At 68.4% G+C, this 53,693-nt stretch carries 61 protein-coding genes and 1 tRNA gene (1 of these 62 running past the window's edge); 26 read left to right on the top strand and 36 right to left on the bottom strand.

Annotated elements, in window-relative coordinates; translation table 11 throughout:
• Positions 1–136 precede the first annotated feature (136 nt).
• The 6 genes from PQI23_RS12290 to PQI23_RS12315 all read right to left on the bottom strand — a co-directional run bounded on the left by PQI23_RS12290 (position 137) and on the right by PQI23_RS12315 (position 2,577).
• Entirely contained in the window at positions 137–982 is an 846-nt protein-coding gene (locus PQI23_RS12290) for a PD-(D/E)XK nuclease-like domain-containing protein (RefSeq protein ID WP_339975058.1), read from the bottom strand.
• A 1-nt stretch (position 983) separates the two neighbouring features.
• Entirely contained in the window at positions 984–1,124 is a 141-nt protein-coding gene (locus PQI23_RS12295) for a hypothetical protein (protein WP_339974946.1), read from the bottom strand.
• Positions 1,125–1,294: 170 nt separating this feature from the next.
• Complete coding sequence (locus PQI23_RS12300) at positions 1,295–1,432, bottom strand: hypothetical protein (RefSeq protein WP_339974948.1); 138 nt, start codon at positions 1,430–1,432, stop codon at positions 1,295–1,297.
• Positions 1,422–1,679: a hypothetical protein gene (locus PQI23_RS12305; RefSeq protein ID WP_339974950.1), complete on the bottom strand. Its 258-nt coding sequence runs from the start codon at positions 1,677–1,679 to the stop codon at positions 1,422–1,424. Before PQI23_RS12305 ends, PQI23_RS12300 begins: the two co-directional genes overlap by 11 nt.
• Complete coding sequence (locus tag PQI23_RS12310; RefSeq protein ID WP_339974951.1) at positions 1,672–2,172, bottom strand: hypothetical protein; 501 nt, start codon at positions 2,170–2,172, stop codon at positions 1,672–1,674. Before PQI23_RS12310 ends, PQI23_RS12305 begins: the two co-directional genes overlap by 8 nt.
• 78 nt (positions 2,173–2,250) lie before the next feature.
• A complete protein-coding gene (locus PQI23_RS12315; protein WP_339974953.1) occupies positions 2,251–2,577 on the bottom strand; it encodes a hypothetical protein in 327 nt (108 codons plus the stop codon).
• A gap of 51 nt (positions 2,578–2,628) precedes the next feature.
• Here PQI23_RS12315 and PQI23_RS12320 point away from each other — a divergent pair, with 51 nt between their 5' ends.
• Complete coding sequence (locus PQI23_RS12320; protein WP_339974955.1) at positions 2,629–2,826, top strand: hypothetical protein; 198 nt, start codon at positions 2,629–2,631, stop codon at positions 2,824–2,826.
• Between the two features lie 510 nt (positions 2,827–3,336).
• On the top strand, positions 3,337–3,630 hold the full coding sequence (locus tag PQI23_RS12325) for a hypothetical protein (RefSeq protein WP_339974957.1): 294 nt from the start codon (positions 3,337–3,339) through the stop codon (positions 3,628–3,630).
• Positions 3,631–3,677: 47 nt separating this feature from the next.
• Here the strand turns inward: PQI23_RS12325 and PQI23_RS12330 are convergent, their stop codons facing one another.
• Entirely contained in the window at positions 3,678–4,562 is an 885-nt protein-coding gene (locus PQI23_RS12330; protein WP_339974959.1) for a phage antirepressor KilAC domain-containing protein, read from the bottom strand.
• An 11-nt stretch (positions 4,563–4,573) separates the two neighbouring features.
• On the bottom strand, positions 4,574–4,792 hold the full coding sequence (locus PQI23_RS12335; protein WP_339974961.1) for a helix-turn-helix domain-containing protein: 219 nt from the start codon (positions 4,790–4,792) through the stop codon (positions 4,574–4,576).
• A 344-nt stretch (positions 4,793–5,136) separates the two neighbouring features.
• Between PQI23_RS12335 and PQI23_RS12340 the strand changes: the two genes are divergently transcribed.
• The 9 genes from PQI23_RS12340 (at position 5,137) to PQI23_RS12380 (ending at position 10,351) form a co-directional block, all read left to right on the top strand.
• Entirely contained in the window at positions 5,137–5,499 is a 363-nt protein-coding gene (locus PQI23_RS12340; protein WP_339974963.1) for a helix-turn-helix domain-containing protein, read from the top strand.
• An 8-nt stretch (positions 5,500–5,507) separates the two neighbouring features.
• The gene (locus PQI23_RS12345; RefSeq protein ID WP_339974965.1) at positions 5,508–5,954 is read left to right on the top strand and encodes an ImmA/IrrE family metallo-endopeptidase; all 447 of its coding nucleotides are present in this window, start codon (positions 5,508–5,510) and stop codon (positions 5,952–5,954) included.
• Positions 5,954–7,165, top strand: coding sequence for a tyrosine-type recombinase/integrase (locus PQI23_RS12350; RefSeq protein ID WP_339974967.1), 1,212 nt, complete (start codon positions 5,954–5,956; stop codon positions 7,163–7,165). Before PQI23_RS12345 ends, PQI23_RS12350 begins: the two co-directional genes overlap by 1 nt.
• A 9-nt stretch (positions 7,166–7,174) precedes the next feature.
• Positions 7,175–7,245 (top strand) — tRNA-Gly (locus PQI23_RS12355).
• 87 nt (positions 7,246–7,332) lie between these two features.
• Positions 7,333–7,614 (top strand): hypothetical protein, encoded by a 282-nt coding sequence (locus tag PQI23_RS12360; protein ID WP_339974969.1) that lies wholly within the window; start codon positions 7,333–7,335, stop codon positions 7,612–7,614.
• A 178-nt stretch (positions 7,615–7,792) separates the two neighbouring features.
• On the top strand, positions 7,793–8,632 hold the full coding sequence (locus PQI23_RS12365; protein WP_339974971.1) for a CPBP family intramembrane glutamic endopeptidase: 840 nt from the start codon (positions 7,793–7,795) through the stop codon (positions 8,630–8,632).
• A gap of 124 nt (positions 8,633–8,756) precedes the next feature.
• On the top strand, positions 8,757–9,620 hold the full coding sequence (locus tag PQI23_RS12370) for a cytochrome c oxidase assembly protein (protein WP_339974973.1): 864 nt from the start codon (positions 8,757–8,759) through the stop codon (positions 9,618–9,620).
• Positions 9,617–10,108, top strand: a complete 492-nt coding sequence (locus PQI23_RS12375) for a DUF2243 domain-containing protein (protein WP_339974974.1) — start codon at positions 9,617–9,619, stop codon at positions 10,106–10,108. The genes PQI23_RS12370 and PQI23_RS12375 overlap by 4 nt, the downstream gene beginning before the upstream one ends.
• Before the next feature lie 42 nt (positions 10,109–10,150).
• Positions 10,151–10,351 carry a hypothetical protein gene (locus tag PQI23_RS12380; protein WP_029608172.1) on the top strand — a complete coding sequence of 67 codons (201 nt, stop codon included), beginning with the start codon at positions 10,151–10,153 and terminating at the stop codon, positions 10,349–10,351.
• A 15-nt stretch (positions 10,352–10,366) separates the two neighbouring features.
• On the opposite strand, the gene PQI23_RS12385 is transcribed toward PQI23_RS12380, so the two are convergent.
• Positions 10,367–10,963, bottom strand: a complete 597-nt coding sequence (locus PQI23_RS12385; RefSeq protein WP_339974977.1) for a methylated-DNA--[protein]-cysteine S-methyltransferase — start codon at positions 10,961–10,963, stop codon at positions 10,367–10,369.
• Positions 10,960–12,525 (bottom strand): DNA-3-methyladenine glycosylase 2 family protein, encoded by a 1,566-nt coding sequence (locus PQI23_RS12390; RefSeq protein ID WP_339974979.1) that lies wholly within the window; start codon positions 12,523–12,525, stop codon positions 10,960–10,962. The genes PQI23_RS12385 and PQI23_RS12390 overlap by 4 nt, the downstream gene beginning before the upstream one ends.
• Before the next feature lie 76 nt (positions 12,526–12,601).
• Between PQI23_RS12390 and PQI23_RS12395 the strand changes: the two genes are divergently transcribed.
• The 3 genes from PQI23_RS12395 to solA all read left to right on the top strand — a co-directional run bounded on the left by PQI23_RS12395 (position 12,602) and on the right by solA (position 15,685).
• Complete coding sequence (locus PQI23_RS12395; protein ID WP_339974981.1) at positions 12,602–13,144, top strand: TetR/AcrR family transcriptional regulator; 543 nt, start codon at positions 12,602–12,604, stop codon at positions 13,142–13,144.
• A gap of 148 nt (positions 13,145–13,292) precedes the next feature.
• Entirely contained in the window at positions 13,293–14,450 is a 1,158-nt protein-coding gene (locus PQI23_RS12400; RefSeq protein ID WP_339974983.1) for a tyramine oxidase subunit B, read from the top strand.
• Positions 14,451–14,500: 50 nt separating this feature from the next.
• Complete coding sequence (gene solA / locus PQI23_RS12405; RefSeq protein ID WP_339974985.1) at positions 14,501–15,685, top strand: N-methyl-L-tryptophan oxidase; 1,185 nt, start codon at positions 14,501–14,503, stop codon at positions 15,683–15,685.
• Between the two features lie 21 nt (positions 15,686–15,706).
• On the opposite strand, the gene PQI23_RS12410 is transcribed toward solA, so the two are convergent.
• The 8 genes from PQI23_RS12410 to PQI23_RS12445 all read right to left on the bottom strand — a co-directional run bounded on the left by PQI23_RS12410 (position 15,707) and on the right by PQI23_RS12445 (position 24,634).
• Positions 15,707–16,366 (bottom strand): TrmH family RNA methyltransferase, encoded by a 660-nt coding sequence (locus PQI23_RS12410; RefSeq protein ID WP_339974987.1) that lies wholly within the window; start codon positions 16,364–16,366, stop codon positions 15,707–15,709.
• A gap of 203 nt (positions 16,367–16,569) precedes the next feature.
• Entirely contained in the window at positions 16,570–17,586 is a 1,017-nt protein-coding gene (locus PQI23_RS12415) for a sugar phosphate isomerase/epimerase family protein (RefSeq protein WP_339974989.1), read from the bottom strand.
• A complete protein-coding gene (locus PQI23_RS12420) occupies positions 17,583–18,467 on the bottom strand; it encodes a sugar phosphate isomerase/epimerase family protein (protein ID WP_339974991.1) in 885 nt (294 codons plus the stop codon). Before PQI23_RS12420 ends, PQI23_RS12415 begins: the two co-directional genes overlap by 4 nt.
• 93 nt (positions 18,468–18,560) lie before the next feature.
• Positions 18,561–19,778, bottom strand: coding sequence for a substrate-binding domain-containing protein (locus tag PQI23_RS12425; protein WP_339974993.1), 1,218 nt, complete (start codon positions 19,776–19,778; stop codon positions 18,561–18,563).
• A complete protein-coding gene (locus PQI23_RS12430) occupies positions 19,775–20,986 on the bottom strand; it encodes an ABC transporter permease (RefSeq protein ID WP_339974995.1) in 1,212 nt (403 codons plus the stop codon). The genes PQI23_RS12425 and PQI23_RS12430 overlap by 4 nt, the downstream gene beginning before the upstream one ends.
• A complete protein-coding gene (locus tag PQI23_RS12435) occupies positions 20,983–22,035 on the bottom strand; it encodes an ABC transporter permease (protein ID WP_339974996.1) in 1,053 nt (350 codons plus the stop codon). The genes PQI23_RS12430 and PQI23_RS12435 overlap by 4 nt, the downstream gene beginning before the upstream one ends.
• Complete coding sequence (locus tag PQI23_RS12440; RefSeq protein WP_339975060.1) at positions 22,032–23,531, bottom strand: sugar ABC transporter ATP-binding protein; 1,500 nt, start codon at positions 23,529–23,531, stop codon at positions 22,032–22,034. The genes PQI23_RS12435 and PQI23_RS12440 overlap by 4 nt, the downstream gene beginning before the upstream one ends.
• Positions 23,528–24,634, bottom strand: a complete 1,107-nt coding sequence (locus tag PQI23_RS12445) for a Gfo/Idh/MocA family protein (protein WP_339974998.1) — start codon at positions 24,632–24,634, stop codon at positions 23,528–23,530. The genes PQI23_RS12440 and PQI23_RS12445 overlap by 4 nt, the downstream gene beginning before the upstream one ends.
• A 95-nt stretch (positions 24,635–24,729) precedes the next feature.
• Here PQI23_RS12445 and PQI23_RS12450 point away from each other — a divergent pair, with 95 nt between their 5' ends.
• Positions 24,730–25,917 (top strand): ROK family transcriptional regulator, encoded by a 1,188-nt coding sequence (locus tag PQI23_RS12450; protein ID WP_339974999.1) that lies wholly within the window; start codon positions 24,730–24,732, stop codon positions 25,915–25,917.
• Between the two features lie 9 nt (positions 25,918–25,926).
• Here the strand turns inward: PQI23_RS12450 and PQI23_RS12455 are convergent, their stop codons facing one another.
• The 3 genes from PQI23_RS12455 to PQI23_RS12465 all read right to left on the bottom strand — a co-directional run bounded on the left by PQI23_RS12455 (position 25,927) and on the right by PQI23_RS12465 (position 29,279).
• Positions 25,927–26,859 carry an aldo/keto reductase gene (locus PQI23_RS12455; protein ID WP_339975001.1) on the bottom strand — a complete coding sequence of 311 codons (933 nt, stop codon included), beginning with the start codon at positions 26,857–26,859 and terminating at the stop codon, positions 25,927–25,929.
• 48 nt (positions 26,860–26,907) lie between these two features.
• The gene (locus PQI23_RS12460) at positions 26,908–27,876 is read right to left on the bottom strand and encodes an aldo/keto reductase (RefSeq protein WP_339975003.1); all 969 of its coding nucleotides are present in this window, start codon (positions 27,874–27,876) and stop codon (positions 26,908–26,910) included.
• A 512-nt stretch (positions 27,877–28,388) separates the two neighbouring features.
• Positions 28,389–29,279 (bottom strand): PfkB family carbohydrate kinase, encoded by an 891-nt coding sequence (locus tag PQI23_RS12465; RefSeq protein ID WP_339975005.1) that lies wholly within the window; start codon positions 29,277–29,279, stop codon positions 28,389–28,391.
• Between the two features lie 199 nt (positions 29,280–29,478).
• Between PQI23_RS12465 and PQI23_RS12470 the strand changes: the two genes are divergently transcribed.
• Genes PQI23_RS12470 through PQI23_RS12480 form a run of 3 tightly spaced genes read left to right on the top strand, consistent with a single transcriptional unit; the run spans position 29,479 to position 31,633 of the window.
• Entirely contained in the window at positions 29,479–30,264 is a 786-nt protein-coding gene (locus tag PQI23_RS12470; protein ID WP_339975006.1) for a glycosyltransferase family 2 protein, read from the top strand.
• Complete coding sequence (locus PQI23_RS12475) at positions 30,261–31,064, top strand: endonuclease/exonuclease/phosphatase family protein (protein WP_339975008.1); 804 nt, start codon at positions 30,261–30,263, stop codon at positions 31,062–31,064. Before PQI23_RS12470 ends, PQI23_RS12475 begins: the two co-directional genes overlap by 4 nt.
• Positions 31,061–31,633 (top strand): hypothetical protein, encoded by a 573-nt coding sequence (locus PQI23_RS12480; protein ID WP_339975010.1) that lies wholly within the window; start codon positions 31,061–31,063, stop codon positions 31,631–31,633. The genes PQI23_RS12475 and PQI23_RS12480 overlap by 4 nt, the downstream gene beginning before the upstream one ends.
• Before the next feature lie 38 nt (positions 31,634–31,671).
• Here the strand turns inward: PQI23_RS12480 and PQI23_RS12485 are convergent, their stop codons facing one another.
• Genes PQI23_RS12485 through PQI23_RS12510 form a run of 6 tightly spaced genes read right to left on the bottom strand, consistent with a single transcriptional unit; the run spans position 31,672 to position 38,000 of the window.
• Complete coding sequence (locus PQI23_RS12485) at positions 31,672–32,520, bottom strand: ABC transporter ATP-binding protein (protein ID WP_339975012.1); 849 nt, start codon at positions 32,518–32,520, stop codon at positions 31,672–31,674.
• On the bottom strand, positions 32,517–33,311 hold the full coding sequence (locus tag PQI23_RS12490) for an ABC transporter ATP-binding protein (protein ID WP_339975014.1): 795 nt from the start codon (positions 33,309–33,311) through the stop codon (positions 32,517–32,519). Before PQI23_RS12490 ends, PQI23_RS12485 begins: the two co-directional genes overlap by 4 nt.
• Positions 33,312–33,316: 5 nt before the next feature.
• A complete protein-coding gene (locus PQI23_RS12495; protein ID WP_339975016.1) occupies positions 33,317–34,165 on the bottom strand; it encodes an ABC transporter permease in 849 nt (282 codons plus the stop codon).
• A complete protein-coding gene (locus tag PQI23_RS12500; protein ID WP_339975018.1) occupies positions 34,162–35,112 on the bottom strand; it encodes an ABC transporter permease in 951 nt (316 codons plus the stop codon). The genes PQI23_RS12495 and PQI23_RS12500 overlap by 4 nt, the downstream gene beginning before the upstream one ends.
• A 5-nt stretch (positions 35,113–35,117) precedes the next feature.
• Positions 35,118–36,764 carry an ABC transporter substrate-binding protein gene (locus PQI23_RS12505; RefSeq protein WP_339975020.1) on the bottom strand — a complete coding sequence of 549 codons (1,647 nt, stop codon included), beginning with the start codon at positions 36,762–36,764 and terminating at the stop codon, positions 35,118–35,120.
• 21 nt (positions 36,765–36,785) lie between these two features.
• The gene (locus tag PQI23_RS12510) at positions 36,786–38,000 is read right to left on the bottom strand and encodes a C45 family peptidase (protein WP_339975022.1); all 1,215 of its coding nucleotides are present in this window, start codon (positions 37,998–38,000) and stop codon (positions 36,786–36,788) included.
• A gap of 121 nt (positions 38,001–38,121) precedes the next feature.
• Between PQI23_RS12510 and PQI23_RS12515 the strand changes: the two genes are divergently transcribed.
• The gene (locus PQI23_RS12515; protein ID WP_339975024.1) at positions 38,122–39,009 is read left to right on the top strand and encodes a MurR/RpiR family transcriptional regulator; all 888 of its coding nucleotides are present in this window, start codon (positions 38,122–38,124) and stop codon (positions 39,007–39,009) included.
• Positions 39,010–39,032: 23 nt separating this feature from the next.
• Here the strand turns inward: PQI23_RS12515 and PQI23_RS12520 are convergent, their stop codons facing one another.
• On the bottom strand, positions 39,033–41,204 hold the full coding sequence (locus PQI23_RS12520; protein ID WP_339975026.1) for an ATP-dependent Clp protease ATP-binding subunit: 2,172 nt from the start codon (positions 41,202–41,204) through the stop codon (positions 39,033–39,035).
• A 111-nt stretch (positions 41,205–41,315) separates the two neighbouring features.
• Entirely contained in the window at positions 41,316–41,957 is a 642-nt protein-coding gene (locus tag PQI23_RS12525; RefSeq protein WP_339975028.1) for a TMEM175 family protein, read from the bottom strand.
• Positions 41,958–42,073: 116 nt separating this feature from the next.
• Between PQI23_RS12525 and ddaH the strand changes: the two genes are divergently transcribed.
• Together ddaH and PQI23_RS12535 are read left to right on the top strand one after the other, a co-directional pair.
• Positions 42,074–42,844 carry a dimethylargininase gene (gene ddaH, locus PQI23_RS12530; protein ID WP_339975030.1) on the top strand — a complete coding sequence of 257 codons (771 nt, stop codon included), beginning with the start codon at positions 42,074–42,076 and terminating at the stop codon, positions 42,842–42,844.
• A 2-nt stretch (positions 42,845–42,846) separates the two neighbouring features.
• A complete protein-coding gene (locus PQI23_RS12535) occupies positions 42,847–43,266 on the top strand; it encodes a DoxX family protein (protein ID WP_339975032.1) in 420 nt (139 codons plus the stop codon).
• A gap of 46 nt (positions 43,267–43,312) precedes the next feature.
• Here PQI23_RS12535 and PQI23_RS12540 read toward each other — a convergent pair whose 3' ends face one another.
• Genes PQI23_RS12540 through PQI23_RS12555 form a run of 4 tightly spaced genes read right to left on the bottom strand, consistent with a single transcriptional unit; the run spans position 43,313 to position 46,726 of the window.
• A complete protein-coding gene (locus PQI23_RS12540; RefSeq protein ID WP_339975034.1) occupies positions 43,313–44,104 on the bottom strand; it encodes an IclR family transcriptional regulator domain-containing protein in 792 nt (263 codons plus the stop codon).
• Between the two features lie 53 nt (positions 44,105–44,157).
• Positions 44,158–45,327 (bottom strand): thiolase family protein, encoded by a 1,170-nt coding sequence (locus PQI23_RS12545; protein ID WP_339975036.1) that lies wholly within the window; start codon positions 45,325–45,327, stop codon positions 44,158–44,160.
• Positions 45,324–45,983: a 3-oxoacid CoA-transferase subunit B gene (locus tag PQI23_RS12550; RefSeq protein WP_339975038.1), complete on the bottom strand. Its 660-nt coding sequence runs from the start codon at positions 45,981–45,983 to the stop codon at positions 45,324–45,326. Before PQI23_RS12550 ends, PQI23_RS12545 begins: the two co-directional genes overlap by 4 nt.
• Positions 45,980–46,726 (bottom strand): 3-oxoacid CoA-transferase subunit A, encoded by a 747-nt coding sequence (locus PQI23_RS12555; protein ID WP_339975040.1) that lies wholly within the window; start codon positions 46,724–46,726, stop codon positions 45,980–45,982. The genes PQI23_RS12550 and PQI23_RS12555 overlap by 4 nt, the downstream gene beginning before the upstream one ends.
• A gap of 114 nt (positions 46,727–46,840) precedes the next feature.
• Here PQI23_RS12555 and PQI23_RS12560 point away from each other — a divergent pair, with 114 nt between their 5' ends.
• From PQI23_RS12560 to PQI23_RS12580, 5 genes are all read left to right on the top strand, one after another.
• A complete protein-coding gene (locus PQI23_RS12560) occupies positions 46,841–47,614 on the top strand; it encodes an SDR family NAD(P)-dependent oxidoreductase (RefSeq protein WP_339975042.1) in 774 nt (257 codons plus the stop codon).
• A gap of 83 nt (positions 47,615–47,697) precedes the next feature.
• Entirely contained in the window at positions 47,698–48,711 is a 1,014-nt protein-coding gene (locus PQI23_RS12565; RefSeq protein WP_339975044.1) for an aldo/keto reductase family protein, read from the top strand.
• Between the two features lie 119 nt (positions 48,712–48,830).
• Positions 48,831–50,072 carry a flavin-dependent oxidoreductase gene (locus tag PQI23_RS12570; RefSeq protein ID WP_339975046.1) on the top strand — a complete coding sequence of 414 codons (1,242 nt, stop codon included), beginning with the start codon at positions 48,831–48,833 and terminating at the stop codon, positions 50,070–50,072.
• 3 nt (positions 50,073–50,075) lie between these two features.
• Positions 50,076–50,579, top strand: coding sequence for a MarR family winged helix-turn-helix transcriptional regulator (locus PQI23_RS12575; RefSeq protein ID WP_339975048.1), 504 nt, complete (start codon positions 50,076–50,078; stop codon positions 50,577–50,579).
• Positions 50,576–51,064, top strand: a complete 489-nt coding sequence (locus PQI23_RS12580; RefSeq protein ID WP_339975050.1) for a DUF3237 domain-containing protein — start codon at positions 50,576–50,578, stop codon at positions 51,062–51,064. Before PQI23_RS12575 ends, PQI23_RS12580 begins: the two co-directional genes overlap by 4 nt.
• Before the next feature lie 40 nt (positions 51,065–51,104).
• Here the strand turns inward: PQI23_RS12580 and PQI23_RS12585 are convergent, their stop codons facing one another.
• The 3 genes from PQI23_RS12585 to PQI23_RS12595 form a co-directional block, all read right to left on the bottom strand.
• On the bottom strand, positions 51,105–52,211 hold the full coding sequence (locus tag PQI23_RS12585; protein ID WP_339975052.1) for an FUSC family protein: 1,107 nt from the start codon (positions 52,209–52,211) through the stop codon (positions 51,105–51,107).
• 110 nt (positions 52,212–52,321) lie between these two features.
• The gene (ppgK, locus tag PQI23_RS12590) at positions 52,322–53,134 is read right to left on the bottom strand and encodes a polyphosphate--glucose phosphotransferase (protein ID WP_339975054.1); all 813 of its coding nucleotides are present in this window, start codon (positions 53,132–53,134) and stop codon (positions 52,322–52,324) included.
• 34 nt (positions 53,135–53,168) lie between these two features.
• Positions 53,169–53,693 carry the end of an acetyl-CoA C-acyltransferase gene (locus PQI23_RS12595; protein WP_339975056.1) on the bottom strand. It continues 648 nt past the right edge of the window, so the window shows 525 of its 1,173 coding nt (coding positions 649–1,173); its start codon lies beyond the right edge, outside the window; its stop codon occupies positions 53,169–53,171.

Here is a 53,693-nt window from a genome sequence, read left to right on the forward strand (position 1 = left end):
CCTGATGTCTGCTCTTTCGGCATAACTCCATCCTCGTTTCCAAGGTCAGGAGTCTCCAACAAACCCAGAGCGCTTCACTGCGCCGCCTGCACGGGGTTGGTCTTCGCCTTCGGGTCAGCGGGCAGAGGAATGTCGTTCACAGGGTCTCACTCTCGTATTCGTCTTGGAAGTCGTAGACCTGGGCCATCGCGGGCTTCAGGAGTTGGATGCCGTCGTAGCGGCCGGGCCAGATGCCCGTTTCTCGGCATCGCACAAGACGCTCCCGCGCCTCAGCGGCTTCGCGCTTGCCCATCTCGCGCAGGTCCTCATCGAACTTGTAGACGACGACGTCGTGAGGGGCTTTCTTCTCGACGAAGATGAACAGCATGTCGACGAGCTCGATGCCGGTGGCCGCCGCGATCTCGTCGTACATCTCGCGCTGCACGTGGTACTTGAACTTCTTCACGGTCATCTTCACCGCCTGCTGTGCGATGTCGTCCGTCGTCTTCAGGTCGCCCGCATACCGCAGCGACGTGGTGATCGTGTCGAACCGGCATCGCTGCCGAACACCCGTCGCGGCATCCGTCGAGAACACGGAAGCCTCAGAGTGGCGTTCCTGCTCGAAGAGCATCCGAGCATCCTTGTTCGCCAAAACCGCCTCGGCCATGCGCTTGATGTCATCGAACTCGCCCTGCTTCACAGGAGTCTTGCCAGCCGCTCGAGCGTTGGCCATGAAGTCCTTGGCCGCCTTCGTTGATGCAGCCCCGTTCGCGGCGAGGAGCTCCTCGGGGATGACGACCGTCTCGGCGCCAGTTCCGAGAACCATCGCGTGCGCAGCGGTACCGATGTCCCAGGCCTTCTTGGGCTCGCGATGCCCGTCGATGTACACGTGCTTGTAGTGCAACGGGGACTTCAGAATCTCCTTCGCCGCGGACGACGAGAACTCCGGCCCGCCGTGGTACTCGTCCTCTGGCATTCCGAGCACGAGGCCGTCACGCTTCATTTCACCCAAAGTGGGTCTCCTCTCGTACGCGGTCGACGTCGGCGTCCAGCCGGTCGGACTCGAACCGCGCTTCGATGTAGGCCGGATCGTCCATGTCTTCGAGCTCGTCGAAATCGACATAGGGCGATACCGGCAGGTTCAATGCGTCCTCGTCGTATGGGACGGTCTGCGGCGGCCGCCCTTCTCGGGCCCAACCGCACGGGCACTCGCGGTTGTGCCCCGCGGAGTTATTTCGATTCCTACAAGGCTTCGACGCGACCGTCGCAGCGCGTGCGCCGATCGCAGTTACTCGAGGGATGGGGTACTTCGGCATCACTTCTCCTTCATGCCGAGCCACACGAGCAACGCGTCGATGTGGCCGAGTTTCCATGCCGCGAAGAGACAGGTCGCGGCGGTGAGGGCGAGGGCGACCGCGGTAGCGCCTCCCCCGGCGATCTGGTCAGGCGGCATCGGGGCCGCCCTCGGGTGCTCTCGCGGCGTCGGCGAGGAAGTCGAAGATGCCGCCGAACAGCGGATGCACGTTGCTCTCGCCGCCGGCCTGCTGCTTCGCTGCTTCCTGCTCGGCCGCTTCCATTGCGTGCCGGAGCTTGCGAGATTCTTCGACGGTGAGCGCGTCGTTGACGAGGACATGAACAGTGCCGTCGCAGGCGTGCGCGTTGGCGACGAAGTGCTCGCGGGTGATGTTCGGTTCAGACATGGGTGGTCTCCTTCGTTATGCGTGGGTTCTGCTCCCACAGGTCGGGGCGCGTCCAGAGCGCCGTGATGAGCCGCAGCCCTGCACCGGGCTCGACGGCTGCGATTACGGCGACGCGGTCGCGGATGTAGGCGCACCTCCCTGATTCCGGGTGGACGCGCGTTTCGGTCGGCTCGAGCAGCGCGGCCCTCACCTCTGCGTAGGTGAGCTGTCCGCGCTGTCTGGCCATGAGCTGGAACCGCTCGGTGAAGTGGTCGGTTCCGGTGAAGGCGGTGCCGACGGGTGCTTCGCCGGGCCGGTAGCCGTGCAGTGGGTCTTCGCGCGTTCGCAGCTCAGCCACCATCGAACGGATCGTGGCGAGACGCATCTTCGGCGTCGCGACCCGGCGTTCGCCCCACGGCATCCGCCATGTCTGTCCGGCCCGCGGGTGCTCCTCGATGAGGACGGCGCCGTAGCGGCGAAACTCTTTCTTCGCGAGCTTCAGGGGGTCCTTCATGCCCACGCCCCGGTTGCTGCTCGGGCGTAGAGCAGGAGGAGTATCACCAGGACGGCGATGACGAAGCTCAGGGCGAAATCACTCCACCGCATTAGCGGAATCCGTTTCGATCGAACGCGAAAATGCACTCTCTGCATTTACCCTGAGCAGGTCGGTTAGCTGCTCCCCAAGCCCACCGCCCACTATCTGGGCGATCTCGCGTAGCTTGACGAACACCTCCCATTCGGTGTCCCAAGAATTGACACTGACAATTTGAACTGCCATTGAGCTTCCTTCCGATGAATACGAGAAAGCCCGCCCCACGATCGGTGTGGTGCGGGCTGGGAGAAATTCCGAAGCGACGACGTCGGCTACCGAATCGCTGCGCAATGCGGACGAGATACGGCCGGACGTATTGGCGCTCATGCGAGAAATTGACAGGCCTTGAAGCGCCTATCGCTGCGCTATCTTGAGAACATGCCCATGGATGGATTGACCCTCATCGTTTTGATCGCCCTAGCAGCAATCTCTTTGCTGATCATGGCGGCGATTATCAAAGCGACAGTGCTGTCGGCGCTTCGACAGCACGCGAAGGAACAGCACCAGTACCAAGTCGATCTCATCAACTACCAGCACTCGCTGCAGCAGCGGACCAACGGCACTTCGCAGGAATAGTTGAAGACGCGCGGAGGCGCATCGTGGTGGCCGCGGTCACTCAAACCCCGCGGCGGGCCGTCAAGTCCGGCGCTCCACCTCTGTGACCGTGCTTCCTGCCGTGCTCCCCGCCTCTACGGGTTCAGCAACGTGCGTGTAACGACTCCACCCAGCGAGAACGCCGATGAGGAAGTAGGCCGTCGTAGCCGGTCGGGATCCTTGGCCGCCCTTCAGCGGTCACCGGGAGCAGAGCGCGCAACTGCTTGCTCGGGCAGGATCCTGATCTAAGTTCTCTGTTCAGCGCTGCAACCTTTGGGACCGGGAGTCATGCGGAGACCGTCGGTGTCACCCACCGCTTGGGTGGTGTGCCGCCCCACCAATCAGGGACGTTTCAGTTGCAGCTATGTAGTTGTGAGCCGCCATGCGGCCGTGAACGGCGAAGGGGCTGTTTACGCTTGCCGTCCTCTTTTTGGGCGCGGAAAGCACCGGTGAGGTAGAAACCCCGAGAAGGTGAACCACTAAGGTCTAGTCATGGCCCCTGAAACTGCCGGCGTCTTTGCGCAAGTGATTCCGACGCTCGTCATCGCTACGTTCGTCGGCAACTTCGGCTACAACCGACTTCCGGCCTTCCTCAGAAACTTGGTCTTCTACTTCTTCCTGATCGCTCTTGTGGCGGAGATTGGACTGCTGTACACGCTCGCTTTCGGTGAGCCCATGACTGAAGTTCTGCGTGTCCTGAGCTTTGCCTCTGCTGTGCTTCTCCTCCTGCTCCTCGCAACCATCACCGCGTATCGCATGGGTTCCGGCAAAGTACGAGACGAGTAGCACGAGCAGAGAAGTGGGTTGCGCGATGTCGATCACCATCCCGGCACTCATTGCGGGGCCGAACCGATCTCTCCTACGGCTCGCAGCTTCGGGAGGTGCGGAGCGAGCACAGAACCATAGACGCTGAGGTTGTGCACCGCTCGATCCCAAAGCCGCCCGTATCCGCGCGGCGTGAGTCGCGCGCTGACCTTCACCTGCGGGCCCGCAGTCCGAGCGATCTGCGTCTCGTGCGGACGAACCCAGCCAGCCTCAATCGCTCGCGCGGTGGGCTGATTGTGACGGACGGTGTTCCCTCGGATGATGAGGTCGCAAGCGCCGGCCAAGTCGAACACGTCCTGCTGCAACACCTTCAGGCCCGGAAAGTTCGCCAGGGCATGCACCTTCAGATCATTGGCGAGATCCCCGACCGTTCGGAGGCCCTCGGACTCCCGGAACGTCTCAGCCTGCGCCACCTTCGGAGCATCGGCTGCGATCTTCTCCTCGAGCTGCTGCACTCGGCCCGTCGTGATCGCCAGGGCCCGCGCTACGATCTCGTCGTCGCTCAGCGAGGACGACGCCGCCACCTCTTGCCTCCGGGTCTGAACCGCGAAGTACTGCTGCGCTGCGGCGACCTGGGGCTTTGCCCCATCCGCGTTCTGAAAGAGGAGGTATGCCCCGTATCGGGTGATCTCAACGTCATCGACCTCTCGGCGCCCGCCCTTTCCGATCTCGATCATCTTCGTGGATCCACGAAAATGATCTGCAGCAGTCAGGCCGCTGGCATTCACCGAGCCGATAGCGCGGTTGATTGCACGCACCCAGTTCTCCCACCGTTCGTATCCGGCATAGGGCATCAGGTCTCGAGCTGACCAGACTTCACCGTCGGTCAGGGTGATGATTTTCAGCTCGTCGAGCTGCGAGGCGAAGTCGCTGTTACTCTGAATCTCGGACATTCGTTGCCCTCCTAGGCTTTGATGTCTTCGCCCGGTGTTCCAGCACCGGGCTTTTCCGTGTCTGCGAAGAAGCTCTCGACCTCGGATCGTGCGTATCGGACGATGCGGCCGGTCTTCCTGAAGGGGAGCCTCTTCGGGTCTCGCGATCGCCAGCTCCGGAGCGTGCTCGGGGCAACGCTCAGATACTCGGCGGTCTCGCGCTCCGTCATGTAAGGGGAGGCGGTGCTCATGATGCGAGCCGCTCCTCAGTGGCATAGACCTCAGCGAGGCTGTGCGGCGCGACCTTCGCGAGCTTCGAGAGCTCGAAAGCTCGCGAACGGTGAGTGCGCTGACGCCCTTCGATGCCTTGAGCTTGCGGTCGAGGGTGGTGTGAGGGATTCCCGACTTCCGGGAAGCGGAGTGGACCGTCTCGCCCGCACCTTCGAGGGCCTTCAGTGCCTTGTTTGCGACCTCTGCCGCGTACTCTGTGCTGTCCATGCGGACCACGTTAATGCCCATTTGGGCAGTGCGCAACTCGTGTAGTTTGCCAATTGCGGCATTGACACTGCCACTTTGGGTGTCTTATGCTGCCCATATGGACATGAATGAGGCTGTGGCAAAGGCCATCGGCGCAGAACGGAACATCTCGGGCATGACCGTTCGAGCGCTTTCCGAGGCGGCAGGTATCCCCGAGCGATCGCTGATGCGCATCCTTCAGTCGGAGCGCGAAATCAAGGTGAACCAGGTGGCCCAGATCGCGGAGGCCCTGCGCCTCTACCCTCACGAGATCATCGAGCACGCTGAAACCATCCTCGAGCGCGCTGAACGCGATGTGCCGACCCTCGCGAATGTCACACCCTTGAGGCAGACTGAGCAACCCGTCGATGAAGAACGGGCAGCTGCGAAAGATAGCAAGACGGTTCAGCGCCGTCGAGACGATTCGGAGTTCTTTGAATGATTGACCGCATGTTCTTTGACATGCTCGACGACCTGGGGGTGCGCGTCGAGTATGCAGACCTCTCCGGACGCTCGCGCCTCGGGGAATACATCCACCGCAAGAAGCTCGTGCGCCTCCACCACGACCTTGGGCCTCGCGAGCACCCTTTCGTGCTCGGGCACGAAACCTGGCATGCGATCAACGGTGACGAGCCCTCGATGCTCCCGCATCTCGACGACAAGATGGAACGCAGGGCCGACGAGTGGGCCGCGATGCAGCTCATCGACCCTCAGCAGTACTCGGAGGTCGAGAGGGAATGCAGCGGCCACGTCCCTACGATGGCGTTCCAGCTCGGTGTCGTTGATGAAGCCCTCGAGGTGTACATCGGCATGCTGAGTCGAATCGGAGACACGGTCTACGTGCGACCGCGCATGGGTTCCGGGGTCTGGTCCGAACGAATCGAGGTGCGTGCGTAATGGCCCGCCAGAACCTGCCGATCGGCACGTACGGCGCGATCCGGATCGCCAAGAACCGGGCCGGCACGACGATCGCAATCACTCGATACCGCGGCAATGATGGCATCGTCCGCAAAGCATCACGAACAGGCCGAACACAGAGCGCCGCGACGATCAACCTCAAGGCCCACCTCGCCGCGGTTCTTCGGTCCGAGGACACCGGGATGGCCGATCAGAAGCTGCCGAACATGGTTGAGGAGTGGTGGACCGAGTACCTCGAGACCGGCAAGCCATCTACCGGCACCAAGCGGCGCTATCGCGGCGTCATCGACAACCACATTCTGAAGAAACTCGGCGGGTTCACTGTCCGAGAGGCACGGACGCCACGCATCAACGCCTTCCTCCGCGCTCTGCTGAAAGAGACTTCGGCCGCGACCGCGGGCATCGCGAAAGCCATCCTTCAGAACGTCTTCAACTACGCGATCCGAATGGGCGCGATAACGGTCAACCCTGTCGATGGCTGTGCTCCGATCAAAGCTGAGTCCGTGCAGCCGAAGGCTTGGACGATCGATGAGATTTCAGAGATGCGGGCCAAACTCCGCAAGTGGGACGCCGGCGTGGATCGCCGAGGCATGCAGAGGGTGTCCGATCTCGCGGAGCCCTCCGACTTCATGCTCGGCACCGGTTGCCGCCCGGGTGAGACGTTTGCCGTCCGATGGAGCGACATCGATTTCGACGCCTCTCCCGCGACAGTGCGAATCCATGCGACCGTCGTGAAGGACGAGAATTTTAGGACGATAATTCAGGAGCACACGAAAACGAACCGCGTCCGAGTTCTCGCTCTGCCTCCATTCCTCGTCGCCATGCTGCTTCATCGCCGCATGCAGTCGACGACCGAAGTCGTCTTCCCGTCATCCACCGAGACTGTGCGAAATCCCGACAACTTCCGCATCCAGTGGAAGGAAGCTCTCGGCGAGGGCCTGGAATCCTTCAACGAGCTGCCGAAGATGTTCCGCTCTTCGGTGGGCTCCTTCATCGCTCTCGAGCACGGCGCCGACGCTGCACGAGGCCAGCTCGGCCACTCAACCGTCACCACGACGGAGAACCACTACATCGCGAAGGTAGACGCGGCCAAGGATCTGACCGCCACCTTCGAGCGGGTGATCCAAAGTGGAGTCAAAATGGACGCACGGGCTGTATCTGCTACGGTAGACGGGTCGGGATCCCAGTGATTCCAACATGGGGATGTAGTTCAATGGCAGAACTTCAGCTTCCCAAGCTGACAGCGCGGGTTCGATTCCCGTCATCCCCTCCGAGCGGGCCCTTTCCTCCACGATTGGGTCCGTTCTCTGTATCCGTGACGAGATCTCGGTCGCATTGCCTCGCTAGGCTGCCTCATATGTCCACGTCCCACCAGGATGCTCGCGTGATGCACCTCGTCGCGCTTGCACTCGGAATCGCATCGGTCATCGCCGCCTTCGCGTTGCCCGGAGGCCTCGCCGCCTACCTCGTCAGCACCGTGGTGAGCCTGATCGCGGTCGCGTTCGGCCATCGCGCAGTGGAACGCCCCGGTGACCAGCGGTGGGCGGCGATCACCGGCATGGTGCTGAGCTACCTCATGCTGCTGCTCTCGCTCGGGCTGCTCATCGTGCGCCTCACCCGAATCTTCATGGGCATATGACGGGCCTCACCCCATCGGAGGACGCGCGCGCTGCTAGCGTAGCCGCATGATCCTCGGACTCGGCCTCGCACTGCTCGGCATCGTCGTGCTCATCCGCTGGGCCCGGGGCAAGCAGCGCTGAGCAAACGGGGCACTGGTGCAAGCCGCTCCACGCACCGTAGTCTCAAAGCACGATCAGATGAGCTCACGCTGGGCGCGGTTCTGGAATGCCGGCACCTGGTGGAAGGCGCTCCTGTTCATCGCAGCCTACTGGGGCGTGTATCAGCTGATCGCGCTCGGGGTGAGCGCGGCGGCGGGCAATGCCATCGGCACTGAGAACCCGCTCGCTTCGCCGCTCGGCGTCGTCGTGGGTATGGCCCTGCCGATCCTTCTCGCAGGCGCGCTGCTGCTGGTGTTCGCCCGCACCGTCGGGTGGTTCGGCGCGCTCTTCGCCCGGCAGCCCAGTGACGGGCGCGCGTGGATGTGGGTCGCCGTCGCCCTCGTCGTGATCCCGATCGTGCTGCGCCTCGCAGCAACCCAATGGTCCGCATGGTCCTTTGCGCTCGTGCTCTCCCTCCTCTTCCTCGGGCTGTGCGTCGGGTTCACCGAGGAGGTCGCGACCCGCGGAATCGTGGTGCAGATGCTGCGACGCGGAGGGACGCGGGAGCGCGCCGTGTTCGTCCTGTCATCCGCATACTTCGCGCTGCTCCACGCCGGCAACATCTTCCAGGGTCAGGCGGGAGCAACGGTGCTCCTCACCGTGGTCTACACGTTCGGTTTCGGCGCGATGATGTACCTCGTTCTGCGCGTTACGGGCCGCCTGATGTGGGCGATCCTGCTCCACGCCGCCACCGACCCGACCACCATTCTCGCGACCGGCGGCATCGACGCGCACTCGGCCGAGCTCGGGGGCTCCGCCGACTTGCTCGGCATCGCCGGAATATTCAACGTCGTCTACCTGCTCTTCGCGGTCGTCGCGATCTTCCTCGTCAAGAGCCGCGGGTCGAGCGAGAGGGACGTCGCCCAGTCGACCAGCTGAGACGCTTCCGCGCGCCGAACACGGAGAGGTGTGCGGCGAGGGGCGCGATCCGGCGCGTCAACCCTCCTCCCACGCCCCGGATCGCCGCCTACCCTCGTGGCATGAGTTCGCGAAACGGGGCGTCATGATGCCCGACCACGTGCACCACGGAGCGAGCGGAATGGGCGCCGAGCTGATCCTCGCTGTTCCCGCCCTCGCAGCCGCGATCGTCTACCTGTCGGCGACCGTGCTCGAGGGGCGTCGCGGGCGTCCGTGGCCGTGGCACCGCACCGTGTGCTGGATCGCAGGAACGATGTGCGCAGCCGCGGGCTTCTTCGGGCCGCTCGCCTCTGCCGCCCACGACTCGTTCGTCGCGCACATGGCCGCCCACCTGCTGGTCGGCATGGTCGCGCCGCTGCTGCTCGTACTCGCCGCCCCCGTGACCCTTGCGCTTCGCGCCTTGAGCGTCGACCCCGCAAGACGTCTGAGCCGGCTGCTGCGCAGCCCGATCGCGCACGTCTTCACGCACCCGGTCGTGGCAGCCGTGCTGAACGTCGGCGGGATATGGGCGCTGTACCTCACCCCGCTGTACGACCTGATGCAGCGGGACATGCTGGTGCACTGGCTGGTGATGCTGCACTTCGTGATCGCCGGATACCTCTACACGGCCGCCCTGATCGGGATCGATCCCGCCCCGCACCGGCCCGGGTTCGTTCTGCGCGCGGCCGTACTGGTGGTGTCGCTCGCCGGGCACGGCGTACTGGCGAAGCTGCTCTACGCGGATCCGCTGCCGGGTGTGCCGCCCGCCGAGGCGCACGCAGGGGCGGAACTGATGTTCTACGGCGGCGACGCGGTCGAATTCGTCATCATCGTGCTGCTCTGCGCCGAGTGGTACCGCGTCACCGGGAGGCAGCTGCGATCGGTCGCCTCCGCGGTTGGTCGGCAGCCGACGCGGACCCGCCTCAGATCGCCACGAACGCGCCCCTCGACGAAAGGAGCATCGGCATGAGTCGCGCTTCGAACCATCCCGGAACCAACCCGCTGCGATACCGCTCCTACTGGGGCGGGTTCCTGTTGGGCATCGCCATGATGGCGGCGATCGACGAGATCGTCTTCCACCAGATCCTGGCGTGGCATCACTTCTACGACGACGCGACGCCGCGCATCGCCCTGCTCTCCGACGGGCTGCTGCACGCAGCGGAGCTCTTCGTCTTCGTCTTCGGCTTCTTCCTCATGCTCGATGCCCGCCGTCGCCGCAGTTTCTGGGCGGCGGCCTCGTGGGCCGCATTCGTCACCGGGCTCGGCCTCTTCCAGCTCTGGGACGGCGTCATCGACCACAAGGTGCTGCGCCTGCATCAGGTTCGGTACGGCGTCGACCTGCTGCCGTACGACTTCGCGTGGAACGCGGCCGGCGCGCTGCTCCTCGCCACCGGCATCATCTGGACCGCGACCCTCGCCCGGCGCGCACAATCCGCGCAAATTGCGCAAACCTCATAGCACGATGTGACGGAATCACCTGACACCTTGTAACTTGTCAGTATGGATACGACAAGTTTTCAGCGCCTCCCGCAGAGCATTCAGCAGATGGTGCTCGATGGTCTGGACAACGAAGTGCAGGCCGGGCTGGAGCGTCTCGACAACGCGAAGAAAGATGGGACGCTCGCACCCGAGCAGACCGCAGCGCTCGAGGGCGACATCCGTCGCGCGGCGGAGCTGCGCAATCGCTTCTCGCCGGCCTGAGCCGAACGCGCCGACTCAGTCGGAGAACAGCGCGCCCGGCAGCGCGCCCTCGTGCCGCAGCAGGCGCGTCTTGAGGTCGATGCCGAAGAGATAGCCGCCCAGTCCTCCGTCGGTGCGCACGATGCGGTGGCACGGCACGATCAGGGCCACGAGGTTGTTCGCGCAGCCGGACGCCGCGGCGCGCACCGCCGACGGCCGCCCCGCGAGTGCGGCCAGTTCGGTGTACGTCACCGCGCGCCCGGCGCGCACCTCCCTGAGCGCGCGCCACACCTCCCCGCGGAAGGGCGTCTCCGGCTGCTGCACCGTGAGCGCATCGACCGCCGCGACGTCGCCCGCCGCGTAGGCGCGCAGCGCATCGGCGACGGCGTCGCTGTCGGGCGCTCCGCCGGCCTCCGCGCCAGAAGCGTCGAAGCCGGCTGACGCGTCCACGATCCCGCGCTCCGCGATCTCCGGGTCTGCCGCGATCAATCGCGCGACGAGCGACTCCGCGCCGGGATCCTCCTCAGTGGCGAACCCCGCAGCTCGGATCGCACCGTCCTCGGGCGACCAGATGGCGTGGAACGGCGCTCCGACGATGTCGACGACGGTGCGCTGGAGTGGTTCGGGAGTCATGCGAGGTCCTTTCGTGCGGACGAGGCGAGGAAGTCGGCCCAGAGGTGCTGCGTCGCGTAGGCGCGGTACGGGCGCCAGGGCTCCGCGATCCGCTCGGCCGCTCTCGGTGCCGGATCGCCGAGCGCCCGTCGAAGAATCAGGTCACCGGCAGGGTACGCGTCGGGGTCGCCGAGTGCGCGCATCGCGATCATCTCGACCGTCCACGGCCCGATGCCACGCAGGGCGGCGAGTTCGCGCCGAGCTCGGTCGCGGTCCGCACCGCTGCCGATGTCGAGACCACCGTTGAGCGCGACGGCGAGGGCTCGCAGTGTTTCAGCGCGACTGTTCGTGAGACCGAGCGTCTCGCGCAGCGAGCCGGCCGACTCCCGCGCCATCGCTGCGACATCGGGCGGACCGTGGAACCCGGGTGCCGCGGCGACGCCGTCGAGCGCGACCGAGAAGCGGGCCGCGAGCCGACCTTGCAGGGTGCGGGCCGCTGCGAGAGACACCTGCTGGCCGAGCACGGTTCCGAGCGCGGTCTCCTCGGGTGATCGTGCGGTGGGGAGCCGCAGGCCGGGCCGCGCTGCGATGAGCGGGGCGAGCCGCGGATCGGGCCCGAGCGCCTCCGCGATCTGCGCCGGGTCGGCATCGAGATCGAGCATGCGGCGCACGGTCTCGATCGCGGGCATCGCGTCGGAGAGCCGCGGCAGTTCGACCGATACCGGGATCGCGATCGTCGCTCCGGGCGCCCCGTGCGCCCCGTGCACTCCGGGCAGCGCCGCAGAGCTCGGCATGTTGCTCCAGTGCACACGTGCCACCGCGGTGCCACCGGGCACATCGAGCGCGTGCTCGGTCGTGCCGCCGCGTCGGATCACGTCGCGCCCGGGAATCGCGTGCGCGATGAGCGAGGCCCGCAGCGACGCGGCATCGTACGGCGCTCGCGTGCGGAGCTGCAGCGCCAGCGTCGGCCGCTCGTCCGAGCTCGGCCCGGCAGCGGCCGTACCGTGACGCCTCGCAAGTCTCGACGGCGCGACCCCGAACTGCTCGCGCATCACCTCACCGAACTGACGCAGGCTGCCGAAGCCCGCTGCGAAGGCGATGTCGGCGAGCGGCAGATCGGTCTCGTCCATGAGCGCCCGCGCCGCGTGCGCTCGCCGCGTGAGGGCGAGCTGCAGGGGCCCGGCACCCACCTCGTCGAGGAGCACGCGTCGCAGGTGACGCTCACTCACCGAGAGTTCTCGGGCGAGCCCGGCGACACCGACGGCATCGACGGCGCCGGCGCGGATGCGTCGCACGGCCCGGCCCACGAGATCGCCGCGCGCGTCCCAGTCCGGGCTGCCCGGCACCGCCTCGGGCCGGCACCGCTTGCACGCTCGGAACCCCGCAGCGACGCACGCCGCTGCGCTCGGGAAGAAGCGGCAGTTCTCGGGCAGCGGCTTCCGCGCCGGGCACGACGGCCGGCAGTAGATTCCCGTGCTCGTCACTCCCAGATAGAGGCGCCCGTCCCAACGACTGTCGCGCCCGGATGCGGCGCGGTAGCACGCGTCGAAGTCGAGCGGGAGCGCAGGGACGGTCGGAGGCACGTCACCATCATCGCGGGCCGCAGGCATCGGCGCACGCCGGAATCGGACACGGCGGTGCGACGGTACGCTCGGAAGCATGACAGACCTTTCGGGCCGTGAGGCGCTGCTGCGCGCCACCGTGGTGGTCGTCGCTGCCGGCGGCCTCCGCGCGCTCACCTACCGCGCGGTCGCCGCTGAAGCCGGGGTCTCGCACGGGCTGGTGCGCCACCACTTCGGAACGCGCGATCAACTCATCGCCGAAGCGATGGAGTACGCGATCGATGAGAGCCTCAGAGGCTCGAACATGGTCGGCGATGCACTGACCGCTGAGACCTTCGCGGAGGGCATCGAATCACTGGCGGATCGCGAGAGCGGTTCTCAGGCTTTCCAGTACGAGCTGCTGCTCGAGTCGCGGAGGAGGCCCGAGCTCCGCCCGCTCGCCGAGCGCCACTATCTCGCGTATCGCGAGGCGATCTCCCGGCAGCTCGCGCGCCTGGGGGTGCACGACGCGCCATTGACCGAGCTCATCTGGTTCACGCTCGACGGCATCGTGTTCAAGCAGTTGGTGCTGCCCGAGAGTGTCGAGCCGGCGCTCGCGCGACTGCGCGCTCTGGTCGCACAGGCCCAGAGCGCCGACTGAGCGCGGAGCGGCGGCGATCCGGAACTCCCCGAATGCCCCGCGCGCTTGACTATCCAATTGGATAGTTCTAGGGTTGACCCACCCGCACCCGCCCCGTGCGGGCCCGCCCGAGCGCCGCAGCCGGGCACGATCGAAGGGACACACCGACGTGCCGCACCCCCAGACCACCAGCGAAGTCGCGAACGACACCCGGATCGACTTCCTGTATCTCAGCGAACCCGACATGATTCGCGCCGGAGTCACCGACATGGCGGCCTGCGTCGACACGATGTCGGACATGCTCGGCCTCTTCGCGGCGGGCGACTACCGGATGGCCGGCACCGAGAACAACTCGCACGGTGCGCAGATCTTCTTCCCGGCCGAGGAGACGTTCCCCGGGATGCCGGTGGACGGCCCGGATCGCCGCTTCATGGCGATGCCCGCCTACCTCGGCGGCGACTACCAGGCGGCCGGGTGCAAGTGGTACGGCTCGAACGTGGCGAACAAGGAGCGCGGCCTGCCGCGCTCGATCCTGATGTTCACGCTCAGCGACAAGGACACGGGCGCGCCCCTCGCCATCATGTCGGCGAACCTGCTCAGCGCGTACCGCACCGGCGCGATCCCCGGCGTCGGCGCCCGCACCCTCGCGCGTGAGGACGCACGCGTGGTCGGCATCGTCGGCCCCGGACCCATGAACCGCACCTCACTCGAGTCGTTCCTCGCCGTGCGGCCCGGAATCGACACCGTGCGCGTCTTCGGCCGCAGCCAGGGCGGCGTCGACGCCTTCATCACCTGGACCGTGGAGAGATTCCCGAACCTCGTCGTCGAGCAGGTCGACAGCTTCGAGGCGGCGGTGCGCGGATCCGACATCGTGAGCATCGCCGTGCCGAGCCCGTCGGGCTCGGAGCACTACCCGCTCGTGCGCGACGAATGGGTGAAACCCGGCGCCTTCATCTGCTGCTCGGCGCACCTCGCCGTCGAGGAGTCGCTCGTGAAGCGCTCCCGACACGTCGCCGATGCTCGGAAGATCTACCAGGCCTGGGCCGAGGAGCTCCCCGAGCCCGCCCATGAGACCGTCGGCATCTGGGGCATCCACCTCGTCGATCGCGTGCGCGACGGACGCATGGCACCCGAGCAGTTCGAGGACGTCGGCGAGATCATCCGCGGCGTGACACCCGGCCGCGGCGATGACGACGAGATCTTCATCTACTCGGTGGGCGGCATGCCCGTCGAGGACGTCGCCTGGGCGACGCGGGTGTACCGGAATGCGGTGCGCGACGGGATCGGCACGAAGCTCAACCTGTGGGAAGCGCCCGCGCTCGCCTAGGCGACCCGGAACACCGCACGAGCCCCGCCCCAACACGAGATAGAGGACTGATGGATCTGCAGCACACGGACGTGATCGTGATCGGCGCCGGCACGGTGGGCTCGATGGCCCTGTGGCAGCTCAGCAAGCGCGAAGGCCTTCGCGTCGTCGGCATCGAGCAGTACGGGCGCGTGCACTCGCACGGCTCGTACGCGGGCGAATCGCGCGTCTTCCGCACCGCAGTGCACGAGGGCGGCACGTACGTCCGCATGATTCAGCGCTCCCGCGCACTCTGGCGCGAGTTGGAGCGGGAATCGGGTCGCGACATCTACGCCGAGGTCGGCTGCTTGAGCATCGCCCCCGAGGGGTTTCCCGATCTCGTCACCGCGATCGGAACGGTGCGGCAGTTCGACATCCCCCACCGCTTGCTCAGCACCGAGGAGCTGCGCGCCGAGTACCCGCAGCACCGCATCGCCGACGGGGACGTGGGGCTGCTCGACGCCCACGGGGGCGGCCTGCGCCCCGAGGTCGCCGTGATGTCGGCGCTCGACCTCGCCGAGGCGAACGGCGCCGAGCTGCACTTCAACACGCCCGTGCTCGAGATCGAAGAGCGCGGCGACGGCGTCGTGGTGCGCACCCCGCAGGGCGCCTGGCTCGCGCGATCGGTGGTCGTGGCATCCGGATCCTGGTCGACCCGGCTCTCCCCCGACCTGCACGATCTGCTGCGACTGCAGGTGCTCGGACTCACCTGGTTCATGCCGAGGCACGCCGAGCAGTTCGTGCCCGAGCGGTTCCCCGCGTTCCTGCGCGACGTCGGGCCGATCCACTTCTTCGGCGCTCCAAGCTTCGACGGATACTCGTTCAAAGCGTGCACGAACCCGGAGTGGCCGGTGTACCGCGACGTGGACGAGGTGCCGGTGTCGCACACGCGGGCCGAACTCATCAAGATCGGCCAGCGCGCCGCCGAGCTCTTCCCGGAGATCAACCCCGAGCCGGTGCGACAGAGCGTGCACCACTGCGCCTACACACCGGATCGCCTGCCCGTCGTCGACCGCAGCGCGAGCGGACGTGTCGTCACCGTCACCGGCCTCTCGGGCCACGGCTTCAAGTTCTCGCCTCAGCTCGGCGAATGGGCTGCGCAGCTCGCCGCCGGCGACGACCTCGATGCGGTGACGGGGTGGGATCCGCGTTTCGCCCTCCCCGCGCATCTGGAGCGGCTCGCGGCGACCGGCCCGTACACGGGTGGCGGGCACTAGGCGGGCGAGCGCCGCGCGCACCTACCGGGGACGGAGCGGGGAGTGCTGCTGCACCCAGCTGAACATCGACACCGCCGCGGCGGCCGAGGCGTTGATGGAGCGCGTCGATCCGTACTGCGTGATCTCGACGACCGCGTCAGCGGCGGTGATCGCCTCCGCGGTGAGCCCCGGGCCCTCCTGCCCGAACAGCATCACGCAGCGCTCCGGCCAGTCGAAGGTCTCCATGGGTACGCAGCCCGGCACGTTGTCGATCGCGATGATCGGGATCCCCTCGCCCCGCGCCCATTCGACGAGGGCCGCGACATCCTCGCGATGCTCGACGTGCTGGTACCGGTCGGTCACCATCGCGCCGCGCTTGTTCCAGCGCCGCCGCCCGACGATGTGCACGGTGTCGGCTGCGAACGCGTTCGCGCTGCGCACGATGGAGCCGATGTTCATGTCGTGCTGCCAGTTCTCGATGGCGACGTGGAACGGGTGCCGGTGCTCGTCGAGATCGGCGACGATCGCGGCCATGTTCCAGTACCGGTAGCGGTCGACCACGTTGCGGGTGTCGCCGTGCTCGAGCAGCTCGGCGTCGTAGTGCGATTCGGTGGGCCAGGCGTCGCGGCCGCCGGGCCACGGCCCGACTCCGGAGGTCGAGCGCTCGGGAGTCGGTTCGGCCTGAGGCGCTGCGTCGTTCACCCGTAGATTCTCCCACGCGCGGCGAACTCTCCCCTTCTCCTGCGAGCGGGGTCACTTTGGGAGTGTGTCGCACACCAAATCTGCGCCGACACCCTCCCGAAGTGACCCCGCTCCCGAAAAGAGTGAAGGGGCGGCGGGGCGCGGCGGCAGGCGAAGGCGGCGGTCGGCGGCGGCGCAGAGGATCGGCAGCGCGGGCGCCGCCCCTACGGGTTCGAGAACGCCGCGTCGAAGGACGCCGTCGGCCGCTTCCAGAGGAGGGTGCGGATCCGCTCGACCGCTTCGGCGGCGCCGTGGAGGCGATCCATCCCGGCGTCCTCCCATTCGATCGAGATGGGCCCCGTGTACCCGATGCTGCTGAGCGCGCGGAAACCGTCCTCCCAGTGGGTGTCGCCGTGACCGGTCGACACGAAGTCCCACCCTCTGCGCGGGTCGCCCCAGGGCAGGTGCGATCCGAGGATGCCGGATCGCCCGGTCTTCGGGCGCAGTCGCGTGTCCTTGCAGTCGACGTGGCAGATGCGGTCGGCGAAGTCGACGATGAACCCGATCGGGTCGATGCCCTGCCACACCAGGTGGCTCGGATCCCAGTTGATGCCGAATGACGCATGGTGGTCGATGGCTTCGAGGGCGCGCACGGTCGTCCAGTAGTCGTACGCGATCTCGGATGGGTGCACCTCGTGCGCGTACCGCACGCCCTCCCCGTCGAAGACGTCGAGGATCGGGATCCAGCGCCGCGCGAAATCCTCGTACCCCTCGTCGATCACCGATTCGGGTACCGGCGGGAACATCGCGACGTACGGCCAGATCTTCGACCCGGTGAAGCCGGTCACCACGTCTGCGCCGAGCTTCCGAGCGACGCGAGCGGCCCGCTGCATGTCCTCCGCGGCGCGCTGACGCACGCCCTCGGCGTCGCCGTCGCCCCAGACGTAGGGCCGCACGATGGCCTGGTGCCGGAAGTCGATGGGGTCGTCGCACACCGCCTGGCCGGCGAGATGGTTGGAGATCGCCCACACCTTGAGGCCGTGACGGTCGAGCACGTCGAGCCGGGACTGCAGGTAGGCGTCGTCCTCGTCGGCGCGGGCGAGGTCGAGGTGATCCCCCGATGCTGCGATCTCGAGCCCGTCGTACCCCCATTCGGCGGCACGGCGCGCGACCTCTTCGAACGGCATATCGGCCCACTGCCCGGTGAACAGAGTGACGGGGTGCGATGCTTCCTGGCTCATGAACGGCCGCTCCTTTGCAGCTGGTGGTCGGTGAGGAAATCGTGGGTGATGCGCGCGAGCGCATCCTGCGACTGGGCGAGCGGACGCCAGATCGACGCCGCTGTGGCGATGGTGTCGTTGTCGCCGGTGAAGCTCTCGAGCGTGAGCGGCCCGGTGTAGTCGACGTCGTCGAGCGCGTCGAAGAACGCGTCCCAGTCGGTGTGGTCGGGCCCGGCGGGGCCCCGGTCGTTGCCGCACACCTGCACGACGGCGAGGTGCGCCCCCGCCGCGCGAATCGCTGCGGCGGGGGAACGCTCCTCGATGTTCAGGTGATACGCGTCGAGTGCGAGCGCCAGCCCGTTTGCTCCGGGCGCCGCGTCGCCGAGCAACGGCTCGAGCGCGTCGAGAGCCTGATCGACCGTGTTGATCACGCTCGTCTCATATCGGTTGAGCGGCTCGATCGCGAGCGTCACTCCGCTCTCCGCGGCGTACGAGGCCACGGGGCGGATCGCCTCGCGCCATGCCGCGACCGCCGCAGTGCGCTCCGCGGCGTCCATGCGCCACACGCGCCCGGTGCGGGCGGTGAAGGGGCCTGCGACCGTCGGCGATCCGACCGCGACCGCGACGTCGACGCAGTGCCGCAGGTACGCCTGCGTCGACGCGCGATACCGGTCGTCGAGCAGATCGCGCCCCTCGCCCATCGCACCCACGACGCGCGCGCCCATGCTCAGCCCGCCGAGCCGTTCTGCGGCGAGCGCGGGCGACCAGTCGCCGGGCGTCTCGACGGGCAGCTCGAGCAGCTCGTACCCGATGCGTCGCGCGCGCTCCGCGATGGTGAGCAGCGCGGCGTCATCGAGCGGCGAGGTCCACACCCAGGTGTTCACGCCGAGCGTTCTGCGCATGTTCGTCCTTTCGTGCCGAGCCGTTCGGGCGGGAGCATCCGGGAGCACCGGGGGACTCGCGTTATGCGCACCCTCCCCCGGCGCTCGGACCGACTACGGGATCTGGCGATCCTGCCAGACCTTCGGGTAGCCCGGAAGGTTCTCGCCGCCGAACTTGGCGTAGTGCCCGTCGGGCATGCCCTCGTTGAGCTCGAGGAACTCACCGCGATCCTCCTCGGTGATGGGGCTCTGCGGCAGCACCCACTCGGCGGGCACCTCCTCGCCGTCGAAGATCTTCTCGAGCGCGAGCAGCGGCGTGCGCCACTGGAAGTTCGAGTACACGGGCGCGAGACCGGTGAGGCCCGTCTCCTCCCACTTGCGGAGGAAGCTCAGCTCGTCCTCGCCCGTCATCACGGGGTACTCCTTGCCCGCATCCTCGAACGCCTCGATGGCGGCGACGGCACCGTCGCCCGCGTCCATCCAGACGCCCTGCACGTCGCCCTTGGCCAGCTCATCGGAGATGATCTTCTTGATCTCGGCTGGGTCGCCGCCGGAGAAGTAGTCGACCGCTTCGATGCCGGCCTCCTCGAAGAGCTTCTCCGCTCCCGCCCAGCGCTGCTCGAGCACATCGACGCCGGGCAGGATGCGCAGCGCGATGACCTTGTCGCCCTCTTCGAGGTTGTCGATCAGGAACTCGGCGGTGTCGATGCCCCAGGCGAACCCGCCGATCGGGTGGATGAACGTCACCGCGCAATCGGTCTCGACACCGCGGTCGAACACGACGACCGGCTTGCCGGTCTCGCAGGCGCGCTCCACGGCCGGGGTCATCGCGGCGGTCGAGTTCGGCGAGATAATGAAGCCGTCGCAGTTGCCCTCGGCGATGAAGTAGTCGATGTCGGCGATCTGGGTGTCATCGCTGTCCTTCGCGTCCCGCGTCTCCATCTCCGAGATCGCGCCCGACTCCTGCAGCACCTTCAGCTGCTCGTTCATCGTGATCCAGCCCGTCTGGCGCCACGGGTTCGAGATCGAGGCGTTCGCGAAGCACACCTTCTTGGCGCCGTCCGATGCGAACTCGGAGGTGTCCTTCATCTCGGGGTTGATCATCTGCAGGTAGGGCTCGTCTTCGGGCCCCTCGGGCGTCACGCCGCGCTCCGCGTCCTGCTTGTCGAAGAGCTCCTGGTCGAACCACTCGGTCGACTCGGTCGATTCCGACGTCTCGGCGGGTGCTTCTTCAGCGGAGTTCTCCACCGACGGATCGGTGGTGCACCCCGCGAGCAGGATCAGCGACGCCGCACCGACGAGGCTCGTCGTAATGCTCAGCGATCGTTTCATGATCGGTTCTCCTTCTTCTGTTCGCCCCGCGCGGCAGCGGTGCCGGCGGGATCGGATGACGGGGTGCTCCCCGTCGGGTCCGGCCCGGAGGTTCCGGGAGGTTCTTGGGTGCTGGGCCCCGGGGCGCCGGCGTCCGCCACCGCTCCGAGGCCGGTTGTGGGCCGTTTGCGGCGAGCGCGGAACGCCGCGCCCGAGTAGGCGACGGCCGCAATGATGATCGCGCCCTGGATGGCGTCGCGCATCGTCGACGGCACGGAGGTGAAGTTGAGCAGCGTGAACAGCGTCTCGAGTGCGAAGGCTCCGGCGAGTGCTCCCCAGACCGAGCCGCGGCCGCCGCCGAGCACGACACCGCCGAGCACGACGGCGGTGATCGCGATGAACTCGTACCCGCGCCCCACCGAGGGGTGCACGCCCGCGTATCCGACGAGCAGCACGCCCGCGACGGTGGCGCAGAGGGAGGAGATGACGAACGCGGCCGTCTTGGTGCGCCACACCGATGCACCGGCGAAGACGCCGGCCGACGCGTTGTCGCCGATCGCGACGAGCGTGCGCCCGAAGGGCCGCTTCGAGAGCCACGCCGCGAGGGCAACGACCGCGGCGAGCACCAGCACCGCCCAGGGCAGCAGCCCGATGACGGGCAGCCCGTCGACGCCGCCGCGCCCGATCTCGCGGAACGAGTCTGCGGGGTTGCCCGTCGCGGCCCCGCCCGTCCACCACATCACTCCGCCGTAGAGCACGAGCATCATGCCGAGGGTGACGATGAACGACGGCACCTTCAGGAATGTGGTGACGAGGCCGTTCACGATGCCGACGACGGTGCCCAGCACGATCAGCAGGAGCAGCACCGGGATCACCTTCGCGTCGTCCTGGCCGATCAGGGTGCCCGCGAGCACCACCTGCGCGGTGACGAGCGATCCCTGCGAGAGGTCGAACTCGCCGCTCACGATGACGAAGTACTGGCCGATCGCGACCAGGGCGATGGGGGCGACGCGCTGGATGTAGCGGACGAGCTGGCCGGGCTCGGCGAACGAGGGGTTCAGGATCGCCACGGCGACGAGCAGTACCAGCAGCAAGAGGTAGACCGCGCCGCGCGGGCTGATGGCGGCCCGCGCGAGGCGGGCGAGACCGCCGGGAGCGGGCGCTGCGGCCGGAGTCTCGACCGGCCGGGTGACGCTCGGATCGGTCAGGCCGCGTTCTGCTGCACTCATCGCGATCCCCCTTCGCTCGTGGCATCTGCGGGCACGGGCGCCGCCTCCCCGGAGCGCGTGAAGCGCTCGCGGCGTGCGACGAGTCGGCGACGCGAGTAGATCGCGACCGCGACGACGATCACCGCACCGCGCACCACGTCCTTCAGGAACGGGTTCACCTGCAGCACGCTCATGAGGTTGTCGAGCACCGCGAAGATCGCGACGCCGCCGATGGTGCCCCAGATCGATCCGCGCCCGCCTGCGAGCAGGGTGCCGCCGAGCACGACGGCCGCGATCGAGAGCAGGTCGTAGCCGCCCTGAACACCGACGGTGGGGCTGCCCACGCCGAGACGGCTCGCGAGCAGCAGGCCGGCGATCCCCGCGAAGACCGAGCACAGCACGTGCGCCCAGATCAGGGGGCGTCGGGTGCGCACGCCCGAGAGTCTCGCGACCTCCGCGTTGCCGCCCACGGCGAACAGGTGGTGCCCGAAGCTGGTGCGCGCGAGCAGGAAGGCGACGAGGCCCGCGAGCGCGAGCATCACGATCGTGGAGACGGGCACCGGCCCGATGCCGGTCGCGCCGAAGAGCTGGAACGCCCAGGGCGCTTCACCGGCCGTGCCCTGGTAGTTGGTGTCGAGATACCCCTTGAGCATGAGGCCGACGCCGAGCGTGGTGACGAAGCCGTGCACGTTCAGGTAGGTGACGATCACGCCGTTGGCGAGCCCGATGATCGCCGCGACTCCGAGCGCGAGCAGCACACCGGGCAGCACCATGCCCGTCTCACCGCTCATCGTCTGCGCTGCGATGAGACTGGTGAGGCTGACGACGTAGGGCACGGAGAGATCGAGGGATCCGCCGAGGATCACGAGGGTCTGCCCGATGGCGACGAAGCCGAGCACGCTCATCCCGGTGAGGATGTCGCGGATGCTGCCGGGGCTGAACAGGTTTCGGCCGACGGTGGCGACGAGGATCGCGCTCAGCACGAGCACGACGATCAGCGCGAGGAACACGATCGCGGTCGTATCGAGGCGCCTGAGGTGCTTCAGTCGGGCGGGGAGTGCGATGCTCATGCCGCCCCCCGCTCTGCGACGGCGCCCGTCGCGAGGGCCAGCACCGCCTCCTCCGACGAGCCCGCGGGCAGTTCGCCGGCGATTCGGCCATCGCGCATCACGAGAATTCGATCGGCCATTCCGATCACCTCCGGGAGTTCACTCGAGACGAGCAGGATCGCGACCCCTCGCTTCGCCAGATCGCGGATGAGCCGGTACACGGCGACCTTGGCACCGACGTCGATGCCGCGGGTCGGCTCGTCGAGGAGCACCACGCGGGGCTCGGTGGCGAGCCACTTCGCGAGCACGACCTTCTGCTGATTGCCGCCGGAGAGCGCCTGCACCTCCTGCTTCGGTCCGCGGCTCACGAGTTCGAGCGCCTCGAACATGCCGGGCACCCTCGCCCGCTCTGCGCGAGTGCGCCGCGGGAACACGCTGCGGATCGCGAGCAGTGCGTTGTCGAGAATCGACTGGTTCAGTGCGAGGCCGGTGCGCTTCCGGTCCTCGGTGACGAGAGCGATGCCCAACCGCACGGCCTGGCGCGGAGCGCGGATGGACCGGGCGGATCCCGCGATCTTCAGCGTGCCGCGCGTGAATGGAGCGGCGCCGAAGACGGCCTCGACGAGCTCGGTGCGTCCCGAGCCCTGCAGCCCGGAGAGGCCCACCACTTCGCCGGCGCGCACGTCGAGGTCGATGCCGTCGAGCTGCGTGTTCCCGCCGCCGCGCACGTGCACGACGACCTCGCCGGTCTCGGTGCCGGGCACCGGGTCGGGGAAGAATGCGCTGATGGGCCGACCGACCATGCGTCGCACGAGCGTCGGCTGATCCAGCGCCCCGACCGGGTCGCTCGACACCAGCGACCCGTCCTTCATCACGGTGATGGTGTCGCAGAGATCGAAGATCTCCTTGAGCCGGTGGGAGACGTACAGGATCGCGACGCCCCGGTCGCGAAGCCGCCGAATCACGCGGTAGAGGATCGCGACCTCGTGATCGGCGAGCGCCGCCGTCGGCTCGTCCATCGAGATGACCCGCGCCTCGACCGAGAGCGCCTTCACGATCTCGACAATCTGCTGCTCGGCGACCGTGAGCGTGCCGACCTGCGCGTTCGGATCGATGCCCGTGATGCCGAGCTCGTCGAGCAGCTCTGCAGTCGCGCGCCGCATCGCTGCGGTGTCGATGAGGCCGCGGCGGCGGGGCTCGCGGCCGAGGAAGACGTTCTGCGCGACGGTTCGGTCGGAGAGCAGATTGAACTCCTGGAAGACGGTGGCCACGCCGGCAGCGGCAGCCTCGACGGGGTGGGCGAAGTCGACGCTTGCTCCGTCGAGCCGCACGTCACCGCCGTCGCGCCGGTAGACCCCTGCGACGATCTTCATCAGGGTCGACTTGCCGGCGCCGTTCTCCCCGACGAGCCCGTGCACGGTGCCCGGCACGAGATCGAGCGAGATGCCGTGCAGCACCTCGTTGCCGAAGAACTGCTTGCGGATGCCCGAGACCGACAGGATCGGTGCGTCGTTCATGCCCATGCGTCGCCCACCTCCACCCAGCGGCCCTCGCGCGCCGAGGCGAGCACAGCGTCGGTGATCTGAGCCGCGCGATACCCGTCGGCGAATGTGGGGAGCCCTTCGGGCCGCTCTCCCGCGGTCGCGGCGTAGGCGTCGGCGACGAAGGCGTTGAACGCGTCCTGATACCCCTGCGCGTGGCCGGCGGGCACCGTCGAGAGCCGCGCCGCGTCGGCCGAGAGCGTCTCGGGGTCCCGGCGCAGCAGCAGTGACTGATCGCGCCGCCCGACCCAGAGCTGCTCCGGATCCTCCTGCTCGAAGCGCACGCTCTCGTCGGCTCCCGCGATCTCCAGCACCAGGCCGTTCTTGCGCCCGGGGGCGACCTGGGAGACGAGCAGCGATCCGATGCCCCCGCCGGCGAGTTCGAGGGTCAGCGCCACCGCGTCCTCCGTACTCACCTGCTGTCCATTGCGCTCGGCGTGCACGGTGCGCGTCGTCGCGACGAGGCGCGAGATGCGATCGCCGCTCACGAACTCCACGAGGTCGACGAGGTGGGAGCCGATGTCGGCGAAGGCCCTCGACGGACCGCCCGCCTCTGCGGCCACGCGCCAGTTGTCGTCCTGAGCGCCGAGCAGCCAGTCCTGCAGGTACTGACCCGAGATCGTGACGACTGCGCCGGGAGCCGAGCGCGCGATGCGGGCCCGCGCCTCGCGCACCATCGGGTGATACCGGTACACGAAGGGCACTGCCCCGACCAGGCGTTCGGACTCGGCGAGCTCGACGAGTTCGCGCGCGTCCGCGGCCGAGGTGGCGAGCGGCTTCTCGCAGATCACGTTCGACCCCGAGCGGAGTGCGGACCGCGCGAAGTCAACGTGGCTCGCGTTCGGCGTGCAGACGTGCACGACGTCATGGGCCTCTGCGAGCAGCTGCTCAGCGCTCGTCGCCTGCTCGTAGCCGAGCGCGGCGGCGGCGCGCTCCGAGCTCTCGCGGTTCGACGCTGCGAGGGACGCGAGGCGCGCGCCGACGAGACGGGCGGCGTGGGTGTGGGTGCGAGCCATGAACCCGGCACCGAGCATTGCGACGCTCGGTGCCCGGCGAGACTCCATCGTCTGCGGGGACATGCGTCCATTGTGTTTCCGGGCTCGGTACTTTTGTCAAGTATTCTTCATAAGTAATCAAACCGTTACCGAAGTTGGACCTGTGCTTTACTGAAAGTGTGACCGTGACATCCGCGCCCCCCGAGCCCGGCGCCTCCTCCGCAGGCGGGCTGCTCCAGCTGTTCCGCGACGGCGAACCGCGAACGCGCGCGCATCTCGCTCAGCTCACGGGGCTCTCACGGCCCACCGTCGCGCAGCGCATCGACCAGCTCATCGACCTCGGCCTCATCGCCCCCGTCGCCGACGCCGCCTCCACCGGCGGGCGCCCGTCGGCTCAGCTCGCCTTCAACCCGCGCGCCCGGGTCGTACTCGCCGCAGATCTCGGCGCACTGCACGCGCGTGTCGCGGTCACCGACCTGCGCGGCGAACTGCTCGCAGAGACATCGGCGCCGCGAGAGATCTCCTCCGGGCCCGAGTCGGCGATCTCCTGGATCCTCGACTCCGCTGAGGAGCTGCTGCCCGACCTCGGCTTCGACCTGTCGCGGGTCGCGGGCGTGGGCATCGGCGTTCCCGGCCCCGTCGAGTTCTCCACCGGGCGCCCCATCAACCCCCCGATCATGCCGGGGTGGGACCGCTTCGACATCCCATCCGCCATCCGCGCCCGCATCGACGCGCCGGTACTCGTCGACAACGACGTCAACATCATGGCACTCGGCGAACTCGCGACCGCGTGGAACGGGGTCACCGACCTGATCTTCGTGAAGGTCGCCAGCGGCATCGGGGCGGGGATCGTCTCGGGCGGATCCCTCCGCCGCGGCGCCAATGGCGCCGCGGGCGACATCGGCCATATCGCGCTCGCGCGCGCCGCCGACACGCCCTGCCCGTGCGGCAATCGGGGCTGCCTCGAAGCCGTCGCGTCGGGGCGCGCGCTCGCCCGCGCGCTGAGCACGCCGGAGCGCGCCCTGCACCGCCCCAGCGAGGTCGTCGCGCTCGCGAAGGCCGGCGACGTGCACGCGATCCAGCAGATTCGCCAGGCGGGGCGCGACATCGGCGAGGTGCTGACCGCGTGCGTCTCCATCATGAACCCGTCGGCGATCGTCATCGGCGGCACCATGGCGCAGGCGGCGGAGCACCTCGTCGCCGGAGTGCGCGAGGTCGTGTACGCGCGGTCGATCCCGCTCTCCACGGAGCAGCTGACGATCGCTCCGTCGCTCGCTGCGGGCAACGCCGCGATCTTCGGCGCCGCGCAGCTCGCGATCGACGCCGCGCTCGCACCGGAGCGGATCGCCGCCGCCCTCGGCGGGTAGGGAGTTCGGCTACGGGACGGTGTACCCGGCCGCACGGAAGAGCTCGTACCACTCGGCGCGGGTCAGCGTGATGTCCGAGCCCTGCGCGGCAGCTGTGACGCGGTCGGGTGAGGTGGTGCCGAGCACGACCTGCATGCGTGCCGGGTGGCGCGTGATCCAGGCGACCGCGATCGCCTCGGCGGGAACCCCGTACTGGGCGGCCAGGCGGTCGATGACCGCGTTGAGCTCGGGATAGCGATCCGACCCGAGGAAGGGCCCGTCGAAGAAGTTCGCCTGGAACGGCGACCACGCCTGCACCGTGATGTCGTGGAGCCTGCAGTAGTCGAGCACGCCGTCATCACGTGTGACCGACTGCGGAAGCCCCTGCATGTTGGCGGCGATGCCCTGAGCGATGATCGGCGAGTGCGTGATCGAGAGCTGCAGCTGGTTCGCGACGAGCGGCTGCGTCACGTACCGCCGCAGCAGATCGATCTGGCGCGGCGTGTGGTTCGAGACGCCGAAAGCGCGCACCTTGCCCGACGCCGAGAGCTCGTCGAACGCCCGCGCGACCTCCTCGGGCTCGACGAGCGCGTCGGGGCGATGCAGCAGCAGGATGTCGAGGTACTCCGTTCCGAGCGCCTCGAGCGATCCGTGCACCGACTCCATGAGGTGCGTGTACGAGAAATCGAAGTACGGGCCGTCTTTCACGATGCCGGCCTTGGACTGGATCACCCACTGCTCGCGCTCCGAGGGCGTGAGCCGCAGCGCCTCGGCGAAGCGGCGCTCGCAGCCGTGCAACGGATCGCCGTAGATGTCGGCGTGGTCGAGGAAGTTGATCCCCGCGTCGCGCGCAGCGCTGACCAGCGTGCGCACCTCGTCGTCCGATTTGCCCTGGATCCGCATCAGCCCCAGCACGACGTCGGAAACGGTCAGATCGGTGCCCGGCAGTGTGAACGTGCGCATGCCGCTCACACTACCGGGCTCGTCGCGCCCGCGCTCGGGCGATCTCGCTTACGCCGAGGCCGCGGTGATGCTCGCGAGCTCGTCCGCCGTCAGCTCCAGCGAGAGCGAGGCGAGCAGCGAGGGCAGCTGCTCGAGGTTGCGCGCACTCGCGATCGGTGCGGCGACCGTGGGCTGCTGGCGCAGCCAGGCGAGAGATACCGCGGCCACCGGTGCGTCATGAGCGTCCGCTGCGGCATCCAGCGCGGCCAGCACGGCACGTCCCCGATCATCGAGGTACTGCGAGGCCTCGCCGGCGCGGGGGCTCGCACCCTCGGCGGTCGCGTCGTCGACGTCGCGGTACTTCCCGGCGAGGAACCCCTTGGCCAGCGAGAAGTACGGGAAGACCGCCAGCTCCTCCTGCTCTGCGACGGCGCGCAGGCCGTTCGTCTCGAAGTCGCGCTCGACCAGGTTGTAGTGCGGCTGCAGCGCCACGGGCAGGTGGTAGCCGCCGTCTCGCGCGATCCGGAACCACTCGGCGACCCGCTCGGCCGTGTAGTTCGAAACGCCGATCGCCCGCACCTTGCCCGCGTCGACGAGCTCCGAGAACGCGGCGACCGTCTCCTCGAGAGGCGTGTCGGCGTCGTCGAAGTGCGCGTAGTAGAGGTCGATGCGATCCGTATGCAGACGCGTCAGCGAGGCGTCGGCAGCCGCGCGCACGTTCGCGGGGGCGAGGCCCGAGTACTCAGGGTGCGTGGACACCTTCGTCGCGAGCACCACCGCATCCCGGTTGCCGCGTTCGGCGAACCACTCGCCGATGATGGTCTCGGATTCGCCCCCCGAGTTGCCCGGAGCCCACGCCGAATACCCGTCCGCCGTGTCGACGAAATCCCCGCCGCCGGCGACGAACGCGTCGAGCACTTCGAACGAGGTGGAGCGGTCCGCCGTCCACCCGAAGACATTGCCTCCAAGCGCAAGCGGTGCGATGTCGATATTGGAGGATCCGATGCGCGTCCGTGCGGTCTGTCCAGCCTGGGTCATGAGCTCTCCTTCGCGATTCGTGCCACCCTGCGGTGCGTTCACTCGACGCTAACAGCGCGCGCTCCGTGCGCATTCCGATGTGACGGAGTGCGACGCGTCCGATCTGCGCCCTCCGACCTGCTCCCACCCCGCGCAATTACGGGCCCGCGATTATACGCTGACCCACGGTTCCGCGCCAGGACTCCTCGGATTCCTCGCAGGCGGGCGAACATAGAAGCCCAGAACGAGAGAAACCGTGAAACCGACTATGAACCTCATGCCGCACGCTCCGCATATTGCTCTAATCGAACTGCAGGAAAGGCTGAACAAGCGCATGGCTATCGAGTACGCAGAACACCCGTTTTCGGAGCTGCCGACGGAGGAGCAGCGGGAGGTCCTGGCGAAGATGGCGCGCGAGCGTCAGGAGCGCTGGGAGGCCGCCATGCGAGCGGCCGGCAGGACTTCGTCGCGGACGCCCAATGCATCAGCCCGTCGGTACACGGATGCCGCTCTCTCGGCCGGAGATGAACGCCTCACGCGAACCGCGTGAATCCGCCGAACTGCTGCACCGCGATCGCAGCCGCCGAAGACGCCCGCTCGCCGAGCTGCGGCGGGGTCTCCCCTCGAAGCAAGCCGGTCACGAGCCCAGCCACATAGGCGTCTCCGGCGCCGGTGCGGTCGACGATCGAGGTTTCGCCGAACGGGAAGAACTGCGATCCGCCCTGCCACGCCACGAGATCCCCCGACCCTGAGACTGCGAGGCACACGACATCGGGGCCCCGGTCCAGCAGCTCCGCGGCGGATCGCATCGCGTCGTTCATGTCCGAGATCGAACGCCTCGCGAGCATCTCGGCTTCCTCGGCGTTCGCGCGCACGACGTGCGCTAACGAGAGCAACCGCTCGGCATCGGCGCCGTCGGCCCCGCCGTCGAGCACGATCACAGCGTCGGGCGCGAGTTCGGCGGCGCGCACGAGCGCCTCGGCGGGCTGATGCAGTTGCAGCACGACGATTCGGGCTTCCGAGAGCATCGTCTCCGCCGCGGTCACGTCCTCGACCGTGAGTCTCGCCTCCGGGGGCGTGTGCTCGAACACGCGGCGCTCCCCCGACTCGGTTACCACATCGATCATGAGCGCCGTCCGACCGCGGCGCTGCATCGACGCCATGTCGATGCGCAGGTCGAGCGCGTCCTCGTGTACCGCGTCACCGGCGCGGTCCGACCCGAGCACCGCGATCAGCGACACCGCGCAGTCCGGGTTCAGCTGCCGAACGTCGGCCGCGATGTTCGCCCCCTTGCCGCCCAGCCGCTCCTTCCTGCGAGAAACGGGCGCCGTCCCATTCGCCTCCGGCATGTCTGCGACGCCGAGCGCGAGATCCCTCGCAGCGCCTCCGACGACGACCACCCGTTTCCGCTTCTCGGCGACCATACGCAGTAGGTTAGGGCGGTTCCGCGCATCTCCGCACGGGGTTGCCGGCATTCGCGGTGCACGGTACGAGTGCTCCGCTGACACCCGGCCACCGCCCGCTCGCCCCCCGTCCGCTCGCCGCCCTGCGCGAAGCCGAGCGCGGGCGAGACGGCCCAGGCCGCTACGCTGAAAGGACGAGCAGAGGGCCTGGGGGTGGCGCGTGAACGGGGTGCATCACTCGACCGTCTCCGTCGTGATCCCCGTGAAGGACGACGCCGAGTTGCTGCGATGGTGCCTCGCCGCGCTCGCCGCGCAGACACGCGCGCCCGACGAGCTCATCGTCGTCGACAACAATTCCCGTGATGATTCGGCGCGGGTGGCTCGCGAGGCCGGGGCGGCCGTCATCCCGTGCGAAACGCCGGGGATCCCTGCGGCGAGCGCCACCGGTTACAACGTGGCGACGAGCGACTACGTGCTCCGTCTCGACGCGGACTGCGTGCCGGATGCGACGTGGATCGCGGCCCTCGCCGCAGTGCTGGACGCCCGGCCCGACGTCGCCGTGGTGACGGGGAGCGCCCACTTCATCGACGGCCCGAGACCACTGCGCCGGGTCGCGGCCGCGATCTACCTCGGCATGTACGTGGCGACCACCGCTCCGGCGCTCGGCCATACTCCGGTATTCGGCTCGAATCTGGGCTTCCGCCGCTCGGCCTGGCTCGCGGTGCGCGACGAGGTGCATCTGCGCTCGGACATCCATGACGACCTCGACCTCGCCTACCACTTCGGCGAACGGCATCGCATTCGTCGCGTGCGCGCCGCTGTCATGGGCATGTCGATGCGCCCGCTGTCGTCGGTGGGCGGGTTCGCCAGGCGCACCGCATGGGCGTTCCGCACCGTGCTCATGCACTGGCCCGCCGACTTCCCGTCGGTGCGGTGGATCCGCCTGGCGTTGCGCCGCGTGCTGCACCGATTGGGCGTGCCGACGCCTCGGAGGGCGCGATCGTGACCGAGCTCCGGGTGATGACCGCCAACATCCGTCGCCGCATAGACCCCTGGGCGATTCGACCCGCGGACCGCTGGGAGCTGCGCCGCGATCGACTGCGGCAGCAGCTCCGAGGCTCCGGCCCGCACGTGCTCGGCGTGCAGGAGGCACTGCCGAGCCAGACGAGATGGGTGCAGGAGTCGCTCGGCGAGCGATACCGCTTCGTCGGGCACGGCCGAGCTGCGGACGGCGGCGGCGAGGGCTGTCCCGTGTTCTACGACCGAACCAGGCTCGAACTGCTCGACTGGCGGCAGTTCGCGCTCTCCGACACCCCGACCCGAGCCGGCTCGCGCAGCTGGGGCAACCTCTTCCCCCGCATCGCGGTCGACGCGCGGTTCCGCGACCGGGCCAGCGCAGTGGAATTCCGCTGCATCAACACGCACCTCGACCCGCTGAGCGCCCGCTCGCGGCAGCGCTCGCTCGAGCACCTGCGCGACATGATCGCCTCGGAACCCGGCCCCGCGATCCTCACCGGCGATTTCAACACCGGACCGGGCTCGTCGGCCCTCGCCGCCCTGCTCGCCGGGGATGCGCTGCGCGACGCGTGGCACGCCGCACGCGAGCGGCGCTCACCCGAGTACGCCACGTACGCGAACTATCGCACCCCGCGCCCGGGCCGTCGGCTCGACTGGATCGTGACCACTGCTGACATCGCGGTGGATCGCGCCCGGATCATCGCCGACCCCGTGCTGGGCGGCTGGCCGTCGGATCACCTGCCCGTGCTCGCCGAGGTGCACCTCCCGAAAGGCTCCGCCCACGCATGAAAGAGAACTTCCTCCGGCCTCCGAGTAGCTTCGCCGAGTATCTGGCCGACGCGCTGCGCATCGCCGGGCTGCTCGGCGTCGTCTTCGCCGCGATCCGGCTCGAGCCCACCGATGCCGGCATTCTGGCGCTGACCCTGCCCGCGCTCGTCGCGCCGCGCTTTCTCGGGGCGCGGGCCGCGTTCGACATTCCGTTCTCGATCATCGTGCTGCTCGCCGCGTGGAGCAATGTGGTGGATCTCTATCGCACGGTCGACGGCTGGGACATCGTCATGCACGTGGTCTGCATGGGCGCGCTCGTTCCGATGGCCTATCTGCTGCTCGGGCACTGGAGCATCGTGCCGGCAACGTCTTCCCCGGGCTTCAGCAAGCGCGTGCCGATCGTGCTGTATCCCGTGCTCGGACTGGCGCTCGGGGCGGTCTGGGAGATGATCGAGTGGGCGGGCTTCGTCTTCATCAGCGATGACATCTTCGTGGAGTACCACGACACGATCAGCGATATGGCGGTCGGGGCACTCGGAGCGCTCGCCGCAGGCATCGCGCTCGCGGGCGTGCGCCTCGATCGGGAGTGATCGGGGCGCACGCCCGTACGGCGTCCGCCCCATACGCGTCACTCCTCTGACAGCACCGCCATGCGTTGTGTGAACGTCATGCGATCGCGCACCACGCGCTCCGGATCCCAATCGGCGCCGGGAGTGGACGCGATGAGGAGTTGCGTATACGGGTGCTGCGAGTCCTCGAGCACCTGCTCGGTGACGCCCTGCTCCACGATCGCCCCGCGAAACAGCACGAGCGTGCGCTGGCACAGCTGCTGCACCACGGCGAGATCGTGGCTCACGAAGAGGTAGCTGACCCCGGAATCCCGCTGAATCTCGGCCAGCAGATCGAGCACCTGAGCCTGGACCGAGACGTCGAGAGCGGAGACCGCTTCATCGAGCACGACCAGTTTCGGTTGCACGGCGAGCGCGCGGGCGATCGCCGCCCGCTGACGTTGGCCACCTGAGAGCTCGTGCGGCTTCGCTGCCGCGTGACGTTCGCTCAACCGCACTTGATCGAGGAGCCGCAGCGCCTCGGCACGCGCGGCGACCGCCGAAGCTGAACGTCCATGCATCCGGAGCGTGCGCTGCAGCATCTCACCGATCGGCAACCGCCGGTCCAGCGACCCGTTCGGATCCTGGAAGACCATCTGCACCGCCCGTGCTCGACGCAGTCGCGCGGCGCGACCGCGAGCGGGGGACAGGCAGTCGAGACCTTCGATGGTGGCCGTGCCGGAATCGGCGCGTTCCAGCCCCACGAGAATCCTCGCGATCGTCGATTTGCCCGATCCCGACTCGCCGACGAGCCCCACCGCTTCTCCGGCGCCGATGCTGAACGAGACTCGGTTCACGGCCGTCACGCCCTCGGTGCGGCGGGCCATGCGGAATACTCGATGCAGGGCATCGACTTCGACGAGACTCATGAGCGCCCCTTCCGAGCGAGAGCGGGCGCAGACTCGATGAGCGTGCGCGTGTACGGGTGCGATGCAGCGTCGAACAGACCGGGACGCTGCAGCGTTTCGACGATCTCTCCGCGCTGCAGCACGTGGATCCGGTCGCAGATCGCTCCTGCGAGATGCAGGTCGTGCGTGATGAAGAGCATGCCGAGCCCGCGTTCGCGGATCTGGCGTTGGAACATCGCGATGATCTCGGCCTGCGTCGTCACATCGAGCGCGCTCGTTGCCTCGTCGGCGAGGATGAGCTTCGGATCCGTGCTCAGCGCTCCCGCGATGACGACGCGCTGCAGCATTCCGCCCGAGAGTTCGTGCGGGTACTGCCGCATCCGGCGTTCAGGGTGCGTGAGTCCGACCTCGGTGAGCAGCGACAGGATGCGCTGGTCGGCTTCGGCCCGACGCATTCCGTGCACCTTGACCAGTCGCTCGGCGAGCGAATCCCCGATGCGGCGCACTGGGTTGAGCGCCGCTCGCGGATCCTGCTGCACGAGCGCGACCGATGACGCCCGCACGCGACGCTGCTCCGTCGCATCCGCCTGCACCATGTCGACGCCATCCAGCAGAATGCGGCCGTAGATCTCCGCCTCGTCGCCGTAGAGCCGGAGCGCGGCGCGCACCGTCGTCGACTTGCCCGACCCGGATTCACCGACGAGCCCGATGAGCTCGCCGGGTGCTATGTCCACGTCGATGCCGGTGAGAATATGAGCTGGAGTGTCGCCCGCGACGAACGAGAGGTGCAGCTGTTCGATTTCCAAGAGCATGCGGCTCACCCTTTCGCGAGCAGTCGGTCGGCGACACGCACGCCGATGATGTTGACGGCGATCACTACGAGGGCGATGGCGGCGCCGGGGATGAGCGTGGGCAGGAAGTGACCCTGGATGATGCCCGCCTGCCCTTCTTGGACCATCAGCCCCCACTCCGAGCTGGGCGGCTGCGCACCGAACCCGAGGAAGCTGAGCGTTGCGAGACTCATGAGCGCTTCCCCGAAGAGCACGACGAGGTAGCCGACGAGCGCTGGGAGCAGATTCGGCACGATGGCGCGGAGGCAGATGCTGATCCCGCCCATGCCCTGTACCCGGTAGGCGTCCACGTACGGGCGCGCGATCTCGCTCAGGGCGAGGCTGCGAGTGTACTTCGCGATCACAGGAGCGTACGCGAGGGCGAGGGCGAAGATCGCCGTCACCGGCCCTTTGCCGAAAACGGCGATGACCAGCACAACGAAGAGTAGGCCGGGGAAGGCGAACATGACATCGGTGATGCGGGCGAGGAGCGTGTCGACCCAGCCGCCCCGCCACGCGGCGACTACACCGATGGTGACGCCGAGCACCGTGGCCAGCACCAAGAGGAGTATCGGCCCGATGAGCGTCTCACCGGCCCCGATGAGCAGACGGGAGAACAGGTCGCGCCCGAGCTGGTCGGTGCCGAGCAGGTGACCGCCACCTGGCCCGGCCCAGATCGCGGCGAAGTCGATTTCGTCGGCGTCGTAGGGAGTGAGTACGGGGCCGAGCAGAGCGGCCAAGGCCACGAGCGCGAGAAGAGCTGCGGAGACCCACGTGCCGAGCGCAGTGCTGCGCCGTCGTTTGCTCTGCAGTCGCGGAAGAATCAGTGCGGTCATGCGGACACCGCCGTTCGATTGATGCGAGGGTCGAGCACGGGCAGCAGCAGGTCGACGATCGTCGTCACGACCATGTACGCGATGACCATGAAGAGCAGCACGGACTGCACGACGGGGAAGTCATGGGTGTTGATCGCGTCGACGAGCAGCGAGCCGACGCCTGAGATGCCGAAGACGGTCTCCACCGCTACCGTCCCCGCAATCATGCTGGCGATGACGAGCGCGACCATCGTGATGATCGGCCCCCACGAGCCGCGCAGCACGTGGTCTCGCACGATGAAGCGCTCCGCGAGTCCCGTCGCCCGTGCCGCCTCGACGTGCTCCGACGAAAGCTGCTCGATCATCGACTGGCGGGTGACGCGGCTCACGATGGCGAGTGCGCCGATCGCGAGCGTGAGGGCGGGCAGCGTGAGCGCCCAGACGCGTTCGACACCGCCCGATCCCGCTCCCGCGACCGGGAACCAGCGCAGTTGCACGGCGAAGAGCGCCACCAGCGCGATGCCGAGCACGAACGATGGGATGCTCGCGGCAAGGGTCGTACCGCCGACGATCGCGGTATCAATGGGCTTTCCGCGGCGCACCGCGGCGAGCACGCCGAGCCCGATACCGCCGATGGCGAGCAGGATCGACGCGTACGCGACGAGCGAGAGCGTGATCGGCACGCGCGCGGCGAGGATTTCGCCGACCGGCTGGTGATATTGGAACGAGCGGCCGAAGTCGCCGGTGACGACGCCCGACGCCCAGTGCCAGTACTGCGCGAGCAGCGGCTCGTCGAGGTGGTACTGGGCTCGAACGCTCGCGATGCGTTCTGGGGTGAGGTTCTCAGGATTGCCGATGAGGAAGGTGACGGGATCGCCCGGCGCCGCGTACATCGCGGCGAAGATGATGAAGGAGGCGATCACGAGGGTCAGCAGCATGCCGCCGACCCGTCGCAGGGCGCGGACCATCAGGATCAGCCCTCCGCCGTTCCGAGGTCGGCGGCCCACGGGTAGTAGATGAAGGCCGCCGAGGACGGTACTCCGGTCACCGCGTCAGACATCACCAGCGTGGATGGCGTGGCGACGACCGGAATCCAAACGGCGTTCTCGACCCATCGTTGCTGCAGGTCGATGGTGAGCTCGGCGCGCTCGGCATCGTCGGTCGCGGCGTACGCCTCGTCGACGATCCGGTCGTACTCGGGATCCTGAAAGACGCCGAAGTTCACGCTCGCATCCGATTTGCCGTTCTTGTAGAAGCCGAGCGGGTCGTTCTTCGAGATGTAGTACTCGTCAGGCCAGAGATCTGCTTGGCCTCGGAGCTCCGCGTCGGAGTAGAAGTCGCCGTACTGCGCCTGCGGCACCACGAGGATCTCCGCCTCGAGCCCGATGCTCTTCGCCGCGGCGACCAGGGCGTTGGCGATCACATTATGCGAGGAGGACCCGTTCGATGCGATGACGACCTGTTCGCCTGCGACGCCAGCGTCAGTGATGAGCTGCTCGGCCTGCGCGAGATCACCTGCATCGGGTTTGGCGGGCGCGCCGTCGAGCTCGTCGAACGCCGCTTTGAACGCCTCGACCTCGTACCCCCAGGCTCCTGCACCCACCGGGGTCTTCCACGGTTGCGCCAATCCACCGAAGGCCGCGGCTGCGATGCCCTCACGGTCGAGGGCGAGGGAGAGCGCCCTTCGCACATCGGTTTCGGTCAAGATCCCTCGGTCGGTCGTCTCGAGCACCCACGCGTTCGTCGAGGGCCCCTGGAAGACCGAGACGTCGGCGCTCTGCGCGAAGGCGGCAGCCGATCCGGCGTTCTCCAGGTACGCGCCCTGCGCTTCTCCTGCCGTGAGGCTGTTGGCGATAGCCGATTCGTCTGCCCAGCGGAAGACGACCTGCTCGGCGCTCGCATCGATGTCGGTGTTCCAGTATCCGTCGAACTTCTCGATCGTGAGCTGGGATCCCGGCTCCCACGCGGTGATCTGGTAGGGGCCGCTGCACGCTGAAGCGGAGCCGGGTCCGCCGAAGTCATCGCCCTCGGCCTCGATCACGCGTGGATTCCACACGATCCCGCCGTCGCCGGCCATCGCTTGCAGGAAAATCGCGTCTGGCTGCGTCATCGTCACCGTGATCTGGTCGTCACTGGTCTGCTCCATCGAAACGACGTTCTGATATTCGTCGGATTCCGCTGCGCCCTCTGCAGCATGTCGCTGCATGCTCCAGAGCACGTCGCCGGTCGAGACCTGGCTCCCGTCGTGGAAGGTCGCATCCTGTCGGATCGTGAACACGACGTGCGTGTCATCGACCCACTCCGCTTCGGACGCGATGCCGTTGCCGAGCGTCAGATCGGGCTGCACCTGCATGAGCCGGTCGCAGACGTTCGCGAGCACGGTGTCGTCGGCGGTGGTGGCGTCGATGTCGGAATCCATGGTGGTGGGCTCGCTGCCCAGCATCCAGGTGACGGAATCAATCGGGCCCGCCGCGGCGGGCGTCGTGTCGCCGAAAGGGGCTTCGAGCGGAGCTGATTCAGCGGAGGATTCGCCCGAGCCCGAGCAACCGGTCAGCGCGAGCGCGGCAGCCGCGCTCAGCCCGAGGGCCACGCGGGTTCCCATTTGCAGTGATTTCTTCATTGAAATGTCTCCTTCTCAGCGTCAGTGCTGGTCTACAGCGATGTGGTGCATGCGGAATTCGGGCGTCTCGTCGTGCTCCGAGCCACCGGGCCCGTCGTACAGGTTCCAGGGAAGCAGTTCGTACTCGGTCTCGCACGGGAAGCCGGGCGCCACACGGTACTCACCGGTGGTGAGGTCGACGCAACTCGACAGCAGCGTCGACCACTGCTTCAGGCGGGGGGAGCTCGGGTCGGGGTGCGTGCAGACACCCTCGGGGTATCCGAGGTGATCCGACATCGCCGCACGCACGAGTGCCAGGCTCTCGTCGGCGTCTCGCGCCGTGGCCACGCGGTCGAGGCCAGCTTCCACCCGCGGCAGGCGCAGCAGTGAATCAGCAGAAACGGGTCGGTAGTGCCCGGCGAGCTGGGGCGGCACCGAGGCCTGGAAATGGTTGGTATGCGCGATCACGCCCTGCGCGTCGGGGAAGATCCAGTCGACGCCGTGCGGCGTGGTCTCGAGGTCGATCCCGTATCCGCTCTGGTGGGCGAGCAGGGCGTTACTCGCGATGTGGGGGCGCGTCTTCACCAGTATCTTCAATGCGGCTGCGAGGTCGTGCCGGTCAAGCGCGAGGCGGCGGATGATCGTCTGCGGGAGGCCGATCTCGCTGCCGAAACTACCGCCGAGGCCGTTGGCGTTCAGCGCGATCCCTGCGGAGTTCGCGCCGTGCCGACCGACTTGGCCTGCTTCGAGCTGCATGATGACGGTGGGCAAGGGATCCTGCACGATGCGGAGCACGAGGGTGGTGCCAGCGGTCAGCGTGCGCCAGTCCCAGTTCTGGCCGACGAGTGTGTGCCCGGTTCCACTCGCCTGCCCGGTGAGGAAGAACGACGTGCAGCCGTCGACAGCGTCACGTTCGTCGTCGGCCGTTGCGGACACCGCGCTGCGCGCCTGATGGTCGTAGACGAACTCTCCGCGCACATTGAGCGTCACGATCTCGAGGAAGGAGACGCCCGCCCCTTCCGCGATGCCTCGCATCTCCTCGACCAAGTGGGGTGCCAACCGCTCCGATACCGGCAGCCACTGGGCCGCGGATGCGGTGATCTCGGCCCAGGTCATCCCGGTCTGCTGCGTGAGCGCTTCCGAGTAGTATCCGACGGCTGCTGCGATGAGGTCGCTCGCTCCGGCTCCGTACTGGCGGCCGCGTTCACGCGGCGTTCCGCTCACCTCCAGCACTCGAATGCCGGTTGCTGCGCCCATCCTGACCCCTTATCCGACCACCGTTCTCCGGCGATCCCGCTTGCGCTCTCCCGCTCCCGGGAGAATGATGAGTGGAACATCCATTACGGAATTACCATCTTTAGGACAGAACAATACATCAATGGAACCGTTTGTAACAAGTGATACGGAGAACCGGGCACTGATGCGCCTCAGGGAACGCATCGCGGAGCGCTGGGATGGCCTCGCCAAATCGGAGCGCGCGGTGAGTCGCGTACTCACCGCGATGTCGGCGGAGCGGCTGCTTTATGCAAGCGCCGCCGAACTCGGTGCTCAGAGCAAGACCTCGAACGCGTCGGTTGTGCGGACACTGCAGACGCTCGGCTATGCCGGCCTCTCGGAGCTCAAGCAGGAGGTCGCGGCACCCTTCAGCTCCAGCGTCGCGCCCGAGATCAGACTCCGCAGCCGCCTCGAGCACCTCGGGCAGGACCTCGGCCAGATCCAGCGCGAAATCTGGAGCGAGGCGCAGGATCTGGTGGCACTCGCAAGCCGTGCGAACAGCGACGCCCAGTACTCGACCGCGGTCAACCTCATCGTGCACGCTGACGCCGTGTTCTGCTACGGGCTTGGCGCGTCGGGCATCGCAGCTGACCACCTCGCTCTGCGCCTGCGCCGTATCGGGGTCGGCACGCGGAGACTCGCGACCGACGGTTTCAGGCTCGCCGACGAGGCGATGAGCCTCGGCTCGCGCGATCTGCTGGTGATCTTCGCACCGGGACGCGTCACGCGCGACATCGAGGCTCTGCTCGACCAGGCTCAACTCGTGGGAGCCAACGTGCTTCTCATCACGGACGAGCTGCACGAGCAGCTCGGAGCACGCGTCACCGCAGCGCTCACCGCGCCGCACACTCCGACGGGCCTCACCGCGGAGGGCATCGCCGGTATTCTCACGGGCGACGTGCTCGTACAGGGCGTCTCCGCCGTCGGCCCGGACACTGCGCTCCGCTCTTCCCAGGCCCTCAACGATCTGCGGGGGCGCCTCGGTTATTGAGACGCCCCGCAGATCAACGTACCTTACGCCCCCGGCATCACCGAGAGCTCCAGCGCGTCGCCATCGCTCGCCACATCGACGCGCACGGCCGAACCGTCGCGCACCTCGCCCGACAGGATCGCGCGGGCGAGCCGATCGTCGATCTCCTTCTGCATGAGCCGTCGCAGCGGGCGCGCCCCGTAGATCGGGTCGTAGCCGCGCGATGCGAGCCAGCTGCGCGCATCCGGGGTGACCGCGAGCGTGAGGCGCCGATCCGCCAGGCGCACCTGCAGCCGGTCGATGGAGAGCTCCACGATCTGCGCCAGGTCGGCCTCGCTGAGCGGGTGGAAGATCACCATCTCGTCGAGGCGGTTGATGAACTCCGGCTTGAACGCGCGCCGCACGGTCTCCCGCACGGCGCTCTCCTTCTCGCCCCACGCCATGTCGGGGTCGATCAGGTACTGGCTGCCGAGATTCGAGGTGAGGATCAGGATGACGTTGCGGAAGTCGACCGTGCGGCCCTGCCCGTCGGTCAGGCGCCCGTCGTCGAGCACCTGCAGCAGCACGTCGAAGACCTCGGGATGCGCCTTCTCGACCTCGTCGAGCAGCACGACCGAGTAAGGCCGGCGACGCACGGTCTCGGTGAGCTGGCCGCCCTGCTCGTACCCGACGTATCCGGGAGGAGCGCCGACGAGCCGTGAGACGGAGTGCTTCTCCCCGTACTCCGACATGTCGATGCGCACCATGGCGTGCTCGTCGTCGAAGAGGAACTCGGCGAGCGCCTTCGCGAGCTCGGTCTTCCCGACGCCCGTCGGCCCGAGGAAGAGGAATGAGCCGGTCGGGCGATTCGGGTCGGCGATCCCGGCGCGCGTGCGGCGCACCGCGTCGGCGACCGCGCGCACCGCGTCGCCCTGGCCGATGAGTCGCTTCGCGAGTTCGTGCTCGAGAGCGAGCAGCTTCTCGGTCTCGCCCTGCAGCAGACGGCCGACGGGGATGCCCGTCCACGCCGCGACGACGCCCGCGATGTCTTCGTCTGTGACCTGATCGTTGACCATGCGGTCCTCGTCGCCCACGGCTCCCTGCGCCTCGGCGTCCTCCGCCTCCGTCAGCTGCTTCTGAATGACCGGGATCTCTCCGTACAGCAGCTTGGACGCCTTCTCGAGCTTGCCCTCGCGCTGCGCGACCTCGGCCTCCATCCGCAGCTGGTCGAGCTTCTCGCGCAGGGCGCCCACGCGGTTCAGGGAGTCGCGCTCCCGCTCCCATCGCGCCTCGAGCGCGTCCAGTTCAGTGCGCTTCGCCGCGAGGTCGTCGCGCAGTTTCGCGAGGCGCTCCTTCGAGGCGTCGTCCTTCTCCTTCTTGAGGGCGAGCTCTTCGAGCTTCAGGCGATCCACCGCGCGCCGCAGCTCGTCGATCTCGACGGGTGCCGAGTCGATCTCCATGCGCAGCCGGCTCGCCGCCTCGTCGATCAGGTCGATCGCCTTGTCGGGCAGCTGGCGCGCGGTGATGTACCGGTCGGAGAGCGCGGCCGCGGCGACGAGCGCCGAATCCGCGATGGTCACCTTGTGGTGCGCCTCGTACCGCTCCTTCAGCCCGCGGAGGATCGCCACAGTATCGGTCACCGACGGCTCGCCCACGTAGACCTGCTGGAAGCGGCGCTCGAGCGCCGCGTCCTTCTCGATGTACTCGCGGTACTCGTCGAGCGTGGTCGCACCGATGAGACGCAGCTCGCCTCGGGCGAGCATCGGCTTGAGCATCTGCGACGCCGCCACCGACGATTCGCCGCCACCGGCACCCATCAGCGTGTGCAGCTCGTCGATGAAGGTGATGAACTTGCCGTCGGAGTCCTTGATCTCCTGCAGCACCGCCTTCATGCGCTCCTCGAACTCGCCGCGGTACTTCGCACCTGCGATGAGCGCGGAGATGTCGAGGGAGATGAGCTCCTTGTCCTTGAGCGATTCGGCGACGTCGCCCGCGATGATGCGCTGCGCGAGGCCCTCGACCACAGCAGTCTTGCCGACGCCGGGTTCGCCGATCAGCACGGGATTGTTCTTCGTGCGACGGGTGAGCACCTGGCTCACGCGACGAATCTCCGAATCTCGACCGATCACGGGGTCGAGCTTGCCGGAGCGGGCGACCTCGGTCAGGTTGACGCCGAACTGCTCGAGCGCCGACTGCTGCTCGCCTTCGCCCTGCGCGGGCGTCCAGTTTGCCTGCATCTGGGATCCTCTCTGCATCGATACCGACTGCGGGAGAATCGACCGCTGATCGGACTTTCCCGCAAACTTGAGTGAATATGACTCAAGTTTAGCGGGTCATGACCGATTGCGCTAGGGCCGCGCCCCCGCGAGCCGCGTGAGCAGACCCTGCACGGGCGCGGAGAGCAGCATCACGAGCATCGACCAGTAGCCGATTCGAGGAATCGTGAGTGTGAGCAGCAGCGCGACGCCGAACAGCAGCACGAGCGACAGGTCGAGTGCGATGCCTTCGGCCAGCGATTTCCGGGTCGCACTGTGCAGAGCGGGGTGCGCTCGGATGAACAAGCGGATGAGCAAGGACGCCAGGGCGGTGAGGATCAGGCTGCCGATGTAGAGCGTTCTGGCAACCCGATCGCCGTCATCCATGCGCCCGGCGATCGCCGTGGCCACGGGAAGCCACACGATCGTGAGCATCCAGGCCGCGAGCAGCCACATGACCGAAGACGTGACGCGATCGACGTCGGCGAAGAGTCGATGGTGGATCATCCAGAACAGCGCGATCAGCACGAAGCTCAGCACGAAGCTCAGCAATTGACCCGAATGCGCGCTGAGCCAGGTCAGGGCGTCATCACCGTTTCCCGCGACCTCGCCGACGCTCTCCATGAGCGGCAGAATCAGGAGCGTGAGCGCGATCGCGACGACGCCGTCGACGAACGCGGTGACGCGAGCGGCGGCGTACGCGGTCTGCTCCCTGGGTGCGGCGTCGGCTGCCATGGGGTCAGTGTAAGCGCGACATGCCCTCATGCGCAGCGGTTTTCCGGCGCCCCGCGGTCTCGACCGGCCCGATAGCCTGGTACCGACCCGTATCCGACCCCGAAGGAATGCCATTCATGTCCAAGATCGCCCTCGTGCGCCAGCCCAGCCCCAGACTCGACGACGGAATCGTCGACCACATCGAGAAGGTGACGGTCGATCTCGAGCGCGCGCTCGAGGAGTGGCACGGCTATGTCGCGGCGCTGCGCGCGCACGGATGGGAGACGATCGAGGTCGAGGCGGCCGACGACTGCCCGGATTCCGTGTTCGTCGAGGACACGGTGGTGATGTTCCGCAACGTCGCCGTGATCTCGCGCCCCGGCGCCGACAGCCGCAAGCCCGAGACCGCGGGCACCCGTAAGGCGCTCGAGGAGCTCGGCCTCCCCATCGCCGAGATTCGCGAGCCCGGCACACTCGACGGCGGCGACGTGCTCAAGATCGGCGATACGGTCTACGTGGGCCGCGGCGGACGCACGAACGCCGAGGGCGTCGCGCAGCTGCGCCGCATCCTGGCCCCGTTGGGGGCGAAGGTCGTCGGCGTCCCGGTCACGAAGGTGCTGCACCTCAAGACCGCGGTCACCGCACTCCCCGACGGCACGGTGATCGGCTACCCCGACTTCGTCGACAACTCCGACATCTTCGACCGGTTCCTGCCGGTACCGGAGCCGCACGGCACCGCGGTCGTGTGTCTGAGCGAGTCGGAGCTCATCATCTCCGCCTCCGCTCCGAAGACCGCCGAGATGCTGCGCGATCTCGGGTACACGGTGACCGAGGTCGCGCTCGCGGAGTACGAGAAGCTCGAGGGCTGCCCCACCTGCCTCTCCGTACGCGTTCGCAACGCCCACTGATCATGTCCGCGCCGCAGCCCGCCACCCCGCTCCAGCACGTCGCGCGCGTCCTCCTGGGCGCGGCACTGCTCTTCGCCGGGATCGCGCACCTGACATTCGCGCGCCGCGAGTTCCAGGCTCAGGTACCGGATTGGGTGCCGGCCGACAAGGACTTCGTGGTCGTGGCCTCGGGCGTCGTCGAGATCACCCTCGGCGGCGCGGTCGCCGTGCTGGGCCGGTTCCGCGTGCCGATCGGATGGGTGGTCGCCGCCTTCTTCGTCGCGGTGTTCCCAGGCAACATCTCGCAGTTCGTCACCCGCACCGACGCGTTCGGTCTTGAGAGCGACGCGGCGCGCGGGATCCGCCTGGTCTTCCAGCCGCTCCTCGTGCTGTGGGCGCTCTGGTCGTGCGGCGCATTCCAGGCGATGCGCCGCGGCCGCTGAACGCGAAGGTCGTCGCACGCTCGGTCGGCTTGCGCAGGAGGAGCCCTCAGACGTGCCGCAGATCCTCCGTGATCGCGGCGGTCGTCTCGAGCAGGCGCGGCACGTGCTCATCGCGCAGCCGAGCGAGTGACTCCCGACTCGCGCTCGTCGAAACATTGACCGCTGCCGCGACGGAGCCATCCCGTCGGCGCACCGGAGCAGCGGCCGAGCGCAGCCCGATCTCCAGCTCTCCGTCGACGATCGCCCACCCGTCTTCGCGCACGCGCCCGAGTTCGGCGCGGAGGCAGTCGGCGTCGATCACCGTGCGCTCGGTGAGCGCCTCCATCGGCGCCCGTGCCAGCACCTCGTCGCGCTGCACCTCCGGCAGCGCGGCGAGCAGCACTCGGCCCATGCTCGTGGCGTGCGCGGGGAAGCGCGTGCCGATGGTGATGCCGATGGTCATGATGCGTCGCGTCGGAACACGGGCCACGTAGACGATCTCATCTCCGGCGAGCACCGCAGCCGACACCGACTCGCCGGTCTCGCGCGACAGACGCTCGAGATGGGGTTGCATCACCTCGGGAAGCGAGAGCGCGGAGAGATAGCTGAAGCCGAGCTCGAGCACTCGGGGCGTCAGCGCGAAGGTGCGTCCATCGGAGCGCACATATCCGAGGGTCTCGAGCGTGCGCAGAAAGCGTCGTGCCGCGGCTGCCGGTATCCCTGCGCGCCGTGAGACCTCGCTGAGACTGAGCTCGGGGTATTCGGCATCGAAGGCTCGAATCACGGCGAGACCGCGCGCGAGGGACTGCACGAAGTCGCCGCTCGCAGCCTCGCCCAAGGGTTCTGAGTGCGCGTTCACGCGCCCACACTACCGGCAGGGGGCGCGGCGCGGCGCCTCCGCTCCAGCACTCCTCACCGTTCGAGCACGACGGCGAGGCCCTGCCCCACTCCGATGCAGATCGCGACCACGGCGACGCCCCCTCCGCGACGCCGCAGCTCATGCGCGGCGTGCCCGATGATCCGCCCGCCCGAGGCGCCGAGCGGGTGCCCGATCGCCAGGGCGCCGCCGTGCACGTTGAGCCGCTCGGGGTCGAGTTCGGGCCACCCCGCGAGGCAGGCGAGCGATTGCGACGCGAAGGCCTCGTTCAGCTCGACGAAATCGACATCCGCCCAGCTCCGTCCGGATCGCACGAGCGCCCGATTCGCCGCCTCGATCGGGGCGATGGGAAAGCGATCGGGGTCGACGCCGTGCGTGGCACGGCCCGCGATACGAGCGAGAGGTTCGGAGGCGACCGCGCCTTCGCCCGCGACGAGTACCGCCGAAGCCCCATCGTTGATCGACGAGGAGTTGCCCGCGGTCACGGTCCCGTCCACCGCGAAGAGCGGGCGGAGCGCCGCGAGCTTCTCGGGGGTCGAACCGTCGCGGATCCCCTCGTCGCGCGCGAGCTCGGCGCCCGGCACCTGCACGATCTCGTCGGCGAACACCCCGGCGGCCCAGGCCGATGCGGCCCGCTCGTGCGAACGCGCCGCGAAGGCGTCCTGGTCTTCGCGCGTAATGCCCCACTCGCGCGCGATCTGCTCGGCGGATTCGCCGTTCGAGATGCTCCAGTGCGATGGGAGCGCCGGGTTGATCATGCGCCAGCCGATCGAGGTGTTCCACATGGTCGGGTTGCCAGTGGCCGGCCACGGCCTGGGCGACTTCTCGACGACGAAGGGCGCGCGGCTCATCGACTCGACTCCGCCGGCGAGCACGATGTCGGCTTCGCCCGACTCGACCGCACGTGCGGCCTGCACCACCGCTTCGACCGACGAGGCGCAGAGCCGGTTGACGGTCGTACCCGTGACTGTGGTGGGGAACCCCGCGAGCAGCGCACCGAAGCGCGCGACGTTGCGGTTGTCCTCGCCCGCCTGGTTCGCGTCGCCGAAGATGACGTCGTCGATGCGCGCGGGGTCGATCCGCGCCCGTTCCGCGCTCGTGCGCATGACGACCGCGGCGAGATCGTCGGGGCGCACGCTCGCGAGTGCTCCCCCTGCGCGGCCGAATGGCGTTCGCACCGCGTCGTAGATGTAGGCTCCGGTCATGATCGCCCTTCCGCGGTCGCATCGATCAGGCGCAGGCCGGTCGACTCCTCGAGACCCTCGACCGAGTGCTCGCCGAACAGCTCGCGCACCGCGAAACCGTCCTCAGTCACGTCGAAGACCGCGTGATCGGTGTACACGCGCGATACGCACCCGGCGCCCGTCAGCGAATACGAGCAGGCCTCGACGAGCTTCGACTCCCCCTGCTTCGTCAGCAGATCGGTCATCACGTACACGTGCTTCGCGCCGATCGCGAGGTCCATCGCACCGCCGACAGCCGGGATGGCGCCGGGCGCTCCGGTCGACCAGTTGGCGAGGTCGCCGTTCGCCGCGACCTGGAACGCGCCGAGCACGCACACGTCGAGGTGACCGCCGCGCATCATCGCGAAGGAGTCTGCGTGATGGAAGTACGAGGCGCCGGCGACGGCGGTGACCGCTTGCTTGCCGGCATTGATGAGATCCGGATCGACGCGGCCCAGGGCCGGGGCGCGTCCCATGCCGAGCATTCCGTTCTCGGTGTGCAGAATGATCTCCGCGCCCTCGGGCAGATAGTCGGCGACGAGGGTGGGGGCGCCGATGCCGAGGTTCACGATGGACCCCTCGGGGATATCGGCGGCGATGCGCGCCGCGAGCTCCTGCCGAGTGACGCGCGCGCTCATCGGGCCGCCCCCTCGAGCTGCACGGGGTCGCCCGCGAGATCGACGCCGCCGACGAAGACGCCGTCCTGCATCCAGCGGCGCTCGCCCACTGCGACCACCCGATCCACATAGATGCCGGGGGTCACGACAGCCTCGGGGTCGAGGTCGCCGAGCGGCACCACGGTGTCGACCTGAGCGATCGTCGTCTCGGCCGCCGACGCCATGATGGGGCCGAAGTTGCGCGCGGTCTCGCGGTACACGAGATTGCCCCACCGGTCGGCACTGCGCGCGCTGATCAGGGCGACGTCGGCGTGGATCGGATACTCGAGCGCGTACGTGCGGCGGCCGATCTCTCGAGTCTCCTTGCCCTCGGCGAGTTCGGTGCCGACGCCGGTCGGAGTGTAGAACGCCCCGATCCCAGCACCGGCCGCACGAATGCGCTCCGCAAGGTTGCCCTGCGGCACCAGCTCGAGCTCGATGGCGCCTTCGCGGTAGAGCGCGTCGAACACCCACGAGTCCGACTGCCTGGGGAAGGAGCAGATGATCTTGCGCACCCGCCGCTTCGCGAGCAGCGCGGCGAGGCCGACGTCGCCATTCCCCGCATTGTTGTTCACGATGGTGAGGTCGCGCGCTCCCTGCTCGATCAGCGCTTCGATCAGTTCAACCGGTTGGCCGGCTCGCCCGAATCCGCCGATCATCACCGTCGCGCCGTGCCGCACCCCTGCAACGGCGGCGGCGGGGTCTGGGAGAACCTTGTCGATCATGCGCACGGATCTTCGCACAGCGAATTCTTCTTCGTCATGCGAACATCATACTCGACGCCGGCGGGTCGCCGCACCCCCTGTTCGCGGCTGCAGAGAGGTGCCAGACTGTGCCCCATGCCTTTGACAGCACTCATCACCGGCGCCTCCACAGGACTCGGAGCGGAGCTCGCGCGGCAGATCGCCTCGAAGGGGGTGGGTCTCGTACTCGTCGCGCGCGATCGCGAGCGACTCGTGAGCCTGTCGGCCGAGCTGCGGAATCAGCACGGCGTCGAGGCCGAAGCGCTGCCTGCGGACCTCACTCGGGCCCCCGACCTCGAGCGCGTCGCCGCGCGCGTCGCCGACCCCGGGCGCCCCGTCGACATCCTCGTGAACAACGCGGGCTTCGGAGTCGCCGACGGCTTCGAGGCGAGTGAGCTCGACGACGAGCGGCGCCTGCACGAGCTGCTCTCGTGGGTGCCGCTGCATCTCTCGCACGCCGCCGTTCCGGGCATGCTCGATCGCGGGCACGGCTGGATTCTGAACGTCGCCAGCGTCGCCGCGTTCACTCCGACGGGAACGTACGGGGCCGCGAAGGCCGCGACCGTATCGCTCTCCCGCTCCCTCAACGCGCGCTACCGGCGCCGAGGCGTGCGCGTCACAGCGCTCTGCCCGGGGCTGCTCGACACCGAATTCCACGCGCGCATGGGCGAGGATCACCTGCCCCGCCTGCCCCGGATCGCGTGGGCGAGCACCGCTCGAGTTGCGCACGAGGGGATCTCCGCGGTGCGGCGGGGGCGAAGCGTCGTCGTCTCCGACTGGCGGTACCGCTTGCTGGCGCCGCTCACGCACCTGCTTCCCGACCGCCTGCTCGAACGCGCGTCGACGACGAACGACGGCGCGCTCAACTGAGGCCCTCACCGGCGCTTCGTCCGCTCCTCTCCGATTCACCCGACTCACTGCCCACGCCCGAGGAGCGGGCCTAGGCTGGGGCAATGGTCAACTATCGGTATCTCGGAAACAGCGGCTTCAAGGTCTCAGAAATCACGTTCGGCAACTGGGTGACGCACGCCTCCCAGGTCGCCGATGACGCGGCGATCAAGACCGTGCACGCGGCACTCGACGCGGGCATCACGACGTTCGACACCGCGGACACGTATGCGAACACGGCCGCGGAGGCCGTACTGGGCCGCGCACTGGACGGCCAGCGCCGCGAGGGACTCGAGATCTTCACGAAGGTCTACTTCCCGACCGGCCCCAAGGGTCCGAACGATACGGGCCTCAGCCGCAAGCACATCCTCGAGTCGATCAACGGCTCGCTCCGCCGGCTCGGCACCGACTACGTCGATCTCTACCAGGCGCACCGCTTCGATTATGAGACGCCGCTCGAGGAGACGTTCCAGGCGTTCGCCGACGTCGTGCGTCAGGGCAAGGCGCTGTACATCGGCGTCTCGGAGTGGACCGCCGAGCAGCTGCGCGAGGGGCACCGGCTCGCTCGCGAGTTCGGCGTGCAGCTGATCTCGAACCAGCCGCAGTACTCGATGCTGCACCGCGTGATCGAGGGCAAGGTCGTGCCGGCGTCGGAGGAGCTCGGCATCTCCCAGATCGTCTGGTCGCCGATGGCGCAGGGCGTGCTCTCGGGTAAGTACCTGCCCGGTCAGCCCGTACCCTCGGGCTCGCGCGCAACGGATGGCAAGAGCGGCGCGGAGTTCATGCAGAAGTTCCTCGACGACCGCATCCTCGAGGCAGTGCAGAGCCTGAAGCCGATCGCGGAGGAGGCGGGCCTCACGATGCCGCAGCTCGCCATCGCGTGGGTGCTGCAGAACCCAAACGTCGCCGCCGCCCTGGTCGGCGCCTCGCGCCCGGAGCAGCTCGCCGATACCGTGAAGGCCTCGGGCGTCGTGCTCGATTCCGATACGCTCGCGGCGATCGACAGCGCCCTCGGCGACATCCCGAATCGCGACGCCGAGGACACCTACCGGGTGTCGCCGAAGACCCGCCTGGTCTGATCCGCCACCTCCCCGGGCAGTGCGGGAGGGCACGAGCCGATGCGCTTGCGCCCTCCCGTCCGCCATGTTAGTTTTGCCACAAAACTACCGGGGAGCGTCCCCGCGAACGGGAGTGATCAATGAAGATCGTCATCATCGGCGCCGGCATCGGCGGCCTGCTCACCGCGCTCAGCCTGCACGACGCGGGCCTCACCGACATCGAGGTGTACGAGCGCTCGGCCGAGATCCGCGGTCTCGGCGTCGGCATCAACCTGCTCCCCCACGCGGTCCGCGAACTCACCGAACTCGGCATCGTCGACGACATCTCAGCCCTCGGCGTCGAGCCCACGACGCTCGCCTACTTCAACCGCCACGGCCAGCCGATCTGGGAGGAGCCGCGGGGGCTCGCAGCGGGCTACTCCTGGCCGCAGCTCTCCGTGCACCGGGGCCGCCTGCAGCTCGCCCTCCGCGATCTCGTCGAGCAGCGCGTCGGCGACGTGATCCGCACCGGGCATCGGGTCGTGTCGGTGGACGACCGTGCGGACGGCAGCACCGCGCACTTCGACGCTGCGGGTGGCCGCGTCGCCGTCGAAGCCGATGTCGTGATCGCCGCCGACGGCATCCACTCCGCCGTGCGCGCGGAGCGCTACCCGGAGGAGGGCGCACCCCCGTGGAGCGGTCTCACCCTGTGGCGCGGCGTCGCCACCGCAGAGCCGTTCCTCGACGGCCGCACGATGGTGATGGTCGGCGACGGCGAGCAGAAGTTCGTCGCCTACCCGCTCGGGCCCGTCGGGCCGGATGGTCGCATGCCCATCAACTTCATCGCCGAGAAGCGCGGGGCAGGATCCGGTCAGGTGGACTGGAACCACCCCATCGACCCGAAGCCGATCGTCGACCTCTTCCGGGAATGGTCGTTCGACTGGATCGACATCCCCGGGCTCATCGCGAGCGCCGACGAGATCCTCGAGTACCCGATGGTGGATCGCGACGCCCTTCCGCAGTGGACGTTCGGGCGGACGACGCTCCTGGGCGACGCGGCGCACGCCATGTACCCCAACGGCTCGAACGGCGGCTCGCAGGCGACCCTCGACGCGCGCACCCTCGCGTTCCACCTCGCGACAGCGGCCTCGCCCGAGGAGGGATTGCGCGCCTACGAGGCCGATCGGCGCCCCGCCACTGCGGCACTGCTCGAGCAGACGCGCCAGGCGGGCCCCGAGAAGGTGATGGTGCTCGCCGCGGAACGCGCGCCCGAGGGCTTCGCCCACATCCACGACGTGATCGGACCGGACGAACTGGAGGAGGTCGCGACGGCGTACAAGAAGGCCGCGGGATTCCACCCCGGGTCGCTGAACGAACGCGCGTCGCTGACGGTCGATCGCTGAGCAATGGCTGACCCCGTCGACCCCGCGCGCCTCGCCGGCGTCATCTCACCCCTGCGACGAGCCCTCCTCACCGCCGCGCGGGCTGCAGGCGACCTGCCCGAGATCCCGGATTCGCAGATCCAGGTCATCCGCGCGCTGCCCGACGGCGCCGCGCTCGCGCCCAGCGACCTCGCGGAGGCGTTGCACCTCGAGCGGTCCACCGTCAGCAACCTGCTCGCGTCCATGCAGCGCGCGGGCCTCATCGAACGGCGGCCCGACGCCGCTGACGGACGACGCGTGCTCATCTCCACCTCGGAGCGCGCCCGGGCGCTGTTCAGCGAGTACGACCTGGCGAGCACGCGCATCCTCGGCGATGCGCTGACGACGCTGCCGCCGAGAGATCTCCACTCGATCGAGAGCGCCCTGCCCGCGCTCGAACGGCTGCTCGTCGCTCTCCTCTCCGAGCGACAGCCGGAGCACCCCGTACACCCCCATCCCACGCACGATCGAACCTCGGAGCAATCATGACCAGTCACGCAGCCTCATCGCACTCGGCGCTTCCCACCCCGGGCCTCGAGCACGTGTTCGACGTCTCCGTCGCGCTCGGCGCGATCGAGGATCACGGCCGCACCCGTGCCGGCCACCGCAGGATCATCCCGATTCTCGGAGGCGCGATCACAGGCGAGGTGAACGCCGAGATTCTTGCCGGCGGCGCGGATTGGCAGATCGTGCGCACCGACGGATCGATCGAGATCGACGGCCGCTACTCGGCGCGCACCGCTGACGGGGAGCTGCTCTACCTGCAGGCGTCGGGGGTGCGCAGCGGCGAACCGCACGTGCTCGAGTCGCTGCTCAAGGGCGAGTCGGTCGACCCCTCCGAGTACTACTTCCGCACGGTCGTCACCATCGAGACCTCCGCGCCGGCACTCGCCCATCTCGAGCGCTCGCTGTATCTCGCCGTCGCCGAACGCACCGCCGACTCGGTGCGGTACGCGACCTACCGCTTCGTGTAGCCGCCCTCGAGAGGAGCCGCCGGATCTCGCGAACGCCGGTTCACTCCGGGCGATCCTGCATCACCCGACGGTGCAGCAGCGCCGTGATCACCGCGATCACCGACCCGATGAGGGTGTCGAGCACGCGCTCGGCAGCGGCGCCCATGAGGTCGCCCCCGCCGGCGGCCGCCCCCGTGATCAGCAGCACGAGCGGCGTGATGAACACGAGCGCGAGGGCGTAGTTGCGCACCACGACCAGCTCGATGATGAACTGCAGGCTCGTGAGCAGCAGCACCAGCGCGAAGGGGAACGCGCCGAGCGGTGCGATGGCGAGGTACAGGCCGGCGCCCACGAGAGTGCCGACGGTGCGATGCAACCCGCGCGCGAGCGAGTGCCGGCGCACGGCGCTCAGGCCGATCACGGCCACGCCCGCGGAGACCGTCCAGTACGCGCGGTGCGGGTCGATCCAGAGCATGGTGATGGCGGTGCCCACGACGGAGACGATGAGAATGCGCAGGATCAGCCGCCGCTCGCCCGGCCCCAGCCACGGGCCTGGAAGCAGCTCGCTCAGCGGCCGCACCGGCTTCCCACGCTCGACTCCGCGCAGCAACGGCGCGAGCGCGAGCAGATAGGAGAACAGCGCTCCGCCTGCGAGCGCCGCGATGAGCACCAGCGGCGAATTCACCCGCTGCCCGTCGACGACAGCGGTGATGTTGCCGGCGAGCCCGTAGCTCAGCACGAAGAACACGGGGCCGGGCGGCCCGAGCCGGAAGGCGAACGACAGCGCCGAGGTCGCTCCCGCAACGATGACGAGACCGATGCCCAGCAGCACCGGCCACGGCGACAGCGCAGCGCCGAGTGCCGCCGAAGCGATGAGCGCGAGCGCTACGAATGGGAGCACCTTGGCCCGCTCAGCGGCGGCGGAACTCGCGGCGAAGAGCGCGACGAAGGCCCCGGCGGCGGTCTGCAGCCCGATTCCCTCGTACCCCAGCGCCGTCAAGACGCCGAATGGCACGCCGATCGAGAGCGCCGCGCGCACCGCGATCCAGAGCCTCGGCCCCGGGCCGGCCGGCATTTCGACGAGGCTGCGCACCGCCTTGATCACGGCGGTGGGCGGCGTGCGACGACCGGGTTCGGCGAGATCGCCGTCACCGATCGCTTCCGCCATGCTCGCCCTCCCTCCGCTCGCGCCCCGTCCATTCTTCCAGGTGCGCTGCGCACGGGTGACCGGTCCGACGTCGTCCCAGGCGCGCCCCGTACCGGCCTCGACCGGGATGGTTACGGTGCGGAGTTGCTCGATCCGGGATCGATCGCCTCGGCCGCGAGTCGTGCCGCCCCGATGATGCCCGCGTTGTTGCGCAGCCGCGCGGGCACGACGGGCACCGTGACACCCGGGAACGGCAGGTAGCTGTCGGAGGCCTTGCTGATGCTGCCGCCGAGCACGAAGCGGTCGGGGTTCAGAATCTTCTCCAGGTGGCCGATGTAGCGGGAGACGCGAGACGCCCACTCCTCCAGAGTGATCCCCTCGCGCTCGATCACCTTCGCGGCGGTGTGCCGCTCGATCGACGTGAACCCGTCGAGCTCCAGATGGCCGAGCTCGAAGTTCGGCACGAGCACGCCGTCGGCGACGAGCGCGGATCCGATGCCGGTGCCGAAGGTGAGCACGAGGGTCACGCCGGGGAGCCCGCTGACCTCGCCGAAGGCGACCTCCGCGATGCCGGCCGCATCGGCGTCGTTGACCACGGTGCAGGGCGCTTCGACGGCGGCCGAGAGCAGCGCGTGCGCGTCGGTGCCGATCCAGCTGAGGTCGATGTTCGCTGCCGTGCGCATGACGCCGTCGCGCACCACGCCGGGAAGCGTGACGCCGACGGGGAGCGTTTCAGGGTGCGCGAACCCGTTCGCTGCGAGCTCGGCGCGGATCTCCGCGGCCATCAGGCCGACGGCACGGGCGATATCGGCCGGAGCGCCGCCAGCGGGGGTCGCGACCTTATGCCGAGAGGTGAGCTTGTCGCCGGTCGTCACATCGATCGCGGCGCCCTTGATCCCCGTACCGCCGACGTCGATGCCGATGGCTGCGTGCTGCACTCCCATAGCGGCGAGTGTATCGGCAGCGATGGGGCGCTCGCTAGACAGCGCGGAGCACGACCGCGCTGCCCTGCCCGCCGCCGCCGCAGATGCCGACGGCGCCGAGCGATCCGCTCCCCTGCTCCACGAGCTGACGAGCGAGCGTGCCGACGATGCGGGCCCCGGAAGCCCCGATGGGATGGCCGAGCGCGATCGCGCCGCCGTGCGGATTCACGAGCGCCGGATCGAGCCCGAGCTCGCGGCTCGACTGCACGCCGACGGCGGCGAACGCCTCGTTGATCTCGACGACGGCGAGGTCGGCCGCGGTGATGCCGCTCGTCTTCGCCAGCGCGGCTTCGATCGCTCGCGCGGGCTGCGAGTGCAGATGCGTGTCGGGCCCGGCGACGAACGCGGTCGACTCGACCCAGGCCATCGCCGTGAGCCCGAGGCGCTCGGCCGCCGCCTCGCTCACGATCACGAGCGCCGCGGCGCCGTCGGTGATCTGCGAGGCGTTGCCCGCGGTGATCGTGCCCTCCTTCGAGAAGGCCGGGCGCAGGCCCGCGAGCGTTTCGGGCGTGGTCTCGGC

The organism is Leucobacter sp. USCH14 (assembly GCF_037619215.1).
In the GTDB taxonomy this organism is placed as follows: Bacteria; Actinomycetota; Actinomycetes; order Actinomycetales; family Microbacteriaceae; genus Leucobacter.

Coding starts and splice junctions, on each gene's coding strand:
- PQI23_RS12290 (WP_339975058.1), bottom strand. CDS start 982: ATGAAGCGTGACGGCCTCGTGCTCGGAATGCCAGAGGACGAGTACCAC.
- PQI23_RS12300 (WP_339974948.1), bottom strand. CDS start 1,432: ATGCCGCCTGACCAGATCGCCGGGGGAGGCGCTACCGCGGTCGCCCTC.
- PQI23_RS12305 (WP_339974950.1), bottom strand. CDS start 1,679: ATGTCTGAACCGAACATCACCCGCGAGCACTTCGTCGCCAACGCGCAC.
- PQI23_RS12310 (WP_339974951.1), bottom strand. CDS start 2,172: ATGAAGGACCCCCTGAAGCTCGCGAAGAAAGAGTTTCGCCGCTACGGC.
- PQI23_RS12315 (WP_339974953.1), bottom strand. CDS start 2,577: ATGAGCGCCAATACGTCCGGCCGTATCTCGTCCGCATTGCGCAGCGAT.
- PQI23_RS12320 (WP_339974955.1), top strand. CDS start 2,629: ATGCCCATGGATGGATTGACCCTCATCGTTTTGATCGCCCTAGCAGCA.
- PQI23_RS12325 (WP_339974957.1), top strand. CDS start 3,337: ATGGCCCCTGAAACTGCCGGCGTCTTTGCGCAAGTGATTCCGACGCTC.
- PQI23_RS12330 (WP_339974959.1), bottom strand. CDS start 4,562: ATGTCCGAGATTCAGAGTAACAGCGACTTCGCCTCGCAGCTCGACGAG.
- PQI23_RS12335 (WP_339974961.1), bottom strand. CDS start 4,792: ATGAGCACCGCCTCCCCTTACATGACGGAGCGCGAGACCGCCGAGTAT.
- PQI23_RS12340 (WP_339974963.1), top strand. CDS start 5,137: ATGGACATGAATGAGGCTGTGGCAAAGGCCATCGGCGCAGAACGGAAC.
- PQI23_RS12345 (WP_339974965.1), top strand. CDS start 5,508: ATGTTCTTTGACATGCTCGACGACCTGGGGGTGCGCGTCGAGTATGCA.
- PQI23_RS12350 (WP_339974967.1), top strand. CDS start 5,954: ATGGCCCGCCAGAACCTGCCGATCGGCACGTACGGCGCGATCCGGATC.
- PQI23_RS12360 (WP_339974969.1), top strand. CDS start 7,333: ATGTCCACGTCCCACCAGGATGCTCGCGTGATGCACCTCGTCGCGCTT.
- PQI23_RS12365 (WP_339974971.1), top strand. CDS start 7,793: ATGAGCTCACGCTGGGCGCGGTTCTGGAATGCCGGCACCTGGTGGAAG.
- PQI23_RS12370 (WP_339974973.1), top strand. CDS start 8,757: ATGATGCCCGACCACGTGCACCACGGAGCGAGCGGAATGGGCGCCGAG.
- PQI23_RS12375 (WP_339974974.1), top strand. CDS start 9,617: ATGAGTCGCGCTTCGAACCATCCCGGAACCAACCCGCTGCGATACCGC.
- PQI23_RS12380 (WP_029608172.1), top strand. CDS start 10,151: ATGGATACGACAAGTTTTCAGCGCCTCCCGCAGAGCATTCAGCAGATG.
- PQI23_RS12385 (WP_339974977.1), bottom strand. CDS start 10,963: ATGACTCCCGAACCACTCCAGCGCACCGTCGTCGACATCGTCGGAGCG.
- PQI23_RS12395 (WP_339974981.1), top strand. CDS start 12,602: ATGACAGACCTTTCGGGCCGTGAGGCGCTGCTGCGCGCCACCGTGGTG.
- solA (WP_339974985.1), top strand. CDS start 14,501: ATGGATCTGCAGCACACGGACGTGATCGTGATCGGCGCCGGCACGGTG.
- PQI23_RS12415 (WP_339974989.1), bottom strand. CDS start 17,586: ATGAGCCAGGAAGCATCGCACCCCGTCACTCTGTTCACCGGGCAGTGG.
- PQI23_RS12420 (WP_339974991.1), bottom strand. CDS start 18,467: ATGCGCAGAACGCTCGGCGTGAACACCTGGGTGTGGACCTCGCCGCTC.
- PQI23_RS12425 (WP_339974993.1), bottom strand. CDS start 19,778: ATGAAACGATCGCTGAGCATTACGACGAGCCTCGTCGGTGCGGCGTCG.
- PQI23_RS12430 (WP_339974995.1), bottom strand. CDS start 20,986: ATGAGTGCAGCAGAACGCGGCCTGACCGATCCGAGCGTCACCCGGCCG.
- PQI23_RS12435 (WP_339974996.1), bottom strand. CDS start 22,035: ATGAGCATCGCACTCCCCGCCCGACTGAAGCACCTCAGGCGCCTCGAT.
- PQI23_RS12440 (WP_339975060.1), bottom strand. CDS start 23,531: ATGAACGACGCACCGATCCTGTCGGTCTCGGGCATCCGCAAGCAGTTC.
- PQI23_RS12445 (WP_339974998.1), bottom strand. CDS start 24,634: ATGTCCCCGCAGACGATGGAGTCTCGCCGGGCACCGAGCGTCGCAATG.
- PQI23_RS12455 (WP_339975001.1), bottom strand. CDS start 26,859: ATGCGCACGTTCACACTGCCGGGCACCGATCTGACCGTTTCCGACGTC.
- PQI23_RS12460 (WP_339975003.1), bottom strand. CDS start 27,876: ATGACCCAGGCTGGACAGACCGCACGGACGCGCATCGGATCCTCCAAT.
- PQI23_RS12465 (WP_339975005.1), bottom strand. CDS start 29,279: ATGGTCGCCGAGAAGCGGAAACGGGTGGTCGTCGTCGGAGGCGCTGCG.
- PQI23_RS12480 (WP_339975010.1), top strand. CDS start 31,061: ATGAAAGAGAACTTCCTCCGGCCTCCGAGTAGCTTCGCCGAGTATCTG.
- PQI23_RS12485 (WP_339975012.1), bottom strand. CDS start 32,520: ATGAGTCTCGTCGAAGTCGATGCCCTGCATCGAGTATTCCGCATGGCC.
- PQI23_RS12490 (WP_339975014.1), bottom strand. CDS start 33,311: ATGCTCTTGGAAATCGAACAGCTGCACCTCTCGTTCGTCGCGGGCGAC.
- PQI23_RS12495 (WP_339975016.1), bottom strand. CDS start 34,165: ATGACCGCACTGATTCTTCCGCGACTGCAGAGCAAACGACGGCGCAGC.
- PQI23_RS12500 (WP_339975018.1), bottom strand. CDS start 35,112: ATGGTCCGCGCCCTGCGACGGGTCGGCGGCATGCTGCTGACCCTCGTG.
- PQI23_RS12505 (WP_339975020.1), bottom strand. CDS start 36,764: ATGAAGAAATCACTGCAAATGGGAACCCGCGTGGCCCTCGGGCTGAGC.
- PQI23_RS12510 (WP_339975022.1), bottom strand. CDS start 38,000: ATGGGCGCAGCAACCGGCATTCGAGTGCTGGAGGTGAGCGGAACGCCG.
- PQI23_RS12515 (WP_339975024.1), top strand. CDS start 38,122: ATGGAACCGTTTGTAACAAGTGATACGGAGAACCGGGCACTGATGCGC.
- PQI23_RS12520 (WP_339975026.1), bottom strand. CDS start 41,204: ATGCAGGCAAACTGGACGCCCGCGCAGGGCGAAGGCGAGCAGCAGTCG.
- PQI23_RS12525 (WP_339975028.1), bottom strand. CDS start 41,957: ATGGCAGCCGACGCCGCACCCAGGGAGCAGACCGCGTACGCCGCCGCT.
- ddaH (WP_339975030.1), top strand. CDS start 42,074: ATGTCCAAGATCGCCCTCGTGCGCCAGCCCAGCCCCAGACTCGACGAC.
- PQI23_RS12535 (WP_339975032.1), top strand. CDS start 42,847: ATGTCCGCGCCGCAGCCCGCCACCCCGCTCCAGCACGTCGCGCGCGTC.
- PQI23_RS12545 (WP_339975036.1), bottom strand. CDS start 45,327: ATGACCGGAGCCTACATCTACGACGCGGTGCGAACGCCATTCGGCCGC.
- PQI23_RS12550 (WP_339975038.1), bottom strand. CDS start 45,983: ATGAGCGCGCGCGTCACTCGGCAGGAGCTCGCGGCGCGCATCGCCGCC.
- PQI23_RS12555 (WP_339975040.1), bottom strand. CDS start 46,726: ATGATCGACAAGGTTCTCCCAGACCCCGCCGCCGCCGTTGCAGGGGTG.
- PQI23_RS12560 (WP_339975042.1), top strand. CDS start 46,841: ATGCCTTTGACAGCACTCATCACCGGCGCCTCCACAGGACTCGGAGCG.
- PQI23_RS12565 (WP_339975044.1), top strand. CDS start 47,698: ATGGTCAACTATCGGTATCTCGGAAACAGCGGCTTCAAGGTCTCAGAA.
- PQI23_RS12570 (WP_339975046.1), top strand. CDS start 48,831: ATGAAGATCGTCATCATCGGCGCCGGCATCGGCGGCCTGCTCACCGCG.
- PQI23_RS12575 (WP_339975048.1), top strand. CDS start 50,076: ATGGCTGACCCCGTCGACCCCGCGCGCCTCGCCGGCGTCATCTCACCC.
- PQI23_RS12580 (WP_339975050.1), top strand. CDS start 50,576: ATGACCAGTCACGCAGCCTCATCGCACTCGGCGCTTCCCACCCCGGGC.
- PQI23_RS12585 (WP_339975052.1), bottom strand. CDS start 52,211: ATGGCGGAAGCGATCGGTGACGGCGATCTCGCCGAACCCGGTCGTCGC.
- ppgK (WP_339975054.1), bottom strand. CDS start 53,134: ATGGGAGTGCAGCACGCAGCCATCGGCATCGACGTCGGCGGTACGGGG.